We start from the raw sequence: 57,671 nt of genomic DNA on the forward strand, positions 1-57,671 counted from the left end.
AGCCTGCCGGAGCCGGTCGTGCCATCGATCGGCGCGCCGTTCGGCATCCTGGTGGCCGGCGTCGGCGGCACCGGCGTGGTCACCGTCGGCCAGATCCTGGCAGTGGCGGCCCACGTCGAAGGCAAGGGCGCGATCGTGCTTGACCAGAGTGGCCTGGCCCAGAAGGGCGGCCCGGTGATGTCGCACGTGCGCCTGGCGCAGCAGCAGTCCGACCTGCACTCGACCCGCGTTGGCACCGGCAGCGCCGACCTGGTGATCGGCTGCGACCAGATCGTGGCCGCCAGCCGCGATGCCCTGAGCCGCATGGGAGAAGGCCGCACCTGGGCCGCCGTCAATGCCACCAGTTCGACCACCGCAGCGTTTGTTAAAAACCCGGACTGGCAGTTCCCGGGCGAAGGCTCGAAGGGCGCCATCTTGCAGGCTTGCGGCGCCCAGAACGTGGAATTCATCGACGCCGGACGCATTGCTACCGCGCTGATGGGCGATTCGATCGCAACCAATATGTTCATGCTGGGCTATGCCTTCCAGAAGGGCCATGTGCCGCTGCTGGAAGCGTCGCTGATGAAGGCGATCGAACTCAATGGCGTGTCGGTGCCGTTCAACAAGGCCGCCTTCCACTGGGGCCGCACCGCCGCGCACGACCTGGCCTCGGTCAACAAGCTCACGACCCCGGCCCAGGTGATCGAGTTCAAGCGTACCGAGAGCCTGGACGACATCGTCAACCGCCGCGTCGAGCTGCTCACCGCCTACCAGAACGCCGCCTATGCGGCGCAGTACAAGGCCTTCGTCGACCAGGTACGCGCCCAGGAAGCCAAGTTCGGCAAGGGCAGCCGACTGGCCGAAGCCGTGGCACGCTATTTCTACAAGCTGATGGCCTACAAGGACGAGTACGAAGTCGCCCGCCTGCATACCGACCCGAGCTTCAAGGCAAAGATCGCCAACATGTTCGAAGGCGACATCACCATCAAGTACCACCTGGCGCCGCCGCTGCTGGCCAAGCACGACAAGCAAGGCCGTCCGGTCAAGCAGGAATTCGGTTCGTGGATGATGGGTGCGTTCGGCGTGCTGGCCAAGCTCAAGGGCCTGCGTGGTACCCCGTTCGATGTGTTCGGCTACACGGACGAGCGTCGTACCGAGCGTGCGCTGATCGGTCAATACCGCCAGACCGTCGAGGCATTGCTGGCCAAGCTCACGCCGGAGAACCTGGCGCAGGCGGTGGCGATCGCCAGCATTCCAGAAGACATCCGCGGCTACGGCCACGTAAAGGCACGCCACTTGGCGGCGGCCAAGCAGAAAGAGGCGGCGCTGCTGGCCGCCTTCGACGCTCCGCAAGGCGCCGCGTCACGGGCTGCATGACCTAGCCCGAGCGGTTCGATATCAGCCTGATATTGCCGGTTTTTTCTCCGGTGGTATCAGGCTGATATCCGTTCTGGCATGGCGTGTTGTTAGCCAGCCCCGGCTGTTACAGAACGTTGCACTCCGGCTCAACGGGCGCGTCTATAATCGGTTGCATGACATCGCCATCCGCCCCAGGTCGCGCGACGACCGCCCTCCGCCTGACAGCCTCCCTGTTTGCTACCGGCGTCGTCCTGCTTGGTTGCGGCGGCGGCGGTGGCGGTAGTTCGCCCGTCAGCGGCACCCGCCCCGACCAGTCAATGCAGCAGCCGCCGGCCAATCCCACCGTTCCCACCGACCCTATTGCGGCGCCAGGCGCGCCGACGGCGGCCGACCTCGACGCCGGCACGCTGGGCGAGCCGTTCCAGTACTGGAACCTGTGCGCGGCGCCGCGCACCGGCCGCGATTTCCAGGGCCAGGCTTTCCCGGACAAGCAGGGCACGCTGCTCGACGAGATGAAGTTCCTGCGCGCGTGGTCGCACCGCTACTACCTCTGGTACGACGAGATTCCAAACACCTACAAGATGGCCGACTTCGCCACTGCGGTCGACTACTTCAAGGTGCTCAAGACCCCCGCCCTGACCGCCTCGGGCCGGGCCAAGGATCGGTATCACTTCACCTATTCGACCGAAGAGTGGGAGAAGATGACGACTGCCGGCCTCGATCTGGGCTATGGCGTCACGTTCAAGCGCAACACCGGGGCCAATATTCCACGTACCTGGCTGGTCACGCTGGTCGAACCCGGATCGCCGGCCGCCAATGCCGGCGTGCAGCGCGGCGACATGCTGCTCAGAATCGACGGGATCGATTTCGTCAGCACCGCCGATGCCGATTCGGTCAAGCGTATCAACGCCGCCCTGTTCCCGGAAGCGGTCGGTACGCCACACCAGTTCAGCTTCCAGCGCGCCGGTGCGGTGTTCGACGTGACCATGACCGCCCTCGAGGTGAGCGTCCAGCCGGTCAAGCACGCCAAGGTGCTCGAGACCCCGACCGGCAAGGTCGGCTACCTGAGCTTTGAAACCTTCAACGCGGTATCGGAACGCCAGCTGGTGGACACCTTCACCACCTTCAGCCAGGCGGGGGTGAACGACCTGGTGCTCGACCTGCGCTATAACGGCGGCGGCCTGCTCTACGTTGCCAGCGAGCTGTCGTACATGATCGCCGGACCGGATGCCACCCGCGGCAAGGTCTTCGAGCGCCCACAGTACAACGACAAGACTGCTCCCCAGCCGGCGATCGATTTCCTGTCGACCGCTTACGGCTTCAAGTCGCCCAACCCGGTGCGTGCCGGCACGCCGCTGCCCAGCCTGAACCTCAAGCGCGTCACCGTCCTGACTACCTCGGGTAGCTGCTCGGCGAGCGAAGCGGTGATCAACGGCCTGCGCGGCGCCGACATCGAAGTCAACGTGATCGGCGGCCAGACCTGCGGCAAGCCCTACGGCTTCACGCCGGTGCCGAACTGCGGCACCACCTATTTCTCGATCGAATTCAAGGGCGTGAATAACAAGGGCTTTGGCGACTTCCCGGACGGCCTGGCGCCCACCTGCCAGGTAGAAGACGATTTGTCGCGCCCGATCGGCGACCCGGCCGAAGGGCTGCTGGCCGCGGCGCTGGCTTACCGCCAGAGCGGCACCTGCCCGACCTCCAGCGCCCGTGCCCGCAATGTGCCGATGGAGATCGTGCGTCCGGCGGTGCAGGAAATCTCGATCTATTCCAGGCCGCGCCAGTAACCGTAAGAAGGCAATAAACGGGTCTATAATCTTCGGCTTTGTCACCTGAACAATTGCTGGAGCTTTTACAATGATCCGTTCTGCCTTACTGCTGGCCCTGCTGGCTGCCGCTCCATTGGCCCAGTCCGCTCCCGACCTGAGCACCATCGCGGAACGCTCGGGCTTCCAGGCCACCAGCCGCTACGACGAAGTCGTCGCCTTGTGCGGCGCTTTCCAGAAGGCCTATCCGAAGCAGGTCAGGTGCATGCAATTCGGCCGCACTCCGGAAGGCCGGCCGATGCTGGCGCTGGTCGCCTCCAACAGCGGCGCCTTGAGCGCGCAGCGCGCCAAGCAGCAGGGCTTGCCGGTCACGCTGATCCAGGGCGGCATCCACGCCGGCGAGATCGACGGCAAGGACGCCGGTTTCCTGGCGCTGCGCGGCGTCCTCGAGAACAAGCTCGCCAGGGGCGCCCTGGACCGGCAAGTGCTGGTGTTCGTTCCGGTATTTAACGTCGATGGCCATGAGCGCTTCGGCAAATGGAACCGCCCGAACCAGCGCGGCCCGGTCGAAATGGGCTGGCGCACCACGGCGCAGAACTTCAACCTCAACCGCGACTACGTCAAGGCCGATGCGCCCGAGATGCAGGCGATGCTGGACCTGGTCAATGCCTGGGATCCGCTGACCTATGTCGACCTGCACGTAACCGACGGCGCCAAGTTCCAGCACGACGTCTCGATCCAGGTCGAGCCGGTGTATTCGGGCGACCCCGCATTGCGCGCCGCCGGCCTGGCGCTGCGCACCAATGTCATTGCCGACCTGGCGAAACTGGGATCGACGCCCCAGTCCTTCTATATGTCGTTTGCCAAGACCGACGACCCGCAATCGGGCTTCATCGACGGCGCCTCGGACCCGCGCTTTTCGACCGGTTATTTCCCGCTGCGTAACCGCATGGCGATGCTGGTCGAGACCCATGCGTGGAAGGATTACCCGACCCGCGTGCGCGTGACCCATAACAGCGTGATCTCGGTGCTGGAGCAGGTGGCCAGGCACGGCAAGCAATGGCAACAAGTCGCGCTGGCTGCGGATGCGCGCGCAGTGAAACTGGCCGGCTCGCCGGTAACGCTGACCTACCGTACCACCGACAAGACCCGGATGATCGACTTCCAGGGCTATGCCTACACCCGTGCGCCGTCCGAGGTGTCCGGCATTTCGATGACCCGCTACGACGAAACCAGGCCGCAGCTCTGGCGCGTGCCGCTGCGCGAAGAAGTCGTGCCCGACCTTCAGGTAAACGCCCCGCGCGCCGGCTACATCGTGCCGGCTGCCCATGCCGACATGGTCGCGGCCAAGCTGGCGCTGCACGGCATCGCCTTCCGCAAGCTCGACAAGGCGCTGGCACAGGCGCCAGTCGAGACCTTCCGCGCCGACAAGGCGAGCTTCGGCGCCACGTCGTTCGAATCGCATCAGCGCCTGACGCTCGACGGCGGCTGGAAAGCGGACGCGCGCGCCGTCACGCGCGGTTCGCTGTATGTCCCGGTGGCGCAGCCCAAGGCGCGCCTGGTGGTGGCGATGCTCGAGCCGCAGGCGCCCGACTCGCTGCTGGCCTGGGGCTTGTTCAACAACGCCTACGAGCGCAAGGAATACATGGAAGAGTACGTGGCGGAAGATGTCGCGCGCGAGCAGATGGCCGCCGACCCGGCACTGGCGGCGCAATTCAGGCAGCGCATCGAGACCGATCCGGCATTTGCCAGGAATCCGCACGCACGGCTGGAATTTTTCGCCAGGCGCCACGCATCGTGGGATGAGCGATTCAATTTGTATCCGGTGATGCGGACCGATGTGGCGCCCTGACGCAGGCAGGCCGACGCACCATCAGGGCTAGATCACGGTGACGGCGTCGTAAACAAGACCGTGTTGACCGCACCGCCCACCGTCGGCGTGAGCTGATACAGGCGATCGTACTCGTTGTCCCCGATATCGGCCCCCGGCGCGCCGCCGAACAGGCGCACCAGTTCCGGCAGCGTATTGGAATGCCCCACCACCAGCACCGCGCCGCGCATGGCCTTGACCTTTTCTACCAGGGCCTTGGGCTGCTTCGGATCGTAGAGCTGCACCGCCAGCCCGGTTTTCTGCGCCAGCGGCTCGGCGCTCTGGCGCGTGCGCTGGGTTGCCGTGCTGAAGATGCCGGTAATGCCGGTGCGGTGCAGCAGCGTGGCGATGTGCTGCACGCGTGCCCGGCCTTGCGGGCTCAGGTCAGGATCGCCATGCTCGCTCATCTTTTCGCCATGGCGCACCAGGTAGATGGCGCTGGGCTCGGCCATCGCGGCCACTGGGGCGAGCAGGGCCAAGCCCAGTGACAGGTGGCGCAACAGGCGCGAAGGCAGTCTCATTGGATTCCTCTAGAAAGTGACCGGGACGAAAACAAGCCGGGGGCATGCCTTTTTACTACCGCTTCGCGCCTGCGCGCTTACAACCGGGTCAGCGAAATCGTGTTCGCCACCGGCGTCGAACACGGCTCTTCGTCGAAGGCGATATCGCCCAGCGGATTGGGCAGGCCATCGGTCTTCAAATCGACGAAGCCGAACAGGTCGCGGTCTTGCAGGTGCGAAGGCACCACGGTCGACAGCGACGAGAAGATGTTGTCCACGCGTCCCGGGTGGGTCTTTTCCCAGCCGCGCAGCATCGCCTTGATTTGCTTGCGCTGCAGGTTTTCCTGCGAGCCGCACAGGTCGCATGGAATGATCGGGAAACCCTTCACTTCGGCATAGCGCTCGGTATCGGCTTCTTTCACGTAGGCCAGCGGGCGGATCACCATGTGCTTGCCGTCGTCCGAGACCAGCTTGGCCGGCATGCCTTTCAGCTTTCCGCCGAAGAACATGTTCAAGAAGAAGGTTTCGAGGATGTCGTCGCGATGGTGGCCGAGGGCGATCTTGTTGCAACCGAGCTCGTCGGCCACACGGTACAGGATGCCGCGCCGTAGCCTGGAGCACAGCGAGCAGGTGGTCTTGCCTTCCGGGATCAGGCGCTTGACGATGCTGTAGGTATCCTGGTTTTCGATGTGGTAGTCCACGCCCAGCTTGTCGAGGTAGGCCGGCAGGATATCGGCCGGGAAATTCGGCTGCTTCTGGTCGAGGTTGACCGCGACGATATCGAAATGGATCGGCGCACGCTCGCGCAGGGTCAGCAAAATGTCGAGCAGCGCGTAGCTGTCCTTGCCGCCCGACAGGCAAACCATCACCTTGTCGCCGTCTTCGATCATGTTGAAGTCGCCGATCGCCTGGCCCACCAGGCGGCACAGGCGCTTGTGCAGCTTGTTGTTCTCGTGCGCAATTTTCTCCATCGTCTTTGCGCTGGCGACGCCGGCGCCCATCTGGTCGAGGTCTGCTTCGCTCATGCTGCTTCCTTTACCTGGAACACTTCGCAGCCCACGCCTTCGCAGTCTGGATACACGTCCGGTTTCATCGTCGAGACGCGCGCACCGCGCACGCGCGGATGGGTCAGCATGGCCTTGACCACGTCGTCGCACAGGGTTTCCTGCAGGTGGATATGCCCCTTCGCGATGCGTTTCGCAATCGTGTCGCGCATGAAATCGTAGTCGACTACTTCCGACAGCAAGTCGGCCTTGGGGGTCGACTGGTCGAGCGGAATGTACAGGTCAATATTGATCAAGACGCGCTGTTCCGCCTTCTTTTCGAAGTCATGCACGCCAATGTTGATCATCACTTCGTAATTGCGCAAAAATAGCCGGCGGCAATCGCGCAAGCTCGGGTGGGTCAGGGCGGACAGCATCATAAAGCCTTTGTTATCAATGATTGTTTGGTTCGGTCAGGAACATCACGTCGCGCTGCGACGCTACCAGATGTTGGCCGCCGTCGACCAGCAAGGTGGTGCCGGTCAGGGCGCGCGCGCCGGCGGCATACACGACGGCCTCAGCAATGTCCTGCGGGGTCGAGGACCGCCCCAGCGGGGTCTGCCGGTGCGCCTGCGCAAAGCCCGTTTCGGTCTGGTCGCCCGACACCATCGTGATGCCGGGCGCCACGCCGACCACGCGCACCGATGGGGCCAGCGCCTGCGCCAGCATCGTGGTGGCCGCCTGCAGTGCCGCTTTCGACAGCGTGTAAGACAGAAAATCCGGGTTGAGATTGTACAGTTTCTGGTCCAGCAGGTTGACGACAACCGCCTGGCTGCCGGCGGGGGTTGCCGCGTGCAGGGCCTGCGCCAGCAGCAGCGGCGCAGCGACATTCGCGCTCATGTGCGTGGCCAGCAAGGCTGGCGAAAAGCCGGTGGCACTGTCGTATTCAAACAACGAAGCGTTGTTGACCACGCAAGTGATTGCGCCCAGTTCCGTGGCCACCTGCCCTGGCAGGGCGCGCACCGCCGCTTCATCGAGCAGGTCGCACTGGAACAGCGCGGCGCGCCGGCCCAGGGCGCGGATCGCCTCCATGGTCTCGCCGGCGTCGGCTTTTGAGTGACGGTAATGAACGGCCACGTCCCAGCCGGCCGCGGCCAGGCCGAGCGCGATCGCGCGGCCCAGTCGGCGACCGGCGCCGGTCACGAGCGCGACCTTGGGCGAAGAAGTGGGAACAGACTGCATCATCGTCACACCTGTACAGGGCTTACATGGTTGGTAGGGGCGTGGTGGCTGAAAATGGTGGCTAATTATCAGGGATAATCAAACAGGGAAAATCAAGCAACAATTAGCTACAATGCGCGCATGTCCCTGCCCGCACCCGCCCCCGACGCACTCGCAGCGTCCCAGTCCCTGCAACAACGCATCGCCGACGAGATCGAACAACTCGGGGGGGCGATGGCGTTTTCACGGTTCATGGAACTGGCGCTGTATGCGCCCGAACTCGGCTACTACAGCGGCGGCGCCTCCAAGCTCGGCGCGAGCGGCGACTTCACGACCGCGCCCGAGATCTCGCCCCTGTTCGGCGCGGCACTGGCGCGCGCGGCAGCCGCTATTATCGCCCAAAGCGCGCCCGACATCATCGAATTTGGCGCCGGCACCGGCAAGCTGGCGCGCGACGTCCTTGGCGCGCTCGAACGCATGGGGGTGGCGGTCAATTCGTACACCATCATCGAACTTTCCGGCGAATTACGCGCACGCCAGCAAGAAGCCCTGAAAGACTTGCCGCAGGTGCGCTGGATCGACGGGTTCCCGGACAGCTTCAGCGGCGTGGTGCTGGCCAACGAAGTGCTCGACGCCATGCCGGTTGAGCTGGTGATTCGCAAGGATGGCGCCTGGCAGCGCCAGATGGTGACGGTGGAGCAGGGCGAATTCGCGTTCGTGCAGCAGCCGCTGCCCGGGCCGCTGGCGCAGCAGCTGGTGCGCCAGATCCCCGGCGCCGAGCAGCTGCCTGAAGGCTATCTCACCGAAATCCATCCGGTGGCCGAAGGCTTCATGGCCTCGCTGGCTGGCATGATGAAGCACGGCCGCGGCGCCGCCATCCTGATTGACTACGGCTTCCCGGCGCGCGAGTACTACGTCGACCAGCGCACGGGCGGCACCCTGATGTGCCATTACCGCCACCATGCCCATCCGGCGCCGTTCTACCTGCCCGGCCTGCAGGACATCACCGCCCACGTCGACTTTACGGCAATGGCGCTGGCGGCCCAGGATGCCGGGCTGGCGGTGCTGGCCTACATGAACCAGGCCTCGTTCCTGCTCGCCTGCGGCATCGGCGAGCTGCTGCTCGAGACCGATCCAGAAGATGCGCTGCGCTACCTGCCGCAAGCCAGGGCAGTGCAGAAACTGGTGTCGCCCGCCGAGATGGGCGAGCTGTTCAAGGTGCTGGTGGTGGGGCAGGGCGTGGAGTTGCCGGAGCCGGTCGTGCGGGCCGATCGCACCCACCGTCTTTAGAATTTTCGAAATCTTGCGCTCTGGACACAAATCCGGCTAAGCTGTACCTCCCTGCGCCGGGGCCGGCAAACCGACAGGCTCCACCCCCTAGATCGACCGCATAACAGCAGGCAACCGAGACACCATGGCCAAGATCCACACCCACTACGATAACCTGAAGGTCGCGCGCGGCGCGCCGGGCGAAGTCGTGCGTGCGGCGTACAAGGCCCTTAGCCAGAAATACCATCCCGACAAAAATCCAGGCGACGAAAAGGCCGCCCGCATCATGGCGATCGTCAATACCGCCTACAACACCCTGTCCGACCCGGTGCGCCGCAAGGAACACGACGAATGGATTGCGTCCGAAGAATGGGAAGTCGAATGGCTGGAAAGCACCGGCACCGAGGAGGGGAGCGGCCGGACCCGTCCGGACAGCTGGGAGCCTGGGTTGCCGCCAGCGCGTGCGCGCGTGCGCCTGCTGCGCGATCCGCGCTGGTGGCTGGGTTTGAGCACCTGTTTCGTGGCCGGCGCCGCTGCGACCTGGCTGCTGATGGACACCCCGCGCGCGCAGTTGCCGGCGGCATTGGCCTGGGCCGGCAAGGCCGAGCCAGTGGTGATCGAGCGCCGCGTGCGTCCCGAAAGCCCCAGCCGTGCCGACCGTCCCGACGAGCTCGGCGTGGATGCCAGCAGCGGAAACTGGGCGCGCAGCCCAAGCGGCGAGGGCAAGGCGCCCGCGCCCGAGATCAAGGTGCTGGCCGTGACCGAGCTGGTGGTACCGGCCCGTGCCCCCGATTGCAGCACCGACCTGCACACCATGACTGCCCCCAGCGGCGATCCCTGGCCGGCCGAGTCCGGCTACCTGCCGGGCTACCCTTACGGTAACGGCGGCAGCGAGATGCAGGTGGTGGTCGACAACAGCGCGAATGCCTCGCCGATCTTCGTCAAGCTGTACGACCTCGAGCGCCGCGCGAACGTGCGCCATGCCTTCGTGCAGCCGCGCGCGAGCTTTGCGATCGACAAGCTCACGGCCGGCAAGTACGAGGTGCGTTACCAGAACATCATCATTGGCGGCGCCGCATCCGACTGCGCCGACGGCAGCCGCACGCCGCTGCGCCAGGCGGCCGCTTTCGCGCCCTGAGCGGGAGCTGTCTCTTTTTCCACGCATCCGGCACCGGCTTTGACCGGTGTCTTTACCCAATTTAGCTACTTAGTTCCTCTGCCGTAATATACTGACCCGTGCAGCAAGCTTATGCACCGGCTGCGTCACGTCCCACGCAGGCCAACGGAAAAACCTGGAATGAACGAACTGGAAGGCCTCGCGGCCCTGATCATCGAGCCTCACTCGGGCATGCGTGCCAATGTGCACAGCATGCTCAACATGTGCGGCGTGACGAAAATCGAGCATGCCAGCTCGTCGAACCAGGCCGTGAAGCACATGACGCTGCGCAGCTTCGACCTGATCCTGTGCGAGTACGACCTCGAAGGCGGCCAAGACGGCCAGCAATTGCTCGAGGATATGCGCCACCACAAGCTGATTCCCCTCAGCACCATATTTTTCATGGTCACCGCAGAAGGCAACCACAGCAAGGTTGTCAGCGCCGCCGAGCTGGCGCCGACCGACTATGTGCTCAAGCCCTTTACCGCCGACCGCCTGCTCGAGCGCATCGCCCGCGCGCTCGACAAGCGCACCGCCTTCATGCCGGTGTACACGCTGATGGACGCGGGCGACCAGCGCGAGGCGGTCGCCGCCTGCATCGACGGCGCCGGACGCTACCCGCGCTACGCGGTCGACTTCCTGCGCCTGCGCGCCGAGCTGCACATGTTCCTGGGCGAGCCGGAGCAGGCCGAGCCGATCTACCGCCAGCTGATCGAGGCCAAGGCAATTGCCTGGGCTCGGCTGGGGCTGGCCAAGACCCTGTTCCTGCGCAAGCAGTTCGACGAGGCCAAGGGCTTGCTCGAAGAACTGGTCGACAGCAACCGCAATTTTGTCGATGCCTACGACTGGCTGGCCCGCACCCATGGCGCCATTGGCGACCTGTCCAAGGCGCAGGCAGTTCTTACCGAAGCGGTGGCGGTGTCGCCGCATGCCGTGCGGCGCCTGCGCACGCTGGGCGAGACGGCATCCGAGGCTGGCGACCTCAACGCCGCCGAGAAGGCGTTCAAGCAGGTGGTGGGCAAGGCAAAATATTCCGAATTCCGTGACCCGGAAGACCATGTGCGGCTGGTACGCACGCTGGTGAAGAAGGGCGACCCGGTGGCCGCCGCCGCCATGATCCGCGACCTCGACCGTTCGATGGGCGGCCGCGCCAATACCCCGCTGTGCAGCGCGATTTCGTCGGCGATGCTGCATGAGTTCACCGGCAACGAAGCGCGCCTCAAGGAATCGCTGAGCACCGCCCTGGGTGCCTGCCAGGATGCGCCGACGCTCTCGAGCGACATCAAACTGGAGCTGGCGCGCACCTGCCTGGAAAACAACATGGAAGAGGGCGGCGCCGAATTGGTACGCGAAGTCATGCGCAACGCCCCGAACGATGCCGGCATGACGCGCGCGATGGGCGTGCTCGAGGGCGCCGGCTTTCCGGACCTGGCGCGCACGCTGGCGCAGGAAAGCCGCCAGCACGTGGTCGACCTGGTGGCCGACGGCGCCGCGCGCGCCCGCAACGGCGACTACCGGGGCGCGGTCACCCTGATGCTGGAAGCGACGAGCAAGCTGCCAAACAATCCTTCTGTGGCCTTCAACGCCGCCCTGGCGGCGCTGCGCTGCATCGAGCATGACGGCTGGGAAGACAAGCTCGGCCAACAGGTTAGCGGCCTGATCGGCAACGTGCGCAAGCTCGATCCGGGCAACCCGAAGCTGGGCGCGCTGGCGGCGCTGCATCACCAGCTGCTGAAGAAATACGAGCGCTCCGCCCAGGGCCGGCCCGTGAGTGCGCCAGCCAAGACCGCTTCGGCAGTGAAGGCGGGTTAAACGATGCACGAGCCCGTCTCGCCGCCGGAAGGCGCGACCCGCCGCGTGCGCGCCGCCCTGATGCACAAGGTCTGCGGCGACGAAGAAATGTTCGCGCTCGGCGCCTCGGTCGCGCGCGTGGTCGAGATGGCGTCGAGCGACGACCAGGGCACCCACGACCTGGCCTATTACGTGGTGTCCGACCCGGCGCTGACCCAGCGCATCCTGCGCCTGTCCAATACCATCCAGTACCGCACCGTCTCCGGCACCGCGGTGACGACGATCTCGCGCGCGATCGCGCTACTTGGCTTCGACAACGTCAAGACCACTGCGCTGGCGATGCTGCTGGTCGATACCCTCGACAGTTCCGAGCACGCCGGCAGTGTGCGCCAGGAGCTGGAAGCGGCGCTGTGCGCCAGCCTGGTGGGGCGTGAAATGGCGCGCCACAGCTTCTACCAGGGCGCCGAAGAAGCGGCGATCTGCGCCCTGTTCAAGAATATTGGACCGCTGCTGGTGGCCAGCCACGAGCACGACCGCTATCGCGAGATCGCCGCGCTGATCCAGGGCGGCAAGCATACGGTCGGGCAAGCCTCGCAGATGATCCTCGGCGCCAGCTACGACATGCTGTCGCAAGCGGTGCTGGCCGAATGGAAGATTCCGGATGTCATCGTGCGTGCCCAGGCGGCCTTGCCACCCACGCCGCTGCGGGTGGCGGCCAACCGTGGCGAATGGATGCGCCAGGTCGCCTCGTTCGGCCTCGACGCGGCGCGCCTGCTGTCCAGGACCCATGAGCCAGCCGGTTGCGCGGAAGCGGCCGCGCTGCTGGGCCGCTATGGGGTCGCGCTCGACCTGGACCGGCCGCGCATGGAAGCCTTGCTGGCGGCCGTCCAGCAAGGCATGCACTGCCTGATGGAGAGCATGAACCTGGCGCCTTCGTCCAGGGCCGAACCGCAGCTGGCCGAGGGTGGCTTGCCCAATGTGCTGCTGCTGGCCACCCTCGATGCGGGCGAGCCCGAACAGGCTGGGTTCCATCCGAGTGGCAAGCCGAAGAATGCGCGCGACCTGCTGCTGGCCGGGGTGCAAGACGTGACCCAGCTACGCGCCTCAGGCGAAGGCAAGGTCAACGACGTGGTGCTGGCAGTACTTGAAACGCTGTATGGCGCGCTGGGCTTTCGCTTTGCCACCGTGTGCCTGAAAGACGCCCGCACGGCGCAGTATCGCGCCCGGGTGTCGCTCGGAGAAGACAGCGCGCAGCTACAGGCCGGTTTCGTGTTTGCCGCTGCCGCAAGCCGCGACCTGTTCCACCTGGCGATCGAGAACGATGCCGACTTGATGATCTCGGATGCCGCCAGCCCCAAGATCCGCGACCTGCTGCCCGAATGGCACCGCAAGCTGCTGCCCGACGCCAGGAGCTTTATCGTGCTGCCGCTGGTATTGGGAAAGGTCCAGATCGGCATGTTCTACGCCGACCGTACCGTCGAGGCGCCAGAAGGCGTGCCGCCGGACGAGACCGCGCTGATCAAGGCACTGAAGGCACAGGTACTGGCGGCGCTGGGGCAGGGGTAAGCCTGCTCCAGCGGCCGTGCCGCCGTGGCTGATCGCGGGCACATAGCGCCTTTTTTCCTGGTTCGTACCCGTCGCTACACCTGAAACCGACCATTTCTTCGGCTTTCCCGCATTTCCCTCCAAAACACCCTTGTGGTTTTCTAGTTCGACCGTTACAATCACGCCCCGAAGCAACGCTGCTATGCGATGTAGACAAGGTCTACGGAAACATAGTTGACACTACGTTGAGCTTGCTTCATACTCTGCGGTTCTTCGCGGTGGGGTGGCCGAGTGGTTAAAGGCAGCAGACTGTAAATCTGCCCTCTTATGAGTACGCTGGTTCGAATCCAGCCCCCACCACCAAAAAGAAGAGCCGTGAAGGCGAATTGGAAGTTGTAACTCGCGGGTGTAGCTCAATGGTAGAGCAGAAGCCTTCCAAGCTTACGACGAGGGTTCGATTCCCTTCACCCGCTCCAGTGTTCGCGGTGCAAGTAGAAAGCCGCAAAAACAAGCCCTTTTAGCTCAGTGGTAGAGCACTCCCTTGGTAAGGGAGAGGCCACGTGTTCAATCCACGTAAAGGGCACCAGAATTCAAAAAAACGGCAGTGCGCTGTACTGCCCGTCAGGTGTGCCTGGTAATTCTCAAAATATCGTTAGGAGTCTCAAATGGCAAAAGGTAAATTCGAACGGACCAAGCCGCACGTCAACGTCGGCACCATTGGTCACGTTGATCACGGCAAAACCACCCTGACGGCAGCAATCGCAACCGTCCTGTCGAAGAAATTCGGCGGCGAAGCAAAAGCATACGACCAGATCGATGCAGCGCCGGAAGAAAAAGCACGCGGCATCACCATCAACACCGCACACGTCGAGTACGAGACCGAGAACCGTCACTACGCACACGTTGACTGCCCAGGCCACGCCGACTACATCAAGAACATGATTACCGGTGCCGCGCAGATGGACGGCGCGATCCTGGTGTGCTCGGCCGCTGACGGCCCAATGCCACAGACCCGCGAGCACATCCTGCTGGCGCGTCAGGTTGGTGTTCCATACATCATCGTGTTCCTGAACAAGTGCGACCTGGTCGACGACGCAGAACTGCTGGAACTGGTCGAAATGGAAGTGCGTGAGCTTCTGTCGAAGTACGAGTTCCCAGGCGACGACCTGCCAATCATCAAGGGTTCGGCACGTATGGCCCTCGAAGGCAAGCCGGGCGAAATGGGCGAAGACTGCATCATCGCTCTGGCCCATGCACTCGACACCTACATCCCAACGCCAGAGCGCGCTGTTGACGGCGCCTTCCTGATGCCAGTCGAAGACGTGTTCTCGATCTCGGGTCGCGGTACCGTTGTTACCGGTCGCGTCGAGCGCGGTATCATCAAGGTCGGCGAAGAAATCGAAATCGTCGGTATCGTCGACACCGTCAAGACCATCTGCACCGGCGTGGAAATGTTCCGCAAGCTGCTGGACCAGGGTCAAGCTGGCGACAACGTCGGCCTGCTGCTGCGCGGCACCAAGCGTGAAGATGTCCAGCGTGGTCAGGTCCTGGCCAAGCCAGGTTCGATCAAGCCGCACAACCACTTCACCGGCGAGATCTACGTTCTGTCGAAAGATGAAGGCGGCCGTCACACCCCGTTCTTCAACAACTACCGTCCGCAGTTCTATTTCCGTACCACCGACGTGACCGGCTCGATCGAGCTGCCAGCGGACAAGGAAATGGTCATGCCAGGCGATAACGTGTCGATCACCGTCAAGCTGATCAACCCGATCGCGATGGAAGAAGGTCTGCGCTTCGCTATCCGCGAAGGCGGCCGTACCGTCGGCGCCGGCGTGGTTGCCAAGATCCTGGCTTAATTAGCCAAGGCAAGAGGGAGGCGGGAAGCCGTCTCCCTCGAACAGCATTGTCAGGTTGCGCGCGCATACTGTATAATGCTGGATTCAGCGAGAAGTTTTCGTAGGGGTGTAGCTCAATTGGCAGAGCGTCGGTCTCCAAAACCGAAGGTCGCGGGTTCGATTCCCTCCGCCCCTGCCACCGATTCTGGTGCCAGGCACCGAAAGTAAAAAAAGTATGTCGAACCAATCCGTGCAAACTGTCAGCACCTCGAATGACAAGTTCAAGGTCGCACTGGCGGTGGTTGCCATGATTGCAGGCGTGGTCGGGTTCTTTTACCTGACTGGCCAGAACAAACCAGCCTTGGTCGCCGCAGGCGCCCTCTTGGCTGGTTTAGTTTTTGCCGTTCTGCTTTTGTGGACTTCCACCACCGGCCGTGATTTCCTGAGCTTCGCCAAGGAGTCGGTGCGTGAAACCAAGAAGGTTGTATGGCCGACCCGTCGGGAAGCCACTCAGATCACCGGCATCGTGTTTGCCTTCGTGGTCGTGACGGCGATTTTCCTGTGGGGCACGGATAAAGTTCTCGAATTCCTGTTGTACGACATCGTCCTGGGATGGAAAAACTAATGAACGATAACGTGCAAGACAATGAAGCGACCCCGGGCGACGGTATGCCACAAGAGGCTGCTGCGCCGCTGAGTGTTCCGGTCAGCAACAAGCGCTGGTATGTCGTCCATGTCTACTCCGGCATGGAAAAGAGCGTCATGCGCGCCCTGACCGAGCGCATCGAGCGCGCCGGCATGCAAGAACAGTTTGGCCAGATCCTGGTTCCGACCGAAGAAGTCGTCGAAATGCGCAACGGCACCAAGGCCGTTTCCGAGCGCCGCTTCTTCCCGGGCTATGTGCTGGTCGAGATGGAAATGACTGACGAAACCTGGCACCTGGTGAAGAACACCAGCAAGGTGACCGGTTTTATCGGCGGCAAGAGCAACAAGCCGACCCCTATCCCGGCGCGCGAGATCGACAAGATCATGCAGCAGGTCCAGGAAGGCGTCGAGAAGCCGCGGCCGAAAGTGCTGTACGAAGTGGGCGAGCAGGTCCGTATCAAGGAAGGCCCGTTCACTGACTTCAACGGCAACGTCGAAGAAGTGAATTACGAAAAATCGAAGGTGCGTGTGTCTGTCACCATCTTCGGCCGCGCAACTCCGGTGGAGCTGGAGTTCGGGCAAGTCGAAAAAGTTTAAACGCCAAGTCGGAGCGTCGCAGCAGCAAGGCGGAATCCGGTAAGAGGAGCCCCGCCAGAGTAGTCGTGGTGGGGCGCTACTACTCAAACCAAATCAAGGAGCCATCATGGCCAAGAAGATTATTGGTTTTATCAAGCTGCAAGTCGCAGCTGGTAAAGCAAACCCATCCCCACCGATCGGCCCAGCACTGGGTCAGCGCGGCCTGAACATCATGGAATTCTGCAAGGCGTTCAACGCCCAGACCCAGGGTCTCGAGCCAGGCATGCCGATTCCAGTCGTGATCACCGCGTTCGCCGACAAGTCCTTCACCTTCGTGATGAAGACCCCACCGGCAACCTTCCTGATCAAGAAAGCCGCTGGCATCACCAAGGGTTCGCCAAAGCCACATACCGACAAGGTTGGCACGCTGACCCGTGCGCAGGCTGAAGAAATCGCAAAAACCAAGCAGCCGGACCTGACCGCAGCAGACATGGACGCAGCAGTGCGTATCATCGCTGGCTCGGCACGTTCGATGGGCATCACGGTGGAGGGTGTGTAATGGCTAAGATGTCCAAGCGCGTCAAAGAAATGAAAGCTAAAGTAGACCGCAACAAGGTCTACGCGTTCGACAACGCTCTGTCGATCGTCAAGGAATTCGCTACTGCCAAGTTCAACGAGTCGATCGACGTCTCGGTGCAGCTGGGCGTGGACCCGAAGAAGTCGGACCAGGTCGTCCGCGGTTCGGTTGTCCTGCCAGCAGGCACCGGCAAGACCGTGCGCGTCGCGGTCTTCGCCTCGGGCGAAAAAGCCGAAGCGGCCAAAGCCGCCGGCGCCGACATCGTCGGCATGGAAGACCTGGCTGAGATGGTTAAAGCCGGCAACATGCCATTCGACATCGTCATCGCGTCGCCAGACACCATGCGTATCGTCGGTACCCTGGGCCAGATCCTGGGTCCACGTGGCCTGATGCCTAACCCGAAGGTCGGCACCGTCACCCCTGACGTCGCTACCGCGGTGAAGAACGCCAAAGCCGGTCAGGTCCAGTACCGTACCGACAAGGCAGGTATCGTCCACGCTACCATCGGCCGCAAGTCGTTCTCGGACGACCAGCTCAAGTCGAACCTGGTGGCGCTGATCGAAGCCCTGAACAAGGCCAAGCCAGCCACCTCGAAGGGTGTGTACCTGCGTAAGGTCGCCCTGTCGTCGACGATGGGCGCTGGCGTGCGTATCGATCACGCTTCGATCGCTGCTTAAAAAATTCAGTCTCGGCTAGCAATAGCCGAGCGCATCTTTGGGCTGTCGGGGCAAATCAGCGCTCCGGCAGGCAATCAAAGACCGTTGGGCCGACGTCGTCAACAAGGGGAAAGACCGCGCAGCGCTCTGTTCCCTCTGATTGTGGCAGAGGTTAATAGGCCACCCAACGCAGATGGTGCACCCGAACAAGTTTTGTAGTCCATGCTGCGTGAAATTCGCGTCAGATTGGCTTCTTAACTTCGGACGCCGTGTTCGAACCGATGTGAACGCTTTTGTTCCCATCATTTAAGGAGATTGACCGTGGGTCTTAATCTGAATGACAAAAAGGTCGTCGTCGAAGAAGTTTCCGCGAAAGTAGCAAGCGCGCAAACGATCGTCGTGGCGGAGTACCGTGGCATCCAGGTTGCTCACTTGACCAAGCTCCGTGCAACCGCACGTGCCCAGGGCGTCTACCTGCGTGTTCTGAAGAACACGCTGGCGCGTCGCGCTGTCGAAGGCACGCAGTTTGCCTCGCTGGCTGATTCCATGACCGGTCCGCTGATCTATTCGATCTCGGACGATGCCGTTGCTGCAGCGAAAATCATCAATGATTTCGCTAAAACCAACGACAAGCTGGTCGTGAAAGCCGGTAACTACGCAGGTAAGCAGCTCGATGTAGCTGGCGTTACCGCGTTGGCAAGCATTCCGTCGCGTGACGTCCTCATCTCGCAGCTGTTGGGCGTGATGCTGGCTCCGGTGTCGGGCTTTGCACGTGGTCTGGCTGCCCTGGCAGCGAAAAAAGGCGAAGGTTCGGAAGCTGCTCCAGAAGCAGCCGAAGAAACCGCAGCAGCTTAATCGCCGCGCCTTTTTTTTCAAGTACCAACCTGAACTACACACACAACAAATTTGGAGTTTCAAATGGCAATTAGCAAAGACGATATCCTGAACGCAGTGAGCGAAATGTCCGTCATGGACCTGAACGAACTGGTCAAGGCCTTCGAAGAGAAGTTTGGCGTGTCGGCAGCTGCAATGGCAGCACCTGCAGCCGGTGGCGCTGGCGCCGCTGCTGCAGTCGAAGAGCAGACCGAATTCAACCTGGTTCTGACCGAAATCGGCGCGAACAAGGTTGGCGTCATCAAGGCAGTCCGTGAAATCACCGGTCTGGGCCTGAAAGAAGCCAAGGACGTGGTTGACGGTGCACCAAAGACCGTCAAGGAATCCATGCCTAAAGCTGACGCTGAAGCTGCCAAGAAGAAGCTGGAAGAAGCTGGCGCCAAGGCTGAGCTGAAGTAATACATATGCATTGGGCACCTCGGTGCCCAACGCGGGAGTCAAAGCTTGCGAAACCTGCCGAAAGGGAGGTGAAGCTGCTTTGGCTCTTTTGTCGTCCCTGCGGCATACGTGCCGAACCGCTGTGCTGGATCGCTGTGGTGGGGCAACAAGTCATGCAGTCGGAAATATCGTAACACAGCAGTAGCTCGTCCTTTTTCACCTGACGGGAAAGCAGAGGCTTCAGGCCTTGCATGTGGCACTCCCACCACTCGCAATTCCTGAATTCTCATCCTTTCTGTCACTCACGGAGTGTCCATGCACTACTCATTTACTGAGAAGAAGCGCATTCGCAAGTCGTTCGCGAAGCGCGCCAACGTTCACAACGTTCCCTACCTTCTGGCTACCCAGCTTGAATCCTACGAGAATTTCCTGCAGGCCGACGCCACCCCGTCTGTCCGCAAGAACGAAGGCCTGCAGTCGGCCTTCAGCTCCATCTTCCCTATCGTGTCGCACAATGGTTTTGCGCGTCTCGAGTTCCTCTCTTATGTGCTGGGCGATCCTGCGTTTGACGTGAAAGAATGCCAGCAGCGCGGCCTGACTTTCGCCTCGCCGCTGCGCGCCAAGGTGCGTCTGGTGATCCTGGATAAGGAATCGCCGACCAAGCCGGTCGTGAAGGAAATGAAAGAGCAGGAAGTGTACATGGGCGAACTGCCCCTGATGACCACGAACGGCTCGTTCGTGATCAACGGCACGGAACGCGTCATCGTCTCGCAGCTGCACCGCTCGCCAGGCGTGTTCTTCGAACACGACCGCGGCAAGACGCACTCCTCGGGCAAGCTGCTGTTCTCGGCACGGATCATTCCTTACCGCGGCTCGTGGCTGGACTTCGAGTTCGACCCGAAAGACATCCTGTTCTTCCGCGTCGACCGCCGCCGCAAGATGCCGGTCACGATCCTGCTCAAGGCCATCGGCATGATGCCCGAGCAGATCCTGGCGAACTTCTTCGTCTTCGACAATTTCACCTTGCGCAATGAAGGCGGCGAGCTCGAGTTCGTCTCCGAACGCCTGCGCGGTGAAGTGGCGCGCTTCGACATCGTCGATCCGAAGTCGGGCAAGACCATCGTCACCAAAGACAAGCGCATCAATGCCAAGCATGTGCGCGACATCGAAGCTGCCGGTATCAAGAGCATCTCGGTACCAGAAGACTACCTGCTCGGCCGCGTGCTGGCACGTAACATCGTCGACCAGGACACCGGCGAAGTCATCGCCGTGGCCAACGACGAGCTGACCGAAGAACTGCTGGGCAAGCTGCGCGACGCCGACGTGAGCGACATCCAGACGCTCTACACGAACGACCTGGACCAGGGCGGCTACATTTCGCAAACCCTGCGCACCGACGACACCGCCGACCAGACCGCCGCTCGCGTGGCGATCTACCGCATGATGCGTCCAGGCGAGCCGCCAACCGAAGAATCGGTCGAAGCCCTGTTCAACGGCCTGTTCTACAGCCCTGAGCGCTACGACCTGTCGGCTGTCGGCCGCATGAAGTTCAACCGCCGTATCGGCCGTGACGAACTGACTGGCGCCATGACGATGTCGAACGAAGACATCCTGGCCGTGATCAAGATCCTCGTCGAGCTGCGCAATGGCCGCGGCGAAGTCGATGACATCGATCACCTGGGTAACCGCCGCGTGCGTTGCGTCGGCGAACTGGCTGAGAACCAGTTCCGTGCCGGCCTGGTGCGTGTGGAACGCGCCGTCAAGGAACGCCTCGGCCAGGCCGAAGCGGACAACCTGATGCCGCATGACCTGATCAACAGCAAGCCGATCTCGGCCGCGATCCGTGAATTCTTCGGTTCGTCGCAGCTGTCGCAGTTCATGGACCAGACCAACCCGCTGTCGGAAGTGACCCACAAGCGCCGCGTCTCGGCTCTTGGACCGGGCGGCTTGACGCGCGAACGTGCAGGCTTCGAGGTGCGCGACGTGCACCCGACCCACTACGGCCGCGTGTGCCCGATCGAAACGCCTGAAGGCCCGAACATCGGCCTGATCAACTCGCTGGCACTGTACGCCCGCCTGAACGAATACGGCTTCCTGGAAACCCCGTACCGCAAGGTCGACGATTCGAAAGTCACCGACAAGATCGAATACCTGTCGGCGATCGAAGAAGGCCGCTACATCATTGCGCAGGCTAACGCCGCGATCAATGAAGTGGGCCAGCTGGTCGACGAACTGGTATCGGCGCGCGAAGCCGGCGAGACCATTCTCGTCTCGCCAGAGCGCATCCAGTACATGGACGTCGCACCAGGCCAGATCGTCTCGGTGGCAGCATCCCTGATTCCGTTCCTGGAACACGATGATGCGAACCGCGCGCTGATGGGTGCCAACATGCAGCGCCAGGCCGTTCCTTGCCTGCGTCCGGAAAAAGCCTTTGTCGGTACCGGCATCGAGCGCACCGTGGCAGTTGACTCGGGTACCACCGTGCAAGCCCTGCGTGGCGGCGTGGTCGACTATATCGATGCCGGCCGTGTGGTGATTCGCGTCAACGACGACGAAGCAACCGCGGGCGAAGTCGGTGTGGATATCTACAACCTGATCAAGTACACCCGTTCGAACCAGAACACCAACATCAACCAGCGTCCGATCGTGCAGGTTGGCGACCGCGTTGCCCGTGGCGACGTGATTGCCGACGGCGCATCGACCGACCTGGGCGAACTGGCCCTGGGCCAGAACATGCTGGTGGCGTTCATGCCATGGAACGGCCTGAACTTCGAGGATTCGATCCTGATCTCGGAAAACGTGGTCAAGGACGACCGCTACACCTCGATCCACATCGAAGAGCTGTCGGTGGTCGCGCGCGACACCAAGCTCGGCGCGGAAGAAATCACCCGCGACATCTCGAACCTGGCAGAAAACCAGCTGGCGCGCCTGGATGAATCGGGCATCGTCTACATCGGCGCCGAAGTGCAGGCTGGCGACGTGCTGGTCGGTAAGGTCACCCCGAAAGGCGAGACCCAGCTGACCCCGGAAGAAAAGCTGTTGCGCGCGATCTTCGGCGAAAAAGCGTCGGACGTGAAAGACACCTCGCTGCGCGTGCCATCGGGCATGATCGGCACCGTGATCGACGTCCAGGTCTTCACCCGTGAAGGCATCCAGCGCGACAAGCGCGCCCAGCAGATCATCGACGATGAACTCAAGCGCTATCGCCTGGACCTGAACGACCAGATGCGTATCGTCGAAGGCGATGCCTTCCAGCGTCTGGAGCGCATGTTGAACGGCAAGATCGTCAACGGCGGTCCGAAGAAGCTGGCCAAGGGCGCTGCAATCACCGCCGAATACCTGGCGGACCTGGACAAGTTCCACTGGTTCGACATTCGTCCGGCCGACGACGACACCGCCAACGCGCTCGAGGCGATCAAGGAATCGATCAACGAAAAGCGTCACCAGTTCGACCTGGCCTTCGAAGAGAAGCGCAAGAAGCTCACGCAAGGCGACGAGCTGCAGCCAGGCGTGCAAAAGATGGTCAAGGTCTACCTGGCCGTCAAGCGCCGCCTGCAGTCGGGCGACAAGATGGCGGGCCGCCACGGTAACAAGGGTGTGGTCTCGCGTATCGTGCCGGTCGAAGACATGCCGTTCATGGCCGATGGTACCCCTGCGGACGTGGTGCTGAACCCGCTGGGCGTTCCTTCGCGAATGAACGTCGGCCAGATCCTGGAAACCCACCTCGGTTGGGCGGCAAAGGGCCTGGGCCTGCGTATCGGCGACATGCTGCGTGCGCAAGCGAAAGCGGAAGAACTGCGCGGCTTCCTGGCCAAGATCTACAACGAAACTGGCCGCAAGGAAGACCTGGACAGCTTCAGCGATGAAGAAATCCTGACCCTGGCGAACAACCTCAAGAACGGCGTGCCGTTCGCGACCCCGGTCTTCGATGGCGCCAACGAAGAGGAAATCCGCCGCATGCTCGACCTGGCGTTCCCTGACGAGATCGCTACTTTGCTGGGCATGACCCCGTCGAAGAACCAGGTCACGATGTTCGACGGCCGTACCGGCGAATCGTTCGAGCGCAAGGTCACGGTCGGCTTCATGCACATGCTGAAACTGCACCACCTGGTGGACGACAAGATGCACGCGCGTTCGACCGGTCCGTACTCGCTGGTGACGCAGCAGCCACTGGGCGGTAAAGCCCAGTTCGGTGGCCAGCGCTTCGGTGAGATGGAAGTGTGGGCACTGGAAGCCTACGGCGCGTCCTACGTGCTGCAGGAAATGCTGACCGTGAAGTCGGATGACGTGAACGGCCGTACCAAGGTGTACGAGAACCTGGTCAAGGGCGACCACGTGATCGACGCCGGCATGCCGGAATCGTTCAACGTGCTGGTGAAGGAAATCCGTTCGCTGGGTATCGACATCGATCTCGAGCGCAACTAAGCAAGTCGGCATGGTCGCCGGCCTTCGGGCCCGGCCTGCCGCCCTTGACTCGTCGCCCCGGCGCAGGCTGGGGCTCCAAGCCCGGTGAATTCACCGGCAAACTTGAATCCCGGCCTGCGCCGGGATGGCGCTTTCAGGGGTAAGCGGTCCCGGCAAGCACTGGCGAAAATCAGTGAGAACCGGCGGCAAGTAGTACGTAAAGAATTCAATCACCTGGAGTGATAAATGAAAGCACTGCTCGATCTATTCAAGCAAGTTCAAACGAACGAAACCTTCGACGCCATCAAGATTGGCCTGGCGTCGCCCGAGAAAATCCGTTCGTGGTCCTTCGGCGAAGTCAAGAAGCCGGAAACCATTAACTACCGTACCTTCAAGCCAGAGCGCGACGGCCTGTTCTGCGCCAAGATCTTTGGCCCGATCAAGGACTACGAGTGCCTGTGCGGCAAGTACAAGCGCCTCAAGCACCGCGGCGTGATCTGCGAGAAGTGCGGCGTCGAAGTCACGCTGGCCAAGGTGCGCCGCGAGCGCATGGGCCACATCGAACTGGCTTCGCCAACCGCGCACATCTGGTTCCTGAAGTCGCTGCCGTCGCGCCTGGGCATGGTCCTGGACATGACGCTGCGCGACATCGAACGCGTGCTGTACTTCGAAGCGTACGTCGTGACCGATCCTGGCATGACCCCGCTGAAGAAGTCGCAGATCATGTCGGAAGACGACTACGCCGCCAAGTACGAAGAGTACGGCGACGACTTCACCGCATTCATGGGTGCCGAAGGCATCCGTGAGCTGCTGCGCTCGATCGACATCCACCGCGATGCCGAAGCCCTGCGCGTGGAGCTCAAGGAATCGAAATCCGAAGCCAAGATCAAGAAATACGCCAAGCGCCTGAAAGTGCTCGAGGCGTTCCAGCGTTCGGGTATCAAGCCGGACTGGATGATCATGGAAGTGCTGCCAGTGCTGCCGCCAGAGCTGCGTCCGCTGGTGCCGCTGGACGGCGGCCGCTTCGCGACCTCCGACCTGAACGACCTGTACCGCCGCGTCATCAACCGTAATAACCGCCTCAAGCGCCTGATGGAACTGCGCGCGCCGGAAATCATTACGCGTAACGAAAAGCGCATGCTGCAAGAAGCGGTCGATTCGCTGCTGGACAACGGCCGTCGCGGTAAAGCGATGACCGGCGCCAACAAGCGTCCGCTGAAGTCGCTGGCCGAGATGATCAAGGGCAAGGGCGGTCGTTTCCGTCAGAACTTGCTGGGCAAGCGCGTCGACTACTCGGGCCGTTCGGTCATCGTGGTCGGCCCACAGCTCAAACTGCACCAGTGCGGCCTGCCGAAGCTGATGGCCCTGGAACTGTTCAAGCCGTTCATTTTCAACAAGCTCGAACTGATGGGTCTGGCAACGACCATCAAGGCGGCCAAGAAGCTCGTCGAAATCCAGGAACCAGTGGTCTGGGACATCCTTGAAGAAGTCATCAAGGAACACCCGGTCATGCTCAATCGTGCACCAACCCTGCACCGCCTTGGTATCCAGGCGTTCGAGCCGGTCCTGATCGAAGGCAAGGCCATCCAGCTGCACCCACTCGTTTGCGCGGCGTTCAACGCCGACTTCGACGGTGACCAGATGGCAGTCCACGTGCCGCTGTCGATCGAAGCGCAGATGGAAGCGCGTACGCTGATGCTGGCGTCGAACAACATCCTGTTCCCATCGAACGGCGAGCCGTCGATCGTGCCGTCGCAGGATATCGTGCTGGGCCTGTACTACGCCAGCCGCGAGGCGATCAACGCCAAGGGCGAAGGCATGATGTTCCCGGACGTGTCGGAAGTGATCCGCGCGTACGACAATAAAGAAGTCGAACTGGCGACCCGCATCACCGTGCGTATCGTCGAGTTCCCACGCGTGGCCGGCAGCGACGAATTCGAGCGCACCGTCACCCGTTACGAGACCACGGTCGGCCGTGCGATCCTGTCCGAGATCCTGCCGAAAGGCCTGCCGTTCAGCGTGCTGAACCGCTCGCTGAAGAAGGAAATCTCGAAGCTGATCAACACGTCGTTCCGCAAGTGCGGCCTGCGTGCGACCGTCGTGTTCGCCGACAAGCTGATGCAGTCGGGCTTCCGCCTTGCAACGCGCGCCGGTATCTCGATCGCCGTCGACGACATGAAGATCCCGGACGTCAAGAAGGGCATGATCGCCACCGCCGAAGCCGAAGTGAAGCAGATCGAGCAGCAGTACAGCTCGGGCCTGGTCACCGCCGGCGAGCGTTACAACAAGGTCGTCGATATCTGGGGCAAGACCTCCGATGAAGTCGGCAAGGCCATGATGGACCAGCTCAAGGTCGAGCCGGTCACCCGTCGTGACGGTACCGAAGGCACCCAGGAATCGTTCAACGCGATTTACATGATGGCCGACTCGGGCGCGCGTGGTTCGGCAGCCCAGATTCGCCAGCTGGCGGGTATGCGAGGCCTGATGGCCAAGCCGGACGGTTCGATTATCGAAACGCCGATTACCGCGAACTTCCGCGAAGGCCTGAACGTGTTGCAGTACTTCATCTCGACGCACGGCGCCCGTAAGGGTCTGGCCGATACCGCGCTGAAGACCGCTAACTCGGGTTACCTGACCCGCCGCCTGGTCGACGTGACCCAGGATCTGGTCGTGATCGAGGACGATTGCAAGACCACCAACGGCACCTTCATGAAGGCGATGGTCGAAGGCGGTGAAGTGATCGAAGCGCTGCGCGACCGCATCCTGGGCCGCGTGACGGGCCACGATGTCGTCAATCCTGAGACCCAGGAAACCGTGTACGAAGCTGGCACGCTGCTGGACGAAGACATGGTCGAAGAGATCGAGCGTCTCGGCATCGACGAAGTCAAGGTGCGCACCCCGCTGAACTGCGACACCCGTTATGGCCTGTGCGCATCGTGCTACGGTCGTGACCTGGGCCGCGGCTCGATGGTCAATAGCGGCGAAGCAGTCGGCGTCGTGGCAGCACAGTCGATCGGTGAGCCGGGTACCCAGCTGACCATGCGTACCTTCCACATCGGTGGTGCGGCATCGCGCGCGGCAGTGGCATCGTCGGTCGAAGCCAAGTCCAACGGTACGGTCCGCTTCACGGCGACCATGCGTTACGTCACCAACGGCAAGGGCGCGCAAATCGTCATTACCCGTTCGGGCGAAGTGCTGATCACCGACGACCACGGTCGTGAGCGCGAGCGTCACAAGGTGCCATACGGCGCGACCCTGATCGTCAAGGACGGCCAGGCAGTCAAGGCCGGTACCGCGCTGGCAACCTGGGATCCGCTGACCCGTCCGATCATTACCGAGTACGCCGGTACGATCCGCTTCGAGAACGTGGAAGAGGGCGTCACCGTCGCTCGCCAGGTCGATGAAGTGACCGGTCTGTCGACCCTGGTCGCGATCGATCCGAAGCGTCGTGGTTCGGCTGGTAAGGTTGTGCGTCCGCAGGTGAAACTGCTGAACGAAGAAGGCCAGGAAGTGAAGATCGCCGGCACCGAACACGCCGTGGCGATTGGTTTCCAGGTTGGCGCGCTGATCATGGTGAAAGACGGCCAAAGCGTGTCGGTGGGTGAAGTGCTGGCACGTATCCCGACCGAATCGCAGAAGACCCGCGACATTACCGGTGGTCTGCCGCGCGTTGCCGAACTGTTCGAAGCACGTTCGCCGAAAGACGCGGGCATGCTGGCTGAAGTCACCGGTACCGTCGCCTTCGGTAAAGAAACCAAGGGCAAGCAGCGTCTGGAAATCACGGACATGGACGGCAACAAGCACGAGTTCCTGATCACCAAGGACAAGCAAGTGCTGGTCCACGATGGTCAAGTCGTGAACAAGGGCGAGATGATCGTCGATGGTCCGGCCGATCCGCAAGACATCCTGCGCCTGCTGGGTATCGAAGCGCTGGCTCGTTACATCGTCGACGAAGTGCAGGACGTCTACCGTCTGCAGGGCGTGAAGATCAACGACAAGCACATCGAAGTGATTGTGCGCCAGATGCTGCGCCGCGTGGCCATCGTCGAAGCCGGCGACACCGACTACATCGTCGGCGAGCAGGTGGAGCGTTCGGAGCTGCTGGAAGAGAACGACCGCATGGAAGCCGCAGGCAAACTGCAAGCGACCTACGAGAACGTGCTGCTGGGTATTACCAAGGCATCGCTGTCGACCGATTCGTTCATCTCGGCCGCATCGTTCCAGGAAACCACCCGCGTGCTGACCGAAGCGGCGATCATGGGCAAGCGCGACGGCCTGCGCGGCCTGAAGGAAAACGTCATCGTCGGCCGCCTGATCCCTGGCGGTACCGGTCTGGCATTCCACCGCGCCAAGAAAGAGAAGGAAGTGTGGGAGGCGGAAGAGCGCCAGGCACTGCTGCAGCAAGAAAAGGCCAACATGGCTGCCGAACTGCAGGCGATGGAAGACCAGCAGAATGCGGCGGCTCCGGCCGAACAGCATCACGGCGACGACGAGTAATCGTCTAGCTTCGCTAGAATGAAGACGGCACCCTACGGGGTGCCGTTTTTTTTTGGTGCGCCAGGCATGGCGCTGCCCGGCTCGCTGTGGAGGCGGGTTGGACGACTTGGAGGTACAAGTCCTCTGCACACCCGGCAAGGGGAAGTGCTAGCTGAACGGCAAGGGTGTCCGTCGCAAGGCGGAATCTGAAGGAAGCTGCGAACAACATGCTGGCCTGCCGAACGGGAAGCGGATATCAGACGGCTTAGCGGGGTAGGGTGGCCGAGATCACTCAAGCCCGATACTTGCACGGAACGCTACGACGTAGATCCCGCAGGCATAAGCAGGAAGGTCGCGCGCATTACCCCGGGAGGCCCTCCAGCCTGCCCCGTGCTACCGGCATAGTATGTAGGATGCACCGGCTTTAATCTGCAAAGGAACGCGCAATGTGATCGATCGCGAGCAGCAGAAAGACCGCGGCAATGGAGACGATGAGACGCAAGTAAAACACGCGCGAGTACAGCCCGTCCTCGTCGATCCTGCCGGTTCCCTGGATTAAATGATTGGCAACAGTAGAAACACACGCCGCGCCGAACAGCAAAACGGGAGACATCATGATGCGCTTGTCCCATATCAGCGGAAGCAGAATGCCTGCAAGGGCAATCAGATAGAAAAACCATTGATATCCTGGTCTCTGGCGTGGAGGCGATAAATTGGAGGGCATGGTGATTTATAACCGGTTGTGTGAATTCAGTGCCGCGTGGTTGTCATTGCAACCGCGTTGCGCTTTAGAATGAGCCGGCATAACTCAAAATTTAAAATAGCCAGACCTACTTTTAAATTTGAATTAACCGTATTTTTCAGATCGCCGGGAACTAATATTAGGATCGATGAATATATTACCACACCCCAAGGACGTGGTAACACTGCGACCTAGCCGGCTGGACCAAATGCGACTTTAGCAAACAAAACCCGGTGCGGAATACGATAGCGAATCCGCCGCAGCGCGAGCACTGCAATCGGGAGCCAGCGCAGCAACGCGACGCTTATGCTCGCTAAAAACACATTTATCTGTCGTCGAGTAATCGATATTTAGCCAGTGATAAGTAGATCACATAGCCGGCTGCGGCGCCGAGAACCACGCTGCCCGCCATGCCCACTGCACCCGCCAAAGCGCAAAGACCACGGCCGAGCGCGCCGCCGCGTGAAATGGCATGCCAACCAGCGGTGCCGCCGGCAATAGCGTCGTTGACCGAGGAATCGCCACGATCGCCGCCGGACACCAAGGAAATTTCATTCATCGTCAATAATTGCATGTATTTCTCCCTAGAGATAAGTCATTGCCATTAAATAATGGTGCTGGCGTATGGAACAATTTCTTCTAGTACTCAATGCGTAACGCATGAATGTTCAGTCCATGGAGAAGGTTTCTAAATTATCGGATTCGGTCGAGGATATATCAGTGGATGGGCCGCATGTTCTGTAGCTATCTGGAATCGGGGGATCATGTACCCATTCGTAGCTGGCCCCTCTTCAAGGCCAGGCACGTTTTGCGTACATTGTTCCAATACGATCTTTCCATGGCAACCCGATGACCCAGGCACTGCACAGCCAAGCCCGTACCACCCATCTGATCCGCGAAGAAATCAGGAACTCCACGCTCCCGCAAGCCGAACTGGCCAGGCTGTACAACGTCACCCGTCAGACGATCCGGAAGTGACAGAACCGCGAGTCGCCGCAAGACAAGTCGCATGCTCCAAAAAAAATGTGCACGACTCTCAAGCCCGAGCAGGAAATCATCGTGGTGGAGTTGCACAAGACGCTGCTACTGCCTACGGACGACCTGCTGGCGGTCACGTGCGAGTTCATCAATCCCGCCTTTTCGCGTGCCGGCCTGGGGCGTTGCCTGCGCCGCCACGGCGTCTCCGACCTGCGCAACCTGGTTGAACAGGAAGGCGCCGCGTCGCCCACGAAAAAAACCTTCAAGGACTACGAGCCGGGCTTCCTACACATCGACATCAAGTATTTGCCGCAAATGCAGAATGAGCCGTCGCGCTGCTACCTATTCGTAACCATCGACCGCGCCACGCGCTGGGTCTTCGTCGAACCGTACGCCGACGAGACCGATGCTAGCAGCGACGACTTCGTCAGCAAAGTCGAGCAGGTCTGCCCGGTCCACAATGGCAGCCAGTTCACCGACCGCTTTACGGCCGGTGTCAAGAAGAAGGAACCCAGCGGCTCGCATGTGTTCGACCGACTGTGGAAGTAACTCGGCATTAGCTCATTTTTCACTTTGCGTCAAATGATACCCAAAAAACTGTCCATTAAATTGTTTCAATTCATCATGGTCGAGGGGTTATGTTATGCATTACTCATAGTGGCAAATTTATTTAGGCGCATTGCATAAAGCGCCTAAAGATTGTTGCTAGGAGTGACGAGGACATGCATGATGTCCCCTATCGGCGAATAGGTCGCCGATAGGGGACTTTCCCTTCCTTTCTAATTCTGAAAAAGATGATGCAATGAAAAAATTTTCGGTATCTGTAGTCGAATTGTCGGGCCGCCTCGAACAACAAAGCACGGCTGCGCTAGCATTTGCGGCGATTGCTTCCCTCTCGGCATCCAACGCCTATGCTCTCGAAGAAGACACCTGTGGCAATCGCCAGGACATGCCTTGCGAAAAATCCAGTTGCGCCATTTTTACTTGGTAATGTTCGACTGATATTCGGGTTTATTACCTGTTGACTCGGCCTCTCCCGCAGGCAGTCGGAAGTAGAGCTTGCAGGAGAGTGTTTGTTATTTTTAAAATAATTTCGAGAGAAATTTTGATATGAGAGTATTGCTTTCTGTTCTACGTGTAGATATCACTCCAGAAGGTCATGGGATTGTCGCTGCTGGAGGTAGATATTTCGCGGTATCGCCACAGACAGTAATATTGCTTAATGTAATGATGGCGGTCGCTGACCCCAGCTCATCTGACCAGATTGCCGCCAAGCTGTCATGTGAAATTGGCTTCACGGTGTCGGCAAAAGATGTCGAACAGGCTGTTGATGATCTTCCTGCAGCCTTTTTCGAACATACACAGCTGGTAACGGAATTTAGCTTGTCTATGCCTCTGCTCCAAGGGCGGCTGCTTGATGTGCTGGCCCGTTTTTTATCCATTTTCTTCTCACCGGCTCTAGCATCGGTGCTAATTTTCGCTGCGATCTACGCACTGTGGCGAACAAACGAGAACTATTCTTCAGGTCCAGTTGCTCCGCTGATGGTTGCAGCATTGGTCCTTCCTAGCATTGTGTTTCACGAGCTCGGCCACGCTGCCGCTTGCGTTCGAGGCGGAGCCAGCCCCAACATTATTGGGATTGGCGTAAACGGTCTGTTCCCGACTTTTTACACTGACGTCTCGGATATCTGGTCGCGAGGCCGATGGGCGCGAATGCGCGTCGATGTCGGTGGGATCTATTTCCAATTTTTGTATGCTGCGGCTTTGACACTATTAGTCCCCTGGTTCCCGGCTGTATTGCCGGCAATTAGCTTGACACTGCTACTCGCAGCCTTCTCCTTCCTTCCCTATTTCAAATTCGACGGCTACTGGCTGCTGGGTGATTTCCTAGGAGTAAACAATCTAACCCTAGCTCTAAAATGCACCCGAAGCGGATTGCTCTCCAAGTATAGGAATCGTTCTCTTTCGTCAACGGATTTTTTGCCGCTGTTGGGCATCGTGGCTTACTATCTCGGATTGCTTTCGCTGTTCGCCCTGACTGCAGTCGCGCTCTGGCACCTGATTCTGGTACATTTCAGCTCGGTCACGAGCACCTTATCGGGAGGGGCTATTTCGCTTGTATCAATTTTTGTAATTGCATTTTTACTAATGGTCGCCGCTAACTTGCTGCGTCCTTTGGTAAACTCGGTACGCGAACTTCGCGTTCTCGTATTCGACCTGCCTCCGATTGTTCTGGCCTTTATACTCGGGTGCCTGATCACAATCGCGAAGCCCCTTTTGCATCTGCCGCGCAAACACCGCGCCTATATTAACGCGGTCTTGGCTGGCATGAACAAAGCTGTTCCGCCAATCCCTGATGCAAAACGTGAGGCGCAAGGCAGCATAGTGACTAAGTACTATGAGTTGATTTGGACTGAGTTGCTGGGCCGGGTTAGCGTGGATACTGGGCGCTGGCTGGTCCGAGTAACCCATCATACGCGTTCCGTCCAGACTTTCGGGGATGTGGTTAATACGCCAGGACCAGTTATACTGGCTGCGCCGCACTATGGCTCGTTTATTAGCGGCGCCATGCTCCTCCTTGCTGAAATCGGCAGTGAACGTCCGATTCATTTATTTTACGCTGACCCGAAAAACGATCCAGAAAATGGGCGCTATGAGAAATTTTACAGGCGGTATTTCCCCGACCTGTCTGTTTGCTTCAATAACAAGCGCGGCGTCCTAGATGCGGTTAAGGCACTCAGGCGCGGCGAAGTGCTAGTGATCATGCCAGACGTGTTTCACGGCCCTAATTTGGTAAATATTGGGCTCATGGGGCGGAATATTGGCACAATGGCAGGAATCGCATATTTTAACCAAAAGTTCGGCGCGACGGTGGTGCCGGTATTAAGCCGCTTCCGCGGGCTTGTCGCCGTGGATATACATTTTGGCGAGAAATTGGAATTCGATGTTGGAAAAGATTTAGGGGAGGAGCGAAATGTACGCATCATGGAGCAACTGTTTGATTGGTTCGCAGAATGGTTTCGGCGGCATCCCGACAATTGGCACTGCTGGGGTCAATATGGTGCCAGCGAAGCCCGCGATTCAAGGTCTATCGCCGACACTATTACGTTGCTCGAATCGCGAACACCCGGGGTTGTTTTATAAGTGGGATCTATGAAATTACATGTAATCGGCGTTCACTTGGTTGGCGCCACACTTTTGTTTTCATCATGCATTTCATCTGCCGATCAAACTCACAGCGCGCAAGAAACGGCGACAGATAATGCAAAGAATGGACAATCGATTGAAATAACAGGCGTAAGGAACCCGGAATGGAAACCCTATCGGACGTTGCTGCTAGGTTTTGATGCGTTTGAAAGGCATCGGGAGTTGGCGCCAAAGGCTGCTCTGCGTTTTTCGGTGCGCTCGCTGAATCCGGCCACGAGCATAGATGGCGTCACAATGAGTCTCGAAAGCAGGGCTCACTCGATCCCGCTACAGTTAGATCAAAATAGCAGCTTCTCGCTGCCCCTGGACCAGGCGGCAGTCGACGACGGTGCTGAGCTACTGATAAACCGCAAGAAAAACACGATAACGATCAGACCCGATATTCGAACCCCCGGGCTTCCGGCAAACATGCGGCGGCTTGGCGATCTCAGGCTCGAGTGCCATGTACGCTGGGCGATTCAACGAGACGAGCTCAGTTTTGTGAAGCGCAATGCATTTCGTATGCTCGGGGGGCCTTGCGCATCTGGAACCGTCAAAACATTCTATATCGCTGATCGGATGATTAGTGGTGCGTGGATCACCCTCCCGGGACGAAAAGTTCCCTTGGAAGTCATCGGCAACGGTACATTGTTCCGGCCGCCACTCCACGAAACCGCCTGGAGCGACGAAGCTCTTATCGAATTGGAGTTTGATAACGAGATCCGCTCTCCGGACAAAGGGGAAGATGCTTCTCTGGCCGAGTCGAAACATGAAAATGCAAATCGGTAATGTCTTGGGGGCTTTGGTACTGCTGTGCGCCGCGACATCCGTATCGTTCGCAGCAGATGGGATCACTGCAAATGTCACGAGCTCATCATGTGGTGAAGCGACAATGAACGCTTCGCGCGTGAACTTGGCATTGGCCCGGGGTCGGTGCGCGGTGGAGGCCGGGACAGGAAACAATCTCCCTGACGCAGGCTCAAGGCAATTCGGGGAGGAGTTCGGGCCAGGCGATGGACCCGCTTTTCATGATGAAACACTGGTTGCCAGCGAAGATAAAACCACGCGTTCGAAGCGCCAAACGGATGCGATTATTGCTGGAAAAGGTGACCAGGAATTCGCCTCTGGGGCGTATGGAGCGTTTAGGCGCATGGACAAGTATAGCAAATTTGGTGCTGCCTTCAGCGAGGCGCGAGTTCCCAATTGTCTGCATAAGGACGGCCTGAAACGGCAGCCTCCAAAAATTGGCTTCTTTTTCTTTCAAGGTGTATTGGCATTGCCTTTCGTCGCGCTCGCAAAAGTACGCGGCAAGTGCAGCTAAATTGGTTAGAACATTTGAAGAAGTACAGTAAATTTGCGACAGAGGATGCTCTGCTATATCCGATCGTACATGCGAGTGAAGTCTCGAATGCTGGTGCTGTAAAAATTCCGATCGGTACGAACGACGATCCACGATCCGTGGGGTCGCAATGATGTTCAAATAAATCTTCCGAACTGTACGGACATGCTGCCCGAAGTCACCTGTACCGTCGCCTTCGGTAAAGAAAGGCCAATATGGCTGCCGAACTGCAGGCGATGGACGACCAGCAGAATGCGGCGGCTCCGGCCGAGCAGCATCACGGCGACGACGAGTAATCGTTTAGCTTCGCTGACATGAAGACGGCACCCTGAGGGGTGCCGTTTTTTTTTGCGCCTGCCGGCCACATGCCCATGTCACGGGTGTCTTTCGCTCTATTTGCCGGTACAATGCTTCTTTATAGAATCGTCATCATTTTGGTTTCGGAAAATCCCATGTCTGTTTTGATCAGAAATAACGTCCAAGTCACCGGCAGCGGGGCAGCCACCCTGGTGTTTGCGCACGGCTTTGGCTGCGACCAGACCATGTGGCGCTTCATTGCCCCGGCCTTTGGCGAACGGTTCAAGACGATCACCTTCGACCTGGTCGGCAGTGGTGGCTCGGACCTCAATGCCTACGACCGCACCAAGTACAGCACCTTGCACGGTTATGCCGACGACCTGCTCGAGATCCTCGATGCCTGCGCGACCGGCCCGGTGGTGTTCATTGGCCATTCGGTCAGTGCCATGATCGGGATGCTGGCAACGATCAAGGCGCCCGAGCGCTTCGCTGCGCAAATCATGATCGGTCCTTCGCCCTGCTATATCAACGACGGCGACTATGTCGGCGGATTCAACCGCGCGGATATCGACGAATTGCTCGAAACGCTGGAGTCGAACTACCTGGGCTGGTCGAGCAGCATGGCGCCGGCCATCATGGGCGCGCCGAACCAGCCGGAGTTGAGTGCAGAACTGACCACCAGCTTTTGCCGCAACGATCCAGAAATCGCCAAGCACTTTGCGCGCGTGACATTTCTTTCCGATAACCGCGCCGACGTGCCGAAGTCGCGCGTGCCGGCGCTCATCTTGCAGTGCAGCGACGACCTGATCGCGCCGCGCGCCGTCGGCGACTATCTGCAACGACATCTGCCCAACAGCACGCTGTATGTGATCCAGAACGTCGGCCATTGCCCTCACATGAGTGCGCCCACAGAGAGTTCACGTGCCATCGACGCCTTCCTCGCCGCCACCCTGCGATAAGCGCGAGGCCGGCGCGCTGCCGTCCACCGAGATCCTGTTCGAACAGGCCGCCTGCGCGCTGGTGCTGGCCGACATCGACGGCCTGATCTTGAGGGCCAATGCCACCGCCTGCCGCTGGCTTGGCTATGAATGCGACGAGCTGACCGGCAAGCTGCGCATGCCCGACCTGCTGCCGATCGGCGCCCGCCTGTTTCACCACACGCACTGCTTGCCCATCTTGCAGGTCAATGGCTCGGTGAGCGAGGTGCAGGTCGACCTGCGCAACCGCCGCGGCGAACGCTTGCCGATGCTGATCAACATCCTGCGCCTGAACGAGGGCGGGCGCGTCTACGACCAGTGGGCGCTGTTCATGGCGTCCGACCGCCGCAAGTACGAACGCGAACTGCTCGCCGCCCGCAAGGCGGCCGAAGCGGCGCTCGTCGCGCGCCTGGAGGCCGAGACCAAGCTGCAGGCGCTCAATGCCCAGCTGTTCGAGACCGACCGCCGCAAGGACGAATTCCTGGCAACGCTGTCGCACGAGCTGCGCAACCCGCTGGCGCCGATGCGCAGCGCACTCGATGTGCTCAAGATGAAGTTTCAGGGCGTGGCCGACGACCGGCTGCTGTCGGCGTTTGATCGCCAGCTGCGCCACCTGACCCGGCTGGTGGACGACCTGATGGAAGTGTCGCGTATCACGCAGGGGCGCATGCAGCTGCGCCGCGAAGCCGTCGAGCTCACGGCGCTGGTGCACAGCGCCGCGCAGGATGTGCAGCCGCTGATGGCGGCGTCCGGGCACCGGCTGCAGCTGGACCTGGCCGCGCCGCCGGTGGTGGTCGACGGCGACGCGACCCGGCTGGTACAGGTCATCCTGAACCTGCTCACCAATGCCGCCAAGTACACGCCAGACGGTGGCCAGGTCCATCTCACGCTGCGCTGCGACGGCGGGCAGGCCGAGATCCGGGTGCGCGACAACGGTATCGGCATTGCGATCGAGGCCCAGGGCAGCGTGTTCAACATGTTCTCGCAACTGGAGCCGGCGCTGGACCGGGCCAAGGGGGGGCTGGGCATCGGCCTGGCGCTGGTGCGCGGCATCGTCGAGCTCCATGGCGGCACGATTCGCGCCGAGAGTGCGGGACTGGGCCAGGGCAGTGAATTCATCCTGCGCCTGCCGCTGGTCGAGACGGCGCTGCGCGCGCAGGCCGCGGCGCCAGACCACGCCCACGCTGCCGGCCTGCGCCTGATGGTCGTCGACGACAACGAAGACGCTGCGCAGACGCTGGCGATGGCACTCGAACTGGTCGGCTGCGTGGTCGGCGTGGCCCATACCGGGGCAGCGGCACTGGAGCTGGCGGCTCGCTTCGCGCCGCAAGTGGCCCTGCTCGATATCGGCCTGCCGGACATGAACGGCTACGAACTGGCGCGGCGCCTGCGCGCGACGGCGCACGGGGCGGGCATGACCCTGGTCGCCACCACCGGCTGGGGACAAGAAAAAGACCGCCAGCTGGCGTTCGACGCCGGATTCGATCATCACCTCACCAAGCCGATCGATGTCGACCATGTGCGCTCGCTGCTGACGTAACCGTCCCAGCGCTGCAAGTGCACTGAACGACGTTCTTCCGGAACAGCCCCGATTCGGGGATGGCATACACTGGCCTGGTTGTTTTCTACTCAACCAATTCCGAGGAGCTTGTCATGAATAAACACTGGATGTGTGCTGTCTTGCTGGGCGCGAGCTGCGCCGCCGCCAACGCCGCCGACCTGCAGGTCACCATGAAGATGGCGACCGAGAAGGGCGAGGGCGCTACCGTGGGCACCGTGACCGTCAGCGAGAACCGTCATGGGCTGGTGTTCACGCCTTCCTTGAACGGCCTGCCGGCTGGCCTGCACGGTTTCCATGTACACGAAAACGGCAGCTGCGCGCCTCAGCAGAAAGACGGCAAGCCGGTCGCCGCCGGCGCCGCGGGCGGCCACCTCGACCCGGCCAAGACCGGCAAGCATGGCTTGCCGTGGGGCGAAGGCCACCTGGGCGACCTGCCCGCCCTGAGCGTCGATGCAAAAGGCGCAGCGAGCAACCCGGTGCTGGCGCCGCGCCTGAAGCTGGCCGACGTCAAGGGCAAGGCCCTGATGGTGCATGCGGGCGGCGATAACCACGCCGACCATCCTGCACCGCTGGGCGGCGGCGGCGCACGCATGGCGTGCGGGATCATTCAGTGATGAAATAAAATTTCATTATTGATGGCTGGGTGAAATAAAATTTCACACAGCCATTCGGCCCGCGCGACGAACGCTTACTTCACTGCGCTGCGTGCCTTGCCGAACGGGTCGCCCGCCTTCCACTGCGGCGCGTTCGGCGCATCGGCTACCCTGCGGCCCAGGTTCAGCGTGAACTGTGCCTGCTGCACCATGCCCGCAAGGTCCCAGTTCGGATCGTATTCATCCGACACCTGGTGATAGCGCGCGCGGTAGGCTTTTTGCTTGGCGTCGCTCGCCTGCACGTCTTTCACCCAGCCGTGGCCCGCGCCAACCGAAAACGCCGGCACGCCGGCCTTGGCGAAGCTGAAATGGTCGCTACGGAAGTAGCCGCCCGCCAGGTCGGGCTTGGCCGCTGCGACCTGCAGGCCCATGCTCTTGGCGGTGGCCGCGGCCATCGCGCCCAGGTCGGTGCGCTCGCTGCCCGGAATGCTGACGTCTTTCACCAGGCCGACGAAGTTCAGGCTGTCCAGGTTCAGGTTGGCGACGGTCTTCTCGATCGGCCACAGCGGCTTGGCGGCATAGGCAGCGCTGCCCAGCAGGCCTTGCTCTTCGGCCGCGACCCACAGGAACATCTGACTGCGCTTGGCCGGATTGCGCACGGCTTGCTCGGCCATCGCCAGCAGCGCGCCGGTGCCCGATGCGTTGTCGACCGCGCCATTGAAGATGGTGTCGCCTTCGCTGCCCTGCTTGCCCATGTGGTCCCAGTGCGCGCTGTACACCACGACTTCGTCCTTGAGCTTCGGATCGGTGCCGGGCACGATGCCGGCCACGTTGAATTCGTTGAGCGTGCGTACTTCGGCGCGCGCCTCGCCCTTGACGCGGGCGTTGAGCACTACCGGCTTGAAGGCCTTGTCTTCGGCAGCCGCGCGCAGCTGGTCGAGGTCCTGGCCGCTTGCTGCGAACAGCTTGCGCGCGCTGGCGTCGGTCATCCAGCCCTGCAAGCCGGTGCCGAGCTTGCCCTCGGCCAGCTGGAAGCGCTCGGGGCCGTCCCAGCTGTTCTGCACCACGCTCCAGCCGTACGAGGCCGAAGCGTCGGTGTGGATCAGCAAGACGCCGGCGGCGCCCTGGCGCGCGGCTTCTTCGAGCTTGTAGGTCCAGCGGCCGTAATAGGTCAGGCCGGCGCCATTGAAGCGCTTTGGTTCGGCGGCGGTCGGCGCCGGATCGTTCACCATCATGACGACGACCTTGCCCTTGACGTCCATGTCCTTGTAATCGTCCCAGCCTTCCTCAAGTGCCTTGATGCCGTAGCCAACAAACACCAGCTCGGCATCGAGCGTGTGGTCAGGCTTGGCGTCGCCCGGCCCCCAGACCCAGTCGGCGCCGAATTGCAGCGGCAGCGTCTGGCCGCCCGCAACCAGGCCGAGACTGCTCTTTTGCGGCAGCGAGCGCACGCCCGCGATCTTCACCGGCTGCCGAAAGCTGCCGTTGTTGGCCGGTTTCAGGCCCACCGCGGCGGCTTGCGTTTCGAGATAGGTGACGGTGAGTTCACCGCCGCGCTGGCCGGTGCCGCGGCCTTCGACGGCGTCGGACGACAGGAAAGCCAGGTGGGCGCGCAGCAGCGCTTCCCTGACGGTGCCAGCCGCGGCGGACTGCTGCGACGCATTGGCAACGGCAGTTGCCGCATTGGCGTGCGCCGGATAGGCCAGCGCCAGGCTGCCCGCGAGGGCGGTGAGGACAACGGAGGAGACGATCTTGTGCATGGAATCCTGCTGTGAAAGTTGATGGATGGGGCACGGGGTGCGTCGTCCATTGTATGCCAACTGCTTGGTTGGATTCCTAGTAAAACCTGAGCACGTCCGACGAGATGGTCATGCCGGTGCCGGGCATGCGCGCCGGAGCGCCCGGCGGCAGCAGGTGTACGGGCAGGCCGGGGATGCGTTCCTCGACCACGATGGCGAGCAGGTCTTCGGCCTTGGCGTCGAGCGTAAAGCGCAGCAGCTGGTCTTCCATTCCGTACAGCGACATCGACCACCCGGCTTCGCTCGTGGTCAGTACCTGCCCGTTGACGGTCGAGCGCAGCGGCTTGGTGCCGGCCGCCCACAATTCGACGTGTGGCGCGCGGTTTTGCGAGCGCAAGGTGAATTCGACCTGGCGCGTGGCGGGCTTCGCATTGGTCCAGGCCAGGGCCGGATTCTTCAACACCCGGGCTTCGGGAAACGCAATGCGGTCGTCGCGCGGCGCAATCGCATACCACTGGCGCGGGCTGTGCCAACCGAAGACGTCGACATGGATCGCCGGCGCCGCCAGGTCCGGGAACAGCCCTCTCGACCAGCTGTCGAGCTGCTGCGGCGGCAGCAACCAGTAGGCGCGCCAGCTGTTCATGTCCTTGAAATAGACCAGCCGGTTCGGTTCTACCTGCGCGCGTTCCGGCGCAGCCGGGGCGGCGTCGGCCGCGGGTGCAGGCAGCACCGCACAGCCGGCAAACACCAGTGCCAGCGCCGGTCCTGCGACCGGCCCGACCGGTACCAGGAGGAGCATGCTCGCAAAGCACAGCACCAGGATGGCGATGATCAACGCAGGCACATACAGTCCCTGCGGCGCCAGCGTGGTCCAGGTGCCAACCAGCGCGGGCACCAGCAGCACGGCCGCCGGCACGCAGCCCGCGGCGACGATGGCCAGGCGCGGCAGGGCGCCGCGGGCATGCTGCAAGGCGGTAAAGGCGCCCAGTGCCGCCGCCAGCGGCCAGGCCAGCACATAGGCTAGCTCGGGCGCGACCAGTAACACCCCGGCCAGGACCGCGGCGATCCAGGCCATCGCCCCGAGGAACACCGCGACACCGCCGGCCAGCCAGCGCAGCAGGTAGAGCGCGCCGACGAACAGGCAGCTGCCCATGATGGCGAACACCAGCGCCGGCTCGTGGCTGGCGGCCTGCGTCAGCGCAATGACTTCTTCGCGCCGCTCCCACAGGACCATGCGCGCCGCCAGCAGGATCAGCGCAATGCCAAAAAAGCCCTGTACCAGCGGCGCCACCGAAGTGCCGGCCTGCGCCAGGGCGCGCCGGTAGCCGCGCACCAGCAGCACGCAGCTAAGCAGCGCCAGCGCCCAGGACAGGTAGGCCGAGTGCTCGACGTTGCCCACCAGCGGCAGGGCAAAATAGCTGTGCGCGTAATGGACGCCGCGCGCCAGCGGGGCATTGCCGAAGTGACGCGCCAGGCCCAGCATGGTGGCGTGCGATTGCGCCAGCATGGCCGGGTCCAGGCGCTGCGGCGTATCGAGCACGTGCCTGGCGTCGAAGCGCTTGCCGGTATTTGCAAACAGCAGGGCAGGGGCGTCCATTCGCGCGAGCGGGCCAATGCGCAGCGGCTCGGGCAGCAGCCTGGCCAGCGCCGCCGCCAGGGCAGAACCCTCCAGGCCCGGCACTGCCGTGGCAACGCCGCGCAGCACCGCGCTCCCGGCCCCGGCGGCATCGACCAGCATCGGCGCTCCGGCGCTGCCGGCACTATCGAAGCGCACCGCCAGCCCCACCTCGCGCGCCCACGGATGCTGTTCGGCGAAGCCTTGCGCCCCGAGGGCGCCAACCGTCTCCCCATCGGCGAACAGCAGCACGATGTCGTTCGCATGTGCGGGGCCGGCACGCAGCGCCCTGGCCGTTTCCAGCAGCGCCGCCACCTGCGCGCCCGAGCGTGCCGCGCCCAGCGTGGCCTTGCCGGTGTCATAGTGCGCTGCCAGCAGCAGTGAGGGCCGCGATGGCTGCTGTGGGGCGTTGCCCGGAAGCCGTACGACGATGTTGCGCACCACGCCCAGGGTGACATGGCGGCCGCCCCAGAACTGCACCGTGGTTTTCTTCACGGTGGCTCGGTGCAGTATCGGTGCCAGTCCCATGCCGCGCAGCTGCTCGACGATGTAGTCGCGCGCCCTGGCGTTGGCCGCGGTCGCGATCGGCCGCGGTTCGGCAGCCAGCACGGCCACGTGGCGCAGCATGCGCCCGACATCGGGCGCCGCGGCCGGCGGCAGCGGCGGCGTCGCAGGGGCGATCGCCAGCCAGGCCAGCGCCAGCAGGGTCAGGCAGGCGGCCGCGATCGCGGCCAGGCCAGGGGTGCGCGGCTGCACCCTAGAAAATACAGTGGTCGGCATTGTCTCTCTCCGGTGTTGATGTTGTTATCGGTCGTTGTTATCGGTAGTTGTTATCGGTAGTTGTTATCAGTACAGCAGGCGAAAAAAAGCCCGCCAGGCTAAAAGCTGGGGCGGGCCAAGAGGGGAAAACCGGGTAATACCTACTCGAGGGTCCAGACATAGGCGATCTGCGCCCATCCGGCTTGGGCGGCGCCGGCATGCATGGCCGGCTTGAACTGGCACAGGCTCAGGGCGTTGACCGCGGCGCGATCGAGCTCGCGCGAGCCGCTCGATTGCTGCACCCGCGAGCCCTGCACGCGGCCGTCGGTGCCCACCATCAGCGCCAGCGTCACGGTGCCAGTCTCGCCATTGCGCGCCGCATTGACTGGATAGGCCGGCTTGGCGCAGCTATCGGCATCGGCCAGCACGGCGCTGCCCATTACCCCCGGATTGCTGCCGGCGTCAGCCGGCGCAGGTGCGGCGTCGTTGTGCGAGGGCAGTGCCGGCTGTGGCGCCAGATCGGCCTCGGTGCTGGCCTGCACCAGGTCATCCATCGGCGGCGGGGTGGTGTCGAGCTCCTGCTTCGGTACGACGATGTCGGGCGTCGAGACGCTCGCTCGCGGTTGCGGCGGTTGCGGCGGCGGCGGCGGCGGCGCAATCTCGGGCTGCATCCACACGATCTGGTCTTCCAGCAGGGCCGGCAGGCTGATGGTCTTGCTGCTCATCGCGCTCATCGCGCCTACAGCGAGCAGCGCGTGCAGGCCTGCGACCAGGGCGAACTTGCCGGCCTTGCCGCCGGGAGCTTCATTGATTTGCGAAAAATGCATGGCGATCTCCTTTTATTGTGGTTAGGCGACCAGGTCGCCAAACTTTCTATGACAGGAAAAATCTGCTTCTGACAGGCTGTAGAAGCAATATATGCCATGGCATAGCAATAAGTAAAGCGATTTAATAGTAATTCTGCATGCCATGGGTCGGATGCGAACCATCAGAGCAGGAGAAAAAGGGGCGCTCGCATCGTGACGCGTTGTATGAAATAATCATCCTATTGCCCGCACCCATTCCGTCGATTGGCACACCGAGCTGCCAGAACTTGGTAAGCGAATGTCAGCGGGCCTCAAGACAGGAGCAAAAGTAGTGTCCGAAGAAAAAAAACCGATTCGCGTGATGCTGGCCGACGACCATCCGATCGTCATGACCGGCTTTGCCATGTCGCTGGAAGCGGCAGACATGCAGGTGGTAGGCCAGGCCAAGACCCCGAGCGAGGCGGTGGCGCTGTATGCGGCGCAACAGCCCGACGTGGTGATCCTCGACATGCGCTTCGGCACCGAACTGACCGGCCTGGATGCCGCGCAAAGCATCCTGAAGAACGACCCGGGGGCGAAGATCATTTTCTTGAGCCAGTTCGACCAGGACAGCCTGATCAAGGAAACCTACCGCTTGGGCGCGCATGCCTTTGTCACCAAGGATTGCGACCCGTCCGACCTGGTCACCGCGGTGCGCCATGCGCACGACGGCAAGCTGTATTTCCTGCCCCAGATCGCCTCGCGCCTGGCCAGCCTGGCAGTGCGCGGCGACGTCACGCCGCAATCGCAGCTCGATGAGCGCGGGCTCGAGATCTTCAAGCTGATGGCCGAGGGCATGACCAATGCCGAAATCGCCGAGAAGCTCGACCTGTCGACCAAGACCATCAGCAACGTGAGCCAGTCGATCAAGGAAAAGCTGGGGGTGCATCGCCAGGCCAACATCACCCTGCTGGCCGTGAAGCACGGCCTGATCGAACCCTAGGTGGCGCGATGCGCCGCTTGACACAACTGCCGTATCGGCTCCTGAGCGGCGCCGCGGCGCTCGCGCTGCTCGCCGGCGCGGCGCAGGCCGATCCTGTCAAGGACGAAGAAGTCACGGGCTTTCGCTTCCAGATCATCACCGGCGACGACAGCCAGGTCACGCGCCGCATCGCCGAAGACCTGTACAAGCGGCTGGTGCCGACCTTTGGCGCCTTTCGCACCGAGCTGGCCCAGCGCCGCCGCATGCTGTATGTCGCGATCGGTCCCACCGCGCTGCGCGATGCGGTCGGGCGCCGCTGCGACTGCGTCGTCATCTCGGCCTTCACCTCGAGCCAGGTGTGGCGCGCGGTGACCAAGGGCGTGCCGGGGCGTGCCGCCTCCATGACCGCGGTGTACGCCGAACCGGCGCCGGCCGACCAGCTGCGCCTGGCCGCGCTGCTGTACCGCCGGCCGGTACGCGTGGGCGCGATCCTGGGGCGCGACACTGCCTTCCTGCGCCCCGAGCTGGAAAGCGAAGTCGAGGTGCAGCCGCTGGCCTTGGACGACGACATTAATCACACGCTCAACCGCATGGCGCGCGCCGAGGTGCTGCTGGCGCTGCCCGACGGCGACGTCTACAACCCCGAGAACGTACGCAACATCCTGCTCTCGACCTACCGCCGCAAGCAGGGCGTGATTGGCTTTTCGGCCGACATGGTGAAAGTCGGTGCGCTTGCCACCACCTATTCAGAGATCGAAGACATCAATACCCAGGTAGCCGAGATCGCGGCCAGTTTCGTGGCCACCGGCGAGCTGGCCCCGCCGCAATTCCCGCGCTACTTCCGCACCCTGGTCAATGAAGGCGTGGCGCGTTCGCTCGACGTGCGCGTGTCCGACGAAGCGCGCCGCTTCGCACGCTCACCGGCGCGCTCGGCCGTGCGCATGGCGCCGGCTCCGGCGCCATGACGCTGCGCTTCTGGCGCGGCTGGAGCATCGGCCGGCGCATGACCTTCATCACCATGCTGCCGGTGGCCTGCCTGTTCACCTCTTTCGTGTGGTATTCGTGGTATTCGCACCGTTCGCAGGTGGCCGAGGAACTGTCCGAGCGCGGACGTATCCTGGCGCGCGCGCTGGCCGAGACCAGCGAGTACAACGTCATTTCCGGCAACCTGTCCGACCTGCGCCTCACGATCAACGGCCTGGTGCAGTCGGACAGCAGCCTGTATCGCATCGAAGTGGTGGGCGTGGACGGCGCCCAGGCGGTGCGCGTCGATTCCGAATCGGCGATCGACGCCCAGAAGCATTACTACGAGGCGCCGATCAAGAAGCAGGTGGTGTGGATCAACCTGTTCACCGATAACGGCACGCCGCATGTGTCGGCGTCGAGCCTGCTGCGCCCACCGACGCTCACCACCGAGATCGTCGGCTGGGTAAGGGTGACGATGTCGCCGTCGAACATGATGGCCAAGCAGACCCGCCGGTTCCAGTTCGAGCTGGGCATCGCCGCGCTGGCGCTGGCAGTGAGCGGCATCCTGGCCTGGGTACTGGCGCGCTCGCTCACGGTGCCGCTGCGTGAAGCAATCGGGGCCCTGAGCCGGATCCGCAACAGCGACTTTGGCGTGCACCTGCCCGTCACTACCGGCGGCGAGATGGGCGAGCTGCAGGCCTCGATCGGCGAGATGGCGCTGGCGCTCGACGAATCCAAGCGCGACCTCGAGAACAAGGTAGCCGAGCGCACCCGCGACCTGCTGGCCTCGCGCAACGAAGCGCTGCGCGCCGACGCCGACAAGCGCAAACTGATCCAGAAGGTGAACTCGATCATCGAAGACGAGCGCAAGAGCATCGCGGTCGAGATCCACGACGAACTCAATGCCTCCTTGATCGCCGCGCGCCTGGAAGCGCAGGCCATCGGGGCGCTGGCGGCCAAGGCGGCGCCGGGTCCGGAGATCGACGAGATCGGGCGCAAGTCGCAGGCCATCACCAAGCTGGCGCTCGACCTGTACGCCAATGGCCGCCGCCTGGTGCGGCGCCTGCGTCCCGAGGTGCTCGACATGCTGGGACTGCACGGCGCGGTGGAAGAAATGGTGCGTCACTACGACAGCGGATCCGGCTGCGGTTTCGAATTCCACGGCGAGGGCGATCTCTCGCGCCTGCCCAACGAGCTGGCCATCTCGGCCTACCGCATCGTGCAAGAAGCACTGTCGAACATCATGAAGCACGCGCAGGCGACGTCGGCGCAAGTGCGGCTGGTGCTCGACGAAGGCGCGCAGACGCTGCGTATCGTCGTCGCCGACGACGGCAACGGTTTCGATCCGGCCAGCGCCTCGGAAGGCATCGGCATCATCGGCATGCGCGAGCGCGTCTACGCGGTGCACGGCGTAATGGACGTGCGCTCCAGTCCAGGCGGCGGCACCGTGCTGGCAATCACGCTGCCGTTAACTGCGCCGGTGCCCGTGCCGGCTCCTTTTTAATCACACCTACAGGCAACCATGGCCAACGAACTGTCCACCCCTTACGAACAGGGCAACTTGAACCAGACCACTACGCTGCGCGACTGCATCGCCTGGTACGAAGCGCTCGCGCTGCGCTATCCCGGCGTGCTGCGCTTTTCCCAGGTAGGCGTGTCCGATGCCGGCGTGCCGATCCACGCCGGCGTGGTCACCAGCGACGGCGTATTCGACCGCGAAGAGCTCAAGCGCGCCGGCCGTCCGGTCTTCTTCAACAACAATGGCATCCATCCGGGCGAGCCGGAAGGCGTCGACAGCTGCATGGCGCTGGTGCGCGACTTCTGTACCCAGCCCGAGCGCCTGGCCGCGCTGGGCAAGACCGTGTTCCTGTTCGTCCCACTGTACAACGTCGATGGCAGCCTCAATCGCGCCGACACCTCGCGCGTGAACCAGGACGGCCCGGAACAATTTGGCTTTCGGGGCAACAGCCGTCACCTCGACCTGAACCGCGACTTCGTCAAGTGCGACACCTTGACCGCCCGCGTGTTCAACGAGCTGTTCACCGCCTGGGACCCGGACGTGATGGTCGACACCCATACCTCGAACGGCGCCGACTACAGCTATACCATGACGCTGATCCACACGCAGGCCGACAAGCTGGGCGAGGAACTCGGCGGCTTCCTGCGTTCGACCATGCTGCCGGCCATGTATGCCGGCATGCAAGCGCGCGGCTGGCCGACCTGCCCCTATGTGAACCCGGTGAAGGACAGCCCGGACCACGGCATTGCCGAATTCCTGGAGACCGCACGCTTTTCGACCGGCTACGCGGCGCTGCATCACACGATCGGCTTCATGCCCGAGACGCACATGCTCAAGCCGTTCCAGGATCGCTACGAATCGATGCGCGCGCTGGTGGAGACTGCACTGGAATTCACGGTGCACAACGCCGGCCAGATCCAGGCCCTGCGGCGCGCCGCCAGGCAGCGCGGCCGTACCCGTGCCGAGTGGCCGATCCACTGGGCGATGGACGAGACCAATCCGTCTTCGTTCCGCTTCAAGGGCTATGAAGCCAGGTACAAGCCGAGCGTGCTGGGCACCTACACCCGCCTGTGGTACGACCGCAGCAGCCCGTGGGAGCGCGACATCGCCTATTACAACAGCTTCCCGGCCGATATCACGGTGCCTGCGCCGCGCGCCTACGTCGTGCCGCAACAGTGGGTCGAGGCGATCGAGCGCCTAAAGTGGAACGGCGTGCGTCTCGAGCGCGTGGACGCCGATCGCATGCAAGAGGTCGACTACTACCACATCGTGTCGGTGAGCTCGCGCCCGAACGCCTACGAAGGCCACATGTTCCACGACGACGTGGTGCTGGAAAAGCGCCGCGGCCAGGTCCAGCTGCGCGCCGGCGACTATATCGTGCCGCTCGACCAGGACCAGGCGCGCTATGCGGTCGAAACGCTCGAGCCGCTCGGCCACGACAGCTTCTTCCGCTGGGGTTTCTTTAACAGCGTGCTGGAGAAAAAAGAGGCGTATTCAGACTACGTGTTCGAAGACCACGCGGCCGAACTGCTCAACGACGAGCCGGCGCTGGCGGCGAAGTTCGAAACCTTCAAGCGCGACAATGCGGCGTTGCTGGGCAACCAGGAAGCGGTGCTGGACTTTATCTTTGCGAATTGCGAGCGCTATCGCGAGCCGGAGTGGAGAAGGTACCCGGTGTTCATGATCGGCTAAGCACGCATCGAACCCCGCTGCGGCTTGCACGCGTAGCGTGGGCAGAGCCATCCTGTCCACGCTACGTAGAAAAGGGCTATTTAGACGCCGCGATCCATGCGTCGACTTTCTTCTCCAGCACCGCCAGCGGCAGCGTGCCTTCATCGAGCACCACCCGGTGGAACTCCGGCAGGCTGAACTTGCTGCCCAGCGCGTCTTGCGCGCGCTTGCGCAGCTCCATGATCTTCAGTGAGCCGATCTTGTAGCCCAGCGCCTGGCCCGGCCACACCATGTAGCGCTCGATCTGCGCGCGCGCCTCGGCTTGCGAATAGCCCAGCGTATCCTGGAGATAGCGGATGCTGCGCTCGCGGCTCCAGCCCTTCGCATGCAGGCCGGTGTCTACTACCAGCCGCGCGGCGCGCAGCATCTCGTCGTTCAGGTGCCCGAAATAGTCTTCGGGCTTGTCGAACAGGCCCATCTCCTTGCCCAAGGTCTCGGCGTACAGCGCCCAGCCTTCGGTAAACGCGTTATTGCCGCCAAACTTTCTGAAGTTCGGCAAGCCCAGCTCCTGCACCAGGGCGATGTGGAAGTGGTGGCCAGGCTGGCCTTCGTGCAGGTAGAGCGTGACCATGCCGGTGCTGCCGTACTCCTTGGGATCGTTCACCACCGACCAGAACACGCCCGGACGCGAGCCATCGGCCGCTGGCGGCGTGTAGTGGTCGGACGCGGTTGCACGCGACAGTTCCGGCTCCAGGCGCAGGTCGAGCGGCGACTTGGGCATGAGCGTAAACAGGGCTGGTAGCTTGGTGCGCACTGTCGCATCGAGCTCGCGGTAGACGTCGATCACCTGCTGGTCGGAAGTGAAGGGCTTGAACCTGGGCTGCTCCGACACCCAGCGCGGCAGGCCGGCGGCGGGGCCGGTGTAGCCCATCTTCGGTCCGATCTCGCCGTATTCGCCCTGGATGCGCGCGACTTCTTTCAGGCCGATCTGGTGGATCTGGTCTGGTGTAAGACTGGTGGTGGTCATCGCCGCGGCACGCGCCGCATACCAGGCGGCGCCTTGCGGCAGCGCGCTCCAGCCGGCGCTGGTACGGGTCTTGGGCAGGTAGTCGTTCTCGATGAAGGTCGCCAGTCGCTTCAAGGCCGGATTGAGCTTGTTGGCGATCGCCTTGCGGTAGGCCTGCGTCAGGCTGCGCTTCTCGGCTGCCGAGAAGCTCGCTGGCATGTTCTTGATCGGCGTATAGAAGATGCTGTCTTGCGGCTTGCCCGCTACCAGCTGCTTGAACTGCGGCAGGCTTGACAGCATCGGCTCGCGCGGCTGCACCACACCGCGCCGGATCCCTTCGCGCATATTGACGATCGACTGGTCGATGTGCGGCACCAGCTGGTTCAGGCGGCTCAGGTAGGCGCGGTAGTCGCGCGCGGTAGCGAGCGGCTGTGCGCCCTGGCCACCGGCGTAGTTCGCCATGATTACCGGCATGCTGATCATCTGGTCGATCGGAAGCAGGTGTTCCGGGAAGGGCGCCAGGCTCAGCGCGGTCTCGAGCTCGAACTTCAGGACGTCGTGGCTGGTCTGGTCGCGGCTGCCCAGGCGCTCGCGCGGGATCGCATTGAGCCGCCGCAAGTAGCTGCGGTAGAGCGCGAACTGCTGCTGGCGCAGCCTCGGCGAGATCGACAGGCCCAACTTGTCGTTGAAACGGCTGTCGCCGTTTTCGGTCGCCCATACCGGCTCGAAGCGCGCCAGCGACTCGTAGTATTCGTCAGCCAGGGCGTTGATCTGGCGGCTTTCGGCGCTGACTGCAGCGGCGGCAGGCTTGGGTGGCGTCGTCGGCGCGCCGGATGCCGGCGCGCAGGTCAGCAGGGCAGCTGCGGCGAGCGCGCCCAAGGTGAAAAGTGCTTTCATCGTGGTTCCTCGTGAATCAGTAGCTGGCCAGCGGCGTCAATGCGCCATTCTTGAACGTGTAGACGGTGACGGCGGTCTGCTTCAGGTTGCCCTTCGGGTCATAGCCGTATTTGCCAACCACGCCCTGGTAGCCGATCGTATGCATCGCCGCGCCGACCTTGGCCGCGTCGGTCGAGTTGGCGCTCTTCATGGCCTGCGCGATGAACTTGGTCTGGTCGTAGAACGACGGCGCGTACACGTCCGGCTCGCGCTTGAAGCGCGCCTTGTAGCTGTTGATGAAGGCCGGGCCACCCGGTTGCCGGGCGACGATGGCGCCGGCCTGCGCGCAACGCACGTTCTCGCCGACCGCCGCGCCGCCCAGCTTCGCCATCTCGGGGCTGCACAGGGTATCGCCACCGAGCAGCGGCACATTCAGGCCAAGCGCCTTCATCTGGCGCACCATCGGGGCCGCTTGCGGCGCATAGCCGCCGAAGAAGATTGCATCGACGCGCTTGGCCTTGAGGGCGGTCAGGATGGCGGCAAAGTCGCTGGCCTTGTCGGTGGTGTATTCATGCCCCGCCACCTTGATGCCGTTGGCCCGGGCCTGGCGCTTGAATTCCATCGCGATGCCCTGGCCGAAGGCAGTGCGGTCGTCGATGATGCCGATGTTCTTTATCTTCAGTTCCTTGGCCGCATAGGAGGCGACCGAGCCGCCCACCTGGGTGTCACTGGCAACGATGCGGAACACGGTCGGGTAGCCGGACTGGGTGATCTTGGGATTGGTGCCGACGGTCGACATCAGGATGCCATTGTCGTTGTAGACGCGCGAGGCGGGAATCGCCACGCCCGAGTTGTACGGGCCGAGCACGAACTTGACGCCGGCGTCGGCGAACTTCTGCGCCACGGCCACGCCCTGTTTCGGATCGCCGCCGTCGTCTTCGGATTGCAACTGGAAGCGCAGCAGCTTGCCGCCAACCTGGAGGTTTTGCGCGTTGAGTTCTTCGATGGCGAGGCGCACGCCGTTCTCGTTGTCCTTGCCGGCAAAGGCGTTGGAGCCCGACAGCGGACCGCTTACCCCGATTTTCACGACCTGCTCGGCGGCGCCCGCACCCGCGGCATGCACGGCCAGCAGCGCGGCCAGCGCCAACGGCGCGATGTTCATCTTGATTGGCATTGCTTGGTCTCCATCATTGTGAATTCAACGTCGCCATCATCGCACGATTCAGCGCTGTGTTTGAACTCAGGCGGGCAGCCCGTGCGAGATCAGTTCCAGCGGCAGCGCCGTGGTGCACTTGATCTGCTCCATCGAGAACGCGGACGAGACGCCATCCAGGCGCGCGGCCTTGATCAGCTTTTTATAGAAACGGTCGTAGCCGGCGATGTCGGTGGTGACCACCTTGAGCAGGTAGTCGACGTCGCCGCTCATACGGTGAAATTCGAGCACTTCCGGCAGTGCGACCACGGCCGCCGCGAACCGCTCGAGCCATTTTTCATCATGCTCGCTGGTGCGCACGCTGACAAACACCGTCACCGGCAGCCCGACCTTGTTGCGGTTGACGATGCTGACACGGCTTTCGATATACCCGTCTTCTTCCAGGCGCTTGACGCGCTTCCAGCAAGGGGTGCTGGACAGCCCGACCTTTTCGCTAAGGCCGGAAATCGAGAGGGTAGCGTCCGCCTGCAATGCGGCCAGAATGGCGCAATCAAACTTGTCGAGTGAATTCATTTTCCAAATTGGATATATGGAGAATAGATATGCCAATCAGACTGAATTTGGCAGGAAACTTGGTATGCAATGACCGGGTCAATTCCGTAGCATATCCGTCAACGATAACACGATCCGAAGCAACTAATTACCTTTTTGTAATTCTTTATGATCATAGAACTTTACCTCGACGCGAATGCCACGTCAGCGGTGCTGCCGGCAGCCGCCGCGGCTGCCAACGCCACCATGCAGGACTGTTTCGGCAATCCGAGCAGTAGCCACGCGGCCGGCCTGCGCGCTAAGGCCTTGCTCGATGCGACCCGCGCCGCCGCGCGTCGCGTGCTGGGCGCGGCCCGGGGGCGGGTGATGTTTACCAGTGGCGCCACCGAAGGCATCCAGACCGCGGTCCTGTCGGCGCTGTGCGCGGTGCGCGAGCGGCGCTTGCGTGGTATCTCGTGCGGCGACCTGCTGCTGGTTGGCGCCACCGAGCACAAGGCGGTGCCGGAAAGCCTGGCGCACTGGAACCGGCTGCTGGGCACGGGGTTGGAGCTGCGCACGCTGCCGGTGGACGCCGACGGGCGTCACCGGCTGGACCTGCTGCGAGAACTGGCGCCGCGCGCGGCCTTCGTGTGCACCATGGCGGCAAACAACGAGACCGGGATCGTCTCCGACCTGGACGGCATCGCGGCCGTGCTGCGCGACACCGCCAGCCCGGCGCTATGGATGGTCGACTGCGTGCAGGCGCTTGGCAAGCTGCCCCTGGCGCTGGATCGCACGCGCATCGACTACGCGCCGTTCTCGGGTCACAAACTGTACGCCCCGAAAGGTATCGGCATGCTGTATGTGCGCGAAGACGCGCCTTACACGCCGCTGATGTGCGGCGGTGGGCAGGAAGGCGGCCAGCGCTCGGGCACCGAGAACATGGCCGGCATCGCCGCGCTTGGCGCGGTGCTCGGCGCGCTGGAAGCGGGCGGCACGTTCCGCTCCCACGCCGGGCTGCTGGCATGCCGCGACCGGCTGGCAGCCGCGCTGCGCCAGGCCTTCCCGGATCTTGTCTGGAACGCGCCGCTGGCGCATGCCCTGCCGACCACGCTCAATTTTTCGGTGCCGGGCCGCAGCAGCAAGGAACTGCTCGACCTGTTCGATGCCGCCGGCGTGCGCGTCAGCGCCGGCTCGGCCTGTTCGGCTGCGAAGACCGCGCCGAGCCATGTGCTCGACGCCATGGGGGTGCCGCCAGCGCGCAGCGCGGCAGCCGTGCGCATGTCGTTCGGCCCGCTGGTGGACGACGCCTTTGTCGATGCGGCCTGCGCCCGGATCCTTGACTGTGGCCGGGCATTGACGGCGGCAAGCGCGCCGGCGGGGCTGCAGCAGCTCGAAGATGGCGGCGCCAGTGGCTGGCTGCTGTTCGACCCCGCGGGGCGCGAATGCATCGCGATCGACCCCCCGCTGGCGCTGGCGCCGCGCATTGCCGCCGATCTGCGCGCGCGCAGCTGTCGGCTAACGGCCTGTTTCGACACCAGCCCGGGCGCCGGCGGGGCCGATGCGCTGGGTGAACTGATGGCGGTGGCGCCAGGCTGGCCGGGGCGGCCCACTGCCGCCGGCGCACCCGAATCGATCGCACTGGGCCAGGACCTGCTGGTCAGGAACGGCAATGCCTTTTTGCTCGGTCGTACCGACGGCGCCGGCCTGCCCGGGCACGCCGTGCGCTTCGTGTTTGGCGTCATGCCACACGAAGCGTTGATCGCCGCCACGGTTTTGTGCTGCCACCGGATGGGCGAACCCGCGGTGTCGCGGCCGGGCGCCGACGCCTTGCCCGAAGACGGCATGCATCTCGATGCGGCGGCTGCGCATGCCTTGCTGGAAGCCAATCCGGACGCCTTGCTGGTCGACGTGCGCGAACCGCCCGAGCACGCGGCGGGCGCCGCACGCTTGCGGGGGCGCGCGGCCCAGCATGTTCCACTGTCGCAGCTGGCCGGGCAGGCCGCGGCCTGGCTCGATGGCGCAGCCCGTCCGCTGGTGTTCGTGTGCCGCAGCGGCAATCGCAGTGCCCGCGCCGCGCGCCTGTTGCGTGGTCTTGGCCACGCCCAGGCCTGGCATGTTTCGGGTGGGCTGGCGCTGGCCGGCTGAGCTCTTCCAGACAGGTCGACAGGCCGACTGCGGCGACGGCGTCTTGCAACCCGGCCGCGCATCGGTCTCCAGTGTACGTCACCGCACAGTGGGCGCCGCCACCTTCTTCTAGCATGGTGGTGGCCGTGCGCGCCCAGCCATGTTCGTCTACTGACCCGCCTTACTGAACCGCCCCGGGCGCCCGGCGTGCCAGCAGTCGACAGCGCACGCCTCAGTATCGAGAACCCTGTTGAACCTGGAAAAAAACCCGATGGCCGAATCCGCGTCCCCGCTGCAAGCTGGTACCGGTAGCGGCGGCAATGACGTACCGATGAACGCCACGCAGCGCGCTGCCCGCCTGACCCGGCACGCGCGCCAGCTTGCATCGCGCCACCGGCTAGCCGGCGGCGACGGCGCACCCGGCCTGCGCATATTGCTCGCCACCCATGCCAGTGCGCTCGATGCGGCCGTCCAGGCGCTCGACCGCGCGCGTCTGGACGGCCGCGACTTGCCGGACGCCGCCAGCACCATTGTCGAGCATGCATCCTTGATCGATGCCCAGTTCCGGCTGGCCCGCGGCCAGCTGTTGGGCGACGAAGGCGTGCTGCCCTGCCTGGAGCAGCCGGCCGCCGCGCGCGTGCAAGTGCTGGCGCAAGAGGTGGCCGCCCAGAACGGCGGCCGCATCGAGCATGCCAGCCTGGCGCGCTTCATTGCCGCCTACCAGGATGGCCAGCCCAAGGACACGCCGCTGCTGCTGGCCGAGTTGCGGCTGCTTCCGGCGGCGCTGCGCCTGGCGCTGCTGGGCCGCCTGCGCGACATTGCACTGCGCTGCGAACGTGACTGCCACGCGCGGGCGCTGGCGGCAGGCTGGGCCACGCGCATGCGCGATACCGCCGAGCACCGCTCGGGTGACCTGATCCTGCTGGTGGCCGACATGGCGCGCGCGGTCCAGCCCATGGGCAGCAGCTTCGTGGCCGAACTCACGCGCCAGCTGCAGGGGCGGGGCGGGGCGCTGGCACAGGCGCTGGCCTGGATCGATGCGCGCCTGGCCGACGACGGCTCCAGCATCGCGCAGCAGGTGCAAGACGATGCCGACGCGCTGGCGGCGGACGCGATCGATGCTGGCCACTGCCTGGCCAGCCTGCGCCAGTTCGGCGCGATCGACTGGCGCGCGCTGCTAGAAGAAACCAGCCCGGTCGAGGCCAGTTTGCGCGCCGACCCGGCCGGATGCTATGCGCGCATGGATGGCCCAACCCGCGACCTGTACCGGCACAGCATCGAAACACTGGCGCGCAGCAGCAGGCGGCTCGAGTCCGAGGTGGCCGAAGCGGCGCTGGCGCTGGCAGACGTGCACCGGGCGCCGGCCGAAGGCGGCCTTGACCCGCGCCAGCGCCATATTGGTTACTACCTGTGCGGTCCGGGCGCCGGCGCGCTCGAGGCGCGCCTTCAGGCGCGACCTGGCGCCGACGCGTGGCTGCGCCGGCGCGCTGGTGCCACGTCGCTTGCGCTGCGCATCGGCGCCACTTGCCTGCTCACGCTGCTGTTTGCAGTGGCCGCCGTCGTCTGCGCGCGCCAGGGCGGTGCCGGCCTCGCGCTGCAGGCCATTGTTGCGCTGCTGGCGCTGACCGGCGCCAGCGCGCTGGCCACGGCGCTGGTCGACCTGATGGCGACCTGGCTGGCACGTCCCCCCGCCACGCCACGCATGGACTTCAGCCATGGCATACCGAGCCAGGCCCAGGCACTGGTGGCGGTGTCCGCGCGCCTGACGACCGGTGCCCAGGTCGACGCCCTGTGCCGCGACCTGGAAGTGCGCTACCTGGCCAACCGCGACCCGCGCCTGCGATTGTGCCTGCTGGCCGACCTGCACGATGCCGACGCCGAAGCGCTGCCCGGCGATGCGGCACTGGTCGAGCGCGCGGTCCTGGCCATCGAGGCCCTCAACCGCAAGCATGCCCAGCGCCACAGCTTCGAGACGCAGGACGAAGACGGCCAGCCGGTCACGCTCACGCAGCGCGTCGAACCGTTCCTGATGCTGCAGCGTCCGCGCACCTGGAACAGCGGCGAGCAGGCCTGGATCGGCCGTGCGCGCCGCCGCGGCCAGCTCGCCGACCTGAATGCCTGTCTGGCCGCGCGCGGGGCCGACTGCGGGCGCGAGCGTTTTTCCCGCACCGCTGGAAACACGACCGGCCTGGCGGAAGTACGCTACGTGATCACGCTCGACGCCGCGATCGACCTGCCGCGCGACGCAGCCAGGCAACTGGTCGGCGCCATGGCCCATCCGCTGAACCAGCCGGTGCTCGATGCCGGCGGCACCCGTATCCTCGAGGGCCACGCCATGCTGCGTCCGGTCATCGGTGGCGCGCTGCCCGGCAGGCAGGGCACGCGCTACCAGCGCCTGTGGGCCGGGGCGCGCGGTACCTGGGCCGCGGCGCTGGCCGGACACCAATGCGACACCCAGGGCATGTTCGGCTGGGCCGCGATCTACGACGTCGATGCCTACGAGCGGGTACTGCGCGAACGCCTGCCCGACGATGCGCTGCTCAAGCCAGGCGCGGTCGACGAGGGTTGCCTGCATGCCGCGCATGACTGCGGCGTCCGGCTCGAAGAAGCCTTCCCCGACAGCTACGGCGAGCACGCCGTGCGCCGCCACCGCACGGTGCGCGCGGCCTGGCAGTCGGCGGGCTGGGTGCGCGCTGTCGTGGGCCAGGCCGGCACGCCGCGCGAAGCCAACCCCATGACGCCAGCCTACCGCTGGCAGCTGGTCGATGCGCTGCGCGACAGCCTGGTGGCCCCGGCGCTGGTGTTGCTGCTGGTGCTGTGCTGGAGCACGCTGGCCGCGCCCGCGTTCTGGATCGGCGCCGTGCTGTCGGTATTGTTCTTGCCTGCGCTGGCCGGCAGCCTGGTGGCGCTGGCCGACCGGCCGCACGACGCTCCCTGGCGCCAGCACCTCGATGCCTGGGCCCGCGGTGCCAGGGTGGCGCTGGTGCGCGCGGCGCTGGCGGCCAGCTTCCTGCCACATGCCGCGTGGTGCCAGCTCGATGGCATCGCGCGCGCGGTATGGCGCCGCCACGTGTCGCGCCGGCGCCAGCTCGAGTGGCGCTTGCCGGCGCTGTCGCGTCCCGGCCGCGTGATCGCCAACAACTGGATCACGATGTGGATTTCGCCGACGCTGTCCGTGGCGGTTGCCTTGTTGCTGACCTTCGCCAACCCCTATTCTCTGTTTACTGCCGCGCCGGTGTTGCTGGTGTGGTTCCTGTCGCCGGTGCTTGCGTGGTGGACCAGCCTGCCGCTGCGCCAGCGTCCACCGCGCCTGACGGCGGCGCGGCATGCCTTTGTACAGCGCCTGGCGCGGCGCAGCTGGAGCTTCTTCGAAGATCACGCAGGCCCGCACAACAACTGGCTGCCGCCAGAAAGCGTGCAGGAACATCCCCATCCGCTGGTGGACGCACGCACCACTCCGGGCGCCATGGCGCTTGGCCTGCTGGCCACGCTTGCTGCGCGCGATTTCGGCTACCTGCCGCTGGGCGCATTGCTCGGGCGGCTCGACGCCGCGCTGGCGTCGATGGCGCTGCTCGAGCGCTGGCACGGCCACTATCTTGCCGCCTACGACAACGCCAGCCTCGCGCCGTGCGAACCGGCCTGCGTGGCGACGGCCGACAGCGGCTGGATGGCGCTGTCGATGCGCACGCTGGCTGCGGGCCTCGACGAACTGGCCGATGCGCCGGTTGCCGGCCCCCAGGCGCTGGACGGAATCCGCGCCGCGCTGCACGTGGTCGACGAGCTGGCCGCGGGGCAATCCGCTCCGGTGCGCCAGCTGGTCGCTGCGATATGGGCCGCGCTCGACCCGAAGCGCTGCCGCGCGACCGACACCTTGCCCGGCCTGTCCGAATGCCTGCGCCATGCCGCCGATGCCGCCGATGCGCTCGAAGCCGCCGTGGCCGAGGGTCATGCGCAGGACCTGCGCGACTGGGCACGGCGTCTGGCGGCGCAATGCCACGCGGTGCGCGACGACTTGTTGACCCTGACGCCGTGGATACGCGCGACGCAAGAATATGTGTTCGACGCCAGCCTGACGCGCATTCCGACGCTGCGCGAACTTGCCGCCATCGAGCCAGCGGCCGGCACCCACCACGACCTGGCGCGGCTGGTACGTGATGGCCGCACCCAGGCCGCTGCGCTCCTGGCGCAAGCTGCTGAGCTGGCAGCCCAGGCCCGCAGCCTGGGCGCGATGGACTTCGCCGCGCTGCTCGATCCGCACACCGGCATACTCTCGGCTGGTTGCCACATCCGCGAAGGCCGGCTCGATACCGACAGTTGCGACCTGCTCGCCAGTGAAGCGAGCATGGCCAGCTTCGTGGCGGTGGCGCAGGGCCAGTTGCCTCAGCAGCA

General features: G+C 63.1%; 41 protein-coding genes, 4 tRNA genes and 1 pseudogene (2 of these 46 only partly in view). 34 read left to right on the forward strand and 12 right to left on the reverse strand.

What is annotated here, in order from left to right; translation table 11 throughout:
- The 3 genes from NRS07_RS02310 to NRS07_RS02320 all read left to right on the forward strand — a co-directional run.
- Positions 1-1,356: the 3' end of an indolepyruvate ferredoxin oxidoreductase family protein gene (locus NRS07_RS02310; protein ID WP_259210809.1), read on the forward strand. The gene continues 2,199 nt to the left of window position 1, outside the view; 1,356 of the gene's 3,555 nt are visible here — the last part of the coding sequence; its start codon lies off the left edge, out of view; the stop codon is at positions 1,354-1,356.
- Between the two features lie 155 nt (positions 1,357-1,511).
- A complete protein-coding gene (locus tag NRS07_RS02315) occupies positions 1,512-3,125 on the forward strand; it encodes a S41 family peptidase (protein WP_259210810.1) in 1,614 nt (537 codons plus the stop codon).
- 70 nt (positions 3,126-3,195) lie between these two features.
- Positions 3,196-4,956, forward strand: coding sequence for a M14 family metallopeptidase (locus NRS07_RS02320; RefSeq protein WP_259210813.1), 1,761 nt, complete (start codon positions 3,196-3,198; stop codon positions 4,954-4,956).
- Positions 4,957-4,988: 32 nt separating this feature from the next.
- Here NRS07_RS02320 and NRS07_RS02325 read toward each other — a convergent pair whose 3' ends face one another.
- The 4 genes from NRS07_RS02325 to NRS07_RS02340 form a co-directional block, all read right to left on the reverse strand.
- Positions 4,989-5,495, reverse strand: a complete 507-nt coding sequence (locus tag NRS07_RS02325) for a histidine phosphatase family protein (protein ID WP_259210816.1) — start codon at positions 5,493-5,495, stop codon at positions 4,989-4,991.
- 77 nt (positions 5,496-5,572) lie between these two features.
- Positions 5,573-6,499 (reverse strand): tRNA 2-thiocytidine(32) synthetase TtcA, encoded by a 927-nt coding sequence (gene ttcA, locus NRS07_RS02330; protein ID WP_259210817.1) that lies wholly within the window; start codon positions 6,497-6,499, stop codon positions 5,573-5,575.
- Positions 6,496-6,894 (reverse strand): dihydroneopterin aldolase, encoded by a 399-nt coding sequence (locus NRS07_RS02335; RefSeq protein WP_259213449.1) that lies wholly within the window; start codon positions 6,892-6,894, stop codon positions 6,496-6,498. The genes ttcA and NRS07_RS02335 overlap by 4 nt, the downstream gene beginning before the upstream one ends.
- Positions 6,895-6,910: 16 nt before the next feature.
- A complete protein-coding gene (locus NRS07_RS02340) occupies positions 6,911-7,702 on the reverse strand; it encodes an SDR family oxidoreductase (RefSeq protein ID WP_259210818.1) in 792 nt (263 codons plus the stop codon).
- A gap of 117 nt (positions 7,703-7,819) precedes the next feature.
- Between NRS07_RS02340 and NRS07_RS02345 the strand changes: the two genes are divergently transcribed.
- From NRS07_RS02345 to rpoC, 17 genes are all read left to right on the forward strand, one after another.
- A complete protein-coding gene (locus NRS07_RS02345) occupies positions 7,820-8,968 on the forward strand; it encodes a class I SAM-dependent methyltransferase (protein WP_259210820.1) in 1,149 nt (382 codons plus the stop codon).
- A gap of 124 nt (positions 8,969-9,092) precedes the next feature.
- Positions 9,093-10,085, forward strand: coding sequence for a J domain-containing protein (locus tag NRS07_RS02350; protein WP_259210822.1), 993 nt, complete (start codon positions 9,093-9,095; stop codon positions 10,083-10,085).
- Positions 10,086-10,244: 159 nt separating this feature from the next.
- Positions 10,245-11,915 (forward strand): tetratricopeptide repeat-containing response regulator, encoded by a 1,671-nt coding sequence (locus NRS07_RS02355; RefSeq protein WP_259210824.1) that lies wholly within the window; start codon positions 10,245-10,247, stop codon positions 11,913-11,915.
- Positions 11,916-11,918: 3 nt separating this feature from the next.
- Positions 11,919-13,460, forward strand: a complete 1,542-nt coding sequence (locus tag NRS07_RS02360) for an HDOD domain-containing protein (RefSeq protein WP_259210826.1) — start codon at positions 11,919-11,921, stop codon at positions 13,458-13,460.
- A gap of 256 nt (positions 13,461-13,716) precedes the next feature.
- Positions 13,717-13,802 (forward strand) — tRNA-Tyr (locus NRS07_RS02365).
- A gap of 39 nt (positions 13,803-13,841) precedes the next feature.
- Positions 13,842-13,915: transfer RNA gene (locus NRS07_RS02370), tRNA-Gly, on the forward strand.
- Positions 13,916-13,950: 35 nt separating this feature from the next.
- Positions 13,951-14,025, forward strand: a tRNA-Thr gene (locus NRS07_RS02375).
- Between the two features lie 79 nt (positions 14,026-14,104).
- On the forward strand, positions 14,105-15,295 hold the full coding sequence (gene tuf, locus NRS07_RS02380; protein WP_171085305.1) for an elongation factor Tu: 1,191 nt from the start codon (positions 14,105-14,107) through the stop codon (positions 15,293-15,295).
- A gap of 102 nt (positions 15,296-15,397) precedes the next feature.
- Positions 15,398-15,473, forward strand: a tRNA-Trp gene (locus tag NRS07_RS02385).
- 36 nt (positions 15,474-15,509) lie between these two features.
- Entirely contained in the window at positions 15,510-15,899 is a 390-nt protein-coding gene (secE, locus tag NRS07_RS02390; RefSeq protein WP_259210829.1) for a preprotein translocase subunit SecE, read from the forward strand.
- Between the two features lie 44 nt (positions 15,900-15,943).
- Entirely contained in the window at positions 15,944-16,516 is a 573-nt protein-coding gene (gene nusG / locus NRS07_RS02395; RefSeq protein WP_259213450.1) for a transcription termination/antitermination protein NusG, read from the forward strand.
- Between the two features lie 106 nt (positions 16,517-16,622).
- Positions 16,623-17,054 carry a 50S ribosomal protein L11 gene (rplK, locus tag NRS07_RS02400; RefSeq protein ID WP_259210831.1) on the forward strand — a complete coding sequence of 144 codons (432 nt, stop codon included), beginning with the start codon at positions 16,623-16,625 and terminating at the stop codon, positions 17,052-17,054.
- Complete coding sequence (rplA, locus tag NRS07_RS02405) at positions 17,054-17,749, forward strand: 50S ribosomal protein L1 (RefSeq protein WP_259210833.1); 696 nt, start codon at positions 17,054-17,056, stop codon at positions 17,747-17,749. The genes rplK and rplA overlap by 1 nt, the downstream gene beginning before the upstream one ends.
- Positions 17,750-18,049: 300 nt before the next feature.
- The gene (gene rplJ / locus NRS07_RS02410) at positions 18,050-18,583 is read left to right on the forward strand and encodes a 50S ribosomal protein L10 (protein ID WP_259210835.1); all 534 of its coding nucleotides are present in this window, start codon (positions 18,050-18,052) and stop codon (positions 18,581-18,583) included.
- Positions 18,584-18,646: 63 nt separating this feature from the next.
- Positions 18,647-19,021, forward strand: a complete 375-nt coding sequence (gene rplL / locus NRS07_RS02415; RefSeq protein WP_259210836.1) for a 50S ribosomal protein L7/L12 — start codon at positions 18,647-18,649, stop codon at positions 19,019-19,021.
- A 294-nt stretch (positions 19,022-19,315) separates the two neighbouring features.
- Positions 19,316-23,425: a DNA-directed RNA polymerase subunit beta gene (gene rpoB / locus NRS07_RS02420; RefSeq protein ID WP_259210837.1), complete on the forward strand. Its 4,110-nt coding sequence runs from the start codon at positions 19,316-19,318 to the stop codon at positions 23,423-23,425.
- Between the two features lie 225 nt (positions 23,426-23,650).
- Positions 23,651-27,901 carry a DNA-directed RNA polymerase subunit beta' gene (gene rpoC, locus NRS07_RS02425; RefSeq protein ID WP_259210838.1) on the forward strand — a complete coding sequence of 1,417 codons (4,251 nt, stop codon included), beginning with the start codon at positions 23,651-23,653 and terminating at the stop codon, positions 27,899-27,901.
- Between the two features lie 403 nt (positions 27,902-28,304).
- Here rpoC and NRS07_RS02430 read toward each other — a convergent pair whose 3' ends face one another.
- Entirely contained in the window at positions 28,305-28,604 is a 300-nt protein-coding gene (locus NRS07_RS02430) for a hypothetical protein (protein WP_259210839.1), read from the reverse strand.
- A gap of 343 nt (positions 28,605-28,947) precedes the next feature.
- Complete coding sequence (locus NRS07_RS02435; RefSeq protein WP_259210840.1) at positions 28,948-29,196, reverse strand: hypothetical protein; 249 nt, start codon at positions 29,194-29,196, stop codon at positions 28,948-28,950.
- A gap of 275 nt (positions 29,197-29,471) precedes the next feature.
- Here NRS07_RS02435 and NRS07_RS02440 point away from each other — a divergent pair.
- The 8 genes and pseudogenes from NRS07_RS02440 to sodC all read left to right on the forward strand — a co-directional run.
- Positions 29,472-30,146: pseudogene (locus NRS07_RS02440) on the forward strand (IS481 family transposase); the annotation flags it as partial.
- Positions 30,147-30,402: 256 nt separating this feature from the next.
- Positions 30,403-30,591 (forward strand): hypothetical protein, encoded by a 189-nt coding sequence (locus NRS07_RS02445; protein ID WP_259210841.1) that lies wholly within the window; start codon positions 30,403-30,405, stop codon positions 30,589-30,591.
- Between the two features lie 119 nt (positions 30,592-30,710).
- Positions 30,711-32,744 (forward strand): hypothetical protein, encoded by a 2,034-nt coding sequence (locus tag NRS07_RS02450; RefSeq protein WP_259210842.1) that lies wholly within the window; start codon positions 30,711-30,713, stop codon positions 32,742-32,744.
- 9 nt (positions 32,745-32,753) lie between these two features.
- The gene (locus tag NRS07_RS02455; protein WP_259210843.1) at positions 32,754-33,575 is read left to right on the forward strand and encodes a hypothetical protein; all 822 of its coding nucleotides are present in this window, start codon (positions 32,754-32,756) and stop codon (positions 33,573-33,575) included.
- Positions 33,556-34,107, forward strand: coding sequence for a hypothetical protein (locus NRS07_RS02460; RefSeq protein ID WP_259210845.1), 552 nt, complete (start codon positions 33,556-33,558; stop codon positions 34,105-34,107). Before NRS07_RS02455 ends, NRS07_RS02460 begins: the two co-directional genes overlap by 20 nt.
- Before the next feature lie 470 nt (positions 34,108-34,577).
- Positions 34,578-35,381, forward strand: a complete 804-nt coding sequence (locus NRS07_RS02465; protein WP_259210847.1) for an alpha/beta fold hydrolase — start codon at positions 34,578-34,580, stop codon at positions 35,379-35,381.
- Entirely contained in the window at positions 35,344-36,939 is a 1,596-nt protein-coding gene (locus NRS07_RS02470; RefSeq protein ID WP_259210849.1) for an ATP-binding protein, read from the forward strand. Before NRS07_RS02465 ends, NRS07_RS02470 begins: the two co-directional genes overlap by 38 nt.
- 113 nt (positions 36,940-37,052) lie before the next feature.
- Positions 37,053-37,574 (forward strand): superoxide dismutase [Cu-Zn] SodC, encoded by a 522-nt coding sequence (sodC, locus tag NRS07_RS02475; protein WP_259210851.1) that lies wholly within the window; start codon positions 37,053-37,055, stop codon positions 37,572-37,574.
- A 74-nt stretch (positions 37,575-37,648) separates the two neighbouring features.
- Here the strand turns inward: sodC and NRS07_RS02480 are convergent, their stop codons facing one another.
- The 3 genes from NRS07_RS02480 to NRS07_RS02490 form a co-directional block, all read right to left on the reverse strand.
- A complete protein-coding gene (locus NRS07_RS02480; RefSeq protein ID WP_259210852.1) occupies positions 37,649-39,313 on the reverse strand; it encodes a M28 family peptidase in 1,665 nt (554 codons plus the stop codon).
- Between the two features lie 76 nt (positions 39,314-39,389).
- On the reverse strand, positions 39,390-41,687 hold the full coding sequence (locus NRS07_RS02485; protein WP_259210853.1) for a M28 family peptidase: 2,298 nt from the start codon (positions 41,685-41,687) through the stop codon (positions 39,390-39,392).
- 140 nt (positions 41,688-41,827) lie between these two features.
- Positions 41,828-42,493: an energy transducer TonB gene (locus tag NRS07_RS02490; protein ID WP_259210854.1), complete on the reverse strand. Its 666-nt coding sequence runs from the start codon at positions 42,491-42,493 to the stop codon at positions 41,828-41,830.
- A 310-nt stretch (positions 42,494-42,803) separates the two neighbouring features.
- Between NRS07_RS02490 and NRS07_RS02495 the strand changes: the two genes are divergently transcribed.
- From NRS07_RS02495 to NRS07_RS02510, 4 genes are read left to right on the forward strand one after another with little or no spacing between them, the layout of a single operon-like run.
- Entirely contained in the window at positions 42,804-43,454 is a 651-nt protein-coding gene (locus NRS07_RS02495) for a response regulator transcription factor (protein ID WP_259210855.1), read from the forward strand.
- 8 nt (positions 43,455-43,462) lie between these two features.
- Positions 43,463-44,398, forward strand: coding sequence for a hypothetical protein (locus NRS07_RS02500; protein WP_259210857.1), 936 nt, complete (start codon positions 43,463-43,465; stop codon positions 44,396-44,398).
- Positions 44,395-45,903, forward strand: a complete 1,509-nt coding sequence (locus NRS07_RS02505) for a sensor histidine kinase (RefSeq protein ID WP_259210858.1) — start codon at positions 44,395-44,397, stop codon at positions 45,901-45,903. The genes NRS07_RS02500 and NRS07_RS02505 overlap by 4 nt, the downstream gene beginning before the upstream one ends.
- A gap of 18 nt (positions 45,904-45,921) precedes the next feature.
- A complete protein-coding gene (locus NRS07_RS02510; protein ID WP_259210860.1) occupies positions 45,922-47,610 on the forward strand; it encodes a M14 family zinc carboxypeptidase in 1,689 nt (562 codons plus the stop codon).
- A 76-nt stretch (positions 47,611-47,686) separates the two neighbouring features.
- On the opposite strand, the gene NRS07_RS02515 is transcribed toward NRS07_RS02510, so the two are convergent.
- The 3 genes from NRS07_RS02515 to NRS07_RS02525 form a co-directional block, all read right to left on the reverse strand.
- Complete coding sequence (locus NRS07_RS02515) at positions 47,687-49,492, reverse strand: DUF885 family protein (protein ID WP_259210861.1); 1,806 nt, start codon at positions 49,490-49,492, stop codon at positions 47,687-47,689.
- Between the two features lie 16 nt (positions 49,493-49,508).
- On the reverse strand, positions 49,509-50,645 hold the full coding sequence (locus NRS07_RS02520; protein WP_259210863.1) for a branched-chain amino acid ABC transporter substrate-binding protein: 1,137 nt from the start codon (positions 50,643-50,645) through the stop codon (positions 49,509-49,511).
- A 66-nt stretch (positions 50,646-50,711) separates the two neighbouring features.
- Positions 50,712-51,197: an Lrp/AsnC family transcriptional regulator gene (locus tag NRS07_RS02525; protein ID WP_259210866.1), complete on the reverse strand. Its 486-nt coding sequence runs from the start codon at positions 51,195-51,197 to the stop codon at positions 50,712-50,714.
- A 147-nt stretch (positions 51,198-51,344) separates the two neighbouring features.
- Here NRS07_RS02525 and NRS07_RS02530 point away from each other — a divergent pair, with 147 nt between their 5' ends.
- Together NRS07_RS02530 and NRS07_RS02535 are read left to right on the forward strand one after the other, a co-directional pair.
- Positions 51,345-53,303 carry an aminotransferase class V-fold PLP-dependent enzyme gene (locus NRS07_RS02530; RefSeq protein ID WP_259210867.1) on the forward strand — a complete coding sequence of 653 codons (1,959 nt, stop codon included), beginning with the start codon at positions 51,345-51,347 and terminating at the stop codon, positions 53,301-53,303.
- Between the two features lie 229 nt (positions 53,304-53,532).
- Positions 53,533-57,671, forward strand: partial view of a GH36-type glycosyl hydrolase domain-containing protein gene (locus NRS07_RS02535; RefSeq protein WP_259210868.1) — the 5' portion only. Its footprint extends 4,138 nt past the window's final position; 4,139 of the gene's 8,277 nt are visible here — the first part of the coding sequence; its start codon is at positions 53,533-53,535; its stop codon lies beyond the right edge, outside the window.

This window comes from Massilia sp. H6, assembly GCF_024802625.1.
In the GTDB taxonomy this organism is placed as follows: domain Bacteria; phylum Pseudomonadota; class Gammaproteobacteria; order Burkholderiales; family Burkholderiaceae_D; genus Telluria.

Coding starts and splice junctions, on each gene's coding strand:
- NRS07_RS02450 (WP_259210842.1), top strand. CDS start 30,711: ATGAGAGTATTGCTTTCTGTTCTACGTGTAGATATCACTCCAGAAGGT.
- rplK (WP_259210831.1), top strand. CDS start 16,623: ATGGCCAAGAAGATTATTGGTTTTATCAAGCTGCAAGTCGCAGCTGGT.
- NRS07_RS02505 (WP_259210858.1), top strand. CDS start 44,395: ATGACGCTGCGCTTCTGGCGCGGCTGGAGCATCGGCCGGCGCATGACC.
- NRS07_RS02480 (WP_259210852.1), bottom strand. CDS start 39,313: ATGCACAAGATCGTCTCCTCCGTTGTCCTCACCGCCCTCGCGGGCAGC.
- NRS07_RS02525 (WP_259210866.1), bottom strand. CDS start 51,197: ATGAATTCACTCGACAAGTTTGATTGCGCCATTCTGGCCGCATTGCAG.
- NRS07_RS02515 (WP_259210861.1), bottom strand. CDS start 49,492: ATGAAAGCACTTTTCACCTTGGGCGCGCTCGCCGCAGCTGCCCTGCTG.
- NRS07_RS02490 (WP_259210854.1), bottom strand. CDS start 42,493: ATGCATTTTTCGCAAATCAATGAAGCTCCCGGCGGCAAGGCCGGCAAG.
- rplA (WP_259210833.1), top strand. CDS start 17,054: ATGGCTAAGATGTCCAAGCGCGTCAAAGAAATGAAAGCTAAAGTAGAC.
- secE (WP_259210829.1), top strand. CDS start 15,510: ATGTCGAACCAATCCGTGCAAACTGTCAGCACCTCGAATGACAAGTTC.
- NRS07_RS02455 (WP_259210843.1), top strand. CDS start 32,754: ATGAAATTACATGTAATCGGCGTTCACTTGGTTGGCGCCACACTTTTG.
- NRS07_RS02500 (WP_259210857.1), top strand. CDS start 43,463: ATGCGCCGCTTGACACAACTGCCGTATCGGCTCCTGAGCGGCGCCGCG.
- NRS07_RS02350 (WP_259210822.1), top strand. CDS start 9,093: ATGGCCAAGATCCACACCCACTACGATAACCTGAAGGTCGCGCGCGGC.
- NRS07_RS02530 (WP_259210867.1), top strand. CDS start 51,345: ATGATCATAGAACTTTACCTCGACGCGAATGCCACGTCAGCGGTGCTG.
- tuf (WP_171085305.1), top strand. CDS start 14,105: ATGGCAAAAGGTAAATTCGAACGGACCAAGCCGCACGTCAACGTCGGC.
- rpoB (WP_259210837.1), top strand. CDS start 19,316: ATGCACTACTCATTTACTGAGAAGAAGCGCATTCGCAAGTCGTTCGCG.
- NRS07_RS02520 (WP_259210863.1), bottom strand. CDS start 50,645: ATGCCAATCAAGATGAACATCGCGCCGTTGGCGCTGGCCGCGCTGCTG.
- NRS07_RS02320 (WP_259210813.1), top strand. CDS start 3,196: ATGATCCGTTCTGCCTTACTGCTGGCCCTGCTGGCTGCCGCTCCATTG.
- NRS07_RS02465 (WP_259210847.1), top strand. CDS start 34,578: ATGTCTGTTTTGATCAGAAATAACGTCCAAGTCACCGGCAGCGGGGCA.
- ttcA (WP_259210817.1), bottom strand. CDS start 6,499: ATGAGCGAAGCAGACCTCGACCAGATGGGCGCCGGCGTCGCCAGCGCA.
- NRS07_RS02345 (WP_259210820.1), top strand. CDS start 7,820: ATGTCCCTGCCCGCACCCGCCCCCGACGCACTCGCAGCGTCCCAGTCC.
- NRS07_RS02430 (WP_259210839.1), bottom strand. CDS start 28,604: ATGCCCTCCAATTTATCGCCTCCACGCCAGAGACCAGGATATCAATGG.
- NRS07_RS02460 (WP_259210845.1), top strand. CDS start 33,556: ATGAAAATGCAAATCGGTAATGTCTTGGGGGCTTTGGTACTGCTGTGC.
- NRS07_RS02360 (WP_259210826.1), top strand. CDS start 11,919: ATGCACGAGCCCGTCTCGCCGCCGGAAGGCGCGACCCGCCGCGTGCGC.
- nusG (WP_259213450.1), top strand. CDS start 15,944: ATGCCACAAGAGGCTGCTGCGCCGCTGAGTGTTCCGGTCAGCAACAAG.
- NRS07_RS02335 (WP_259213449.1), bottom strand. CDS start 6,894: ATGCTGTCCGCCCTGACCCACCCGAGCTTGCGCGATTGCCGCCGGCTA.
- NRS07_RS02445 (WP_259210841.1), top strand. CDS start 30,403: ATGAAAAAATTTTCGGTATCTGTAGTCGAATTGTCGGGCCGCCTCGAA.
- NRS07_RS02325 (WP_259210816.1), bottom strand. CDS start 5,495: ATGAGACTGCCTTCGCGCCTGTTGCGCCACCTGTCACTGGGCTTGGCC.
- NRS07_RS02315 (WP_259210810.1), top strand. CDS start 1,512: ATGACATCGCCATCCGCCCCAGGTCGCGCGACGACCGCCCTCCGCCTG.
- NRS07_RS02340 (WP_259210818.1), bottom strand. CDS start 7,702: ATGATGCAGTCTGTTCCCACTTCTTCGCCCAAGGTCGCGCTCGTGACC.
- NRS07_RS02355 (WP_259210824.1), top strand. CDS start 10,245: ATGAACGAACTGGAAGGCCTCGCGGCCCTGATCATCGAGCCTCACTCG.
- rplL (WP_259210836.1), top strand. CDS start 18,647: ATGGCAATTAGCAAAGACGATATCCTGAACGCAGTGAGCGAAATGTCC.
- NRS07_RS02435 (WP_259210840.1), bottom strand. CDS start 29,196: ATGCAATTATTGACGATGAATGAAATTTCCTTGGTGTCCGGCGGCGAT.
- sodC (WP_259210851.1), top strand. CDS start 37,053: ATGAATAAACACTGGATGTGTGCTGTCTTGCTGGGCGCGAGCTGCGCC.
- NRS07_RS02485 (WP_259210853.1), bottom strand. CDS start 41,687: ATGCCGACCACTGTATTTTCTAGGGTGCAGCCGCGCACCCCTGGCCTG.
- NRS07_RS02510 (WP_259210860.1), top strand. CDS start 45,922: ATGGCCAACGAACTGTCCACCCCTTACGAACAGGGCAACTTGAACCAG.
- rpoC (WP_259210838.1), top strand. CDS start 23,651: ATGAAAGCACTGCTCGATCTATTCAAGCAAGTTCAAACGAACGAAACC.